54 protein-coding genes and 1 pseudogene (2 of these 55 only partly in view) are annotated in these 55890 nt (G+C 62.8%); 21 read left to right on the top strand and 34 right to left on the bottom strand.

The annotated features are described in order from the left end of the window. Positions 1–436: the 5' end (the start) of a glycine betaine ABC transporter substrate-binding protein gene (locus tag DCO48_RS04790; protein ID WP_116549472.1), read on the bottom strand. The gene continues 473 nt to the left of window position 1, outside the view; the window shows 436 of its 909 coding nt (coding positions 1–436); its start codon is at positions 434–436; the stop codon falls past the left edge of the window. 15 nt (positions 437–451) lie between these two features. Then, complete coding sequence (locus DCO48_RS04795) at positions 452–1165, bottom strand: ABC transporter permease (protein WP_116549473.1); 714 nt, start codon at positions 1163–1165, stop codon at positions 452–454. A gap of 332 nt (positions 1166–1497) precedes the next feature. Between DCO48_RS04795 and DCO48_RS04800 the strand changes: the two genes are divergently transcribed. Continuing rightward, positions 1498–3081: a peptide chain release factor 3 gene (locus tag DCO48_RS04800; RefSeq protein ID WP_116549474.1), complete on the top strand. Its 1584-nt coding sequence runs from the start codon at positions 1498–1500 to the stop codon at positions 3079–3081. 85 nt (positions 3082–3166) lie between these two features. On the opposite strand, the gene DCO48_RS04805 is transcribed toward DCO48_RS04800, so the two are convergent. From DCO48_RS04805 to DCO48_RS04820, 4 genes are all read right to left on the bottom strand, one after another. After that, on the bottom strand, positions 3167–4246 hold the full coding sequence (locus tag DCO48_RS04805; protein WP_116549475.1) for a polyamine ABC transporter substrate-binding protein: 1080 nt from the start codon (positions 4244–4246) through the stop codon (positions 3167–3169). 54 nt (positions 4247–4300) lie between these two features. Next, positions 4301–4642: a cupin domain-containing protein gene (locus tag DCO48_RS04810; protein WP_116549476.1), complete on the bottom strand. Its 342-nt coding sequence runs from the start codon at positions 4640–4642 to the stop codon at positions 4301–4303. 32 nt (positions 4643–4674) lie between these two features. Beyond that, on the bottom strand, positions 4675–6081 hold the full coding sequence (locus DCO48_RS04815; RefSeq protein WP_116549477.1) for an FAD-binding oxidoreductase: 1407 nt from the start codon (positions 6079–6081) through the stop codon (positions 4675–4677). 64 nt (positions 6082–6145) lie between these two features. Next, positions 6146–6895 carry a helix-turn-helix domain-containing protein gene (locus tag DCO48_RS04820; RefSeq protein WP_371919483.1) on the bottom strand — a complete coding sequence of 250 codons (750 nt, stop codon included), beginning with the start codon at positions 6893–6895 and terminating at the stop codon, positions 6146–6148. A 232-nt stretch (positions 6896–7127) separates the two neighbouring features. Here DCO48_RS04820 and DCO48_RS04825 point away from each other — a divergent pair, with 232 nt between their 5' ends. Further along, positions 7128–7667 carry a hypothetical protein gene (locus DCO48_RS04825; RefSeq protein WP_116549479.1) on the top strand — a complete coding sequence of 180 codons (540 nt, stop codon included), beginning with the start codon at positions 7128–7130 and terminating at the stop codon, positions 7665–7667. 35 nt (positions 7668–7702) lie between these two features. On the opposite strand, the gene DCO48_RS04830 is transcribed toward DCO48_RS04825, so the two are convergent. The 9 genes from DCO48_RS04830 to DCO48_RS04870 form a co-directional block, all read right to left on the bottom strand. Then, positions 7703–8671, bottom strand: a complete 969-nt coding sequence (locus DCO48_RS04830; RefSeq protein WP_116549480.1) for a peptide ABC transporter ATP-binding protein — start codon at positions 8669–8671, stop codon at positions 7703–7705. Then, the gene (locus tag DCO48_RS04835; RefSeq protein ID WP_116549481.1) at positions 8671–9639 is read right to left on the bottom strand and encodes an ABC transporter ATP-binding protein; all 969 of its coding nucleotides are present in this window, start codon (positions 9637–9639) and stop codon (positions 8671–8673) included. Before DCO48_RS04835 ends, DCO48_RS04830 begins: the two co-directional genes overlap by 1 nt. 12 nt (positions 9640–9651) lie before the next feature. Beyond that, entirely contained in the window at positions 9652–10581 is a 930-nt protein-coding gene (locus DCO48_RS04840) for an ABC transporter permease subunit (RefSeq protein ID WP_116549482.1), read from the bottom strand. An 11-nt stretch (positions 10582–10592) separates the two neighbouring features. After that, positions 10593–11603, bottom strand: coding sequence for an ABC transporter permease subunit (locus DCO48_RS04845; RefSeq protein WP_116549483.1), 1011 nt, complete (start codon positions 11601–11603; stop codon positions 10593–10595). Between the two features lie 74 nt (positions 11604–11677). Further along, the gene (locus DCO48_RS04850) at positions 11678–13273 is read right to left on the bottom strand and encodes an ABC transporter substrate-binding protein (RefSeq protein ID WP_116549484.1); all 1596 of its coding nucleotides are present in this window, start codon (positions 13271–13273) and stop codon (positions 11678–11680) included. A 74-nt stretch (positions 13274–13347) separates the two neighbouring features. Next, the gene (locus DCO48_RS04855) at positions 13348–14697 is read right to left on the bottom strand and encodes an OprD family porin (RefSeq protein ID WP_116549485.1); all 1350 of its coding nucleotides are present in this window, start codon (positions 14695–14697) and stop codon (positions 13348–13350) included. A 121-nt stretch (positions 14698–14818) separates the two neighbouring features. Further along, on the bottom strand, positions 14819–16414 hold the full coding sequence (locus DCO48_RS04860) for an ABC transporter substrate-binding protein (RefSeq protein ID WP_116549486.1): 1596 nt from the start codon (positions 16412–16414) through the stop codon (positions 14819–14821). 260 nt (positions 16415–16674) lie between these two features. Next, complete coding sequence (locus DCO48_RS04865; protein ID WP_116549487.1) at positions 16675–18300, bottom strand: ABC transporter substrate-binding protein; 1626 nt, start codon at positions 18298–18300, stop codon at positions 16675–16677. 311 nt (positions 18301–18611) lie between these two features. After that, positions 18612–19328: an SIMPL domain-containing protein gene (locus DCO48_RS04870; protein ID WP_116549488.1), complete on the bottom strand. Its 717-nt coding sequence runs from the start codon at positions 19326–19328 to the stop codon at positions 18612–18614. A 198-nt stretch (positions 19329–19526) separates the two neighbouring features. Here DCO48_RS04870 and DCO48_RS04875 point away from each other — a divergent pair, with 198 nt between their 5' ends. Beyond that, a complete protein-coding gene (locus DCO48_RS04875) occupies positions 19527–20786 on the top strand; it encodes an ATP-binding protein (RefSeq protein WP_116549489.1) in 1260 nt (419 codons plus the stop codon). Then, positions 20783–21343, top strand: coding sequence for a response regulator transcription factor (locus DCO48_RS04880; protein WP_116549490.1), 561 nt, complete (start codon positions 20783–20785; stop codon positions 21341–21343). Before DCO48_RS04875 ends, DCO48_RS04880 begins: the two co-directional genes overlap by 4 nt. 113 nt (positions 21344–21456) lie before the next feature. Here the strand turns inward: DCO48_RS04880 and DCO48_RS04885 are convergent, their stop codons facing one another. Further along, positions 21457–21645 carry a hypothetical protein gene (locus tag DCO48_RS04885; RefSeq protein WP_116549491.1) on the bottom strand — a complete coding sequence of 63 codons (189 nt, stop codon included), beginning with the start codon at positions 21643–21645 and terminating at the stop codon, positions 21457–21459. Between the two features lie 14 nt (positions 21646–21659). Next, positions 21660–23300 (bottom strand): phospholipase, encoded by a 1641-nt coding sequence (locus tag DCO48_RS04890; protein ID WP_116549492.1) that lies wholly within the window; start codon positions 23298–23300, stop codon positions 21660–21662. A 193-nt stretch (positions 23301–23493) separates the two neighbouring features. Between DCO48_RS04890 and DCO48_RS04895 the strand changes: the two genes are divergently transcribed. Both DCO48_RS04895 and DCO48_RS04900 read left to right on the top strand, forming a co-directional pair. Beyond that, positions 23494–24435, top strand: coding sequence for an AEC family transporter (locus tag DCO48_RS04895; protein ID WP_116549493.1), 942 nt, complete (start codon positions 23494–23496; stop codon positions 24433–24435). Between the two features lie 51 nt (positions 24436–24486). Further along, a complete protein-coding gene (locus DCO48_RS04900) occupies positions 24487–25860 on the top strand; it encodes an amino acid permease (RefSeq protein WP_116549494.1) in 1374 nt (457 codons plus the stop codon). A gap of 26 nt (positions 25861–25886) precedes the next feature. Here the strand turns inward: DCO48_RS04900 and DCO48_RS04905 are convergent, their stop codons facing one another. The 6 genes from DCO48_RS04905 to gatC all read right to left on the bottom strand — a co-directional run bounded on the left by DCO48_RS04905 (position 25887) and on the right by gatC (position 31078). Next, complete coding sequence (locus DCO48_RS04905; protein WP_116549495.1) at positions 25887–26267, bottom strand: carboxymuconolactone decarboxylase family protein; 381 nt, start codon at positions 26265–26267, stop codon at positions 25887–25889. Between the two features lie 10 nt (positions 26268–26277). Then, complete coding sequence (locus tag DCO48_RS04910; RefSeq protein WP_116549496.1) at positions 26278–27321, bottom strand: calcium/sodium antiporter; 1044 nt, start codon at positions 27319–27321, stop codon at positions 26278–26280. Positions 27322–27384: 63 nt separating this feature from the next. Then, on the bottom strand, positions 27385–27756 hold the full coding sequence (locus tag DCO48_RS04915; protein ID WP_116549497.1) for a septal ring lytic transglycosylase RlpA family protein: 372 nt from the start codon (positions 27754–27756) through the stop codon (positions 27385–27387). A gap of 109 nt (positions 27757–27865) precedes the next feature. Then, entirely contained in the window at positions 27866–29311 is a 1446-nt protein-coding gene (gene gatB, locus DCO48_RS04920; protein ID WP_116549498.1) for an Asp-tRNA(Asn)/Glu-tRNA(Gln) amidotransferase subunit GatB, read from the bottom strand. Between the two features lie 11 nt (positions 29312–29322). Then, positions 29323–30774, bottom strand: a complete 1452-nt coding sequence (gene gatA, locus DCO48_RS04925) for an Asp-tRNA(Asn)/Glu-tRNA(Gln) amidotransferase subunit GatA (RefSeq protein ID WP_116549499.1) — start codon at positions 30772–30774, stop codon at positions 29323–29325. A gap of 16 nt (positions 30775–30790) precedes the next feature. Beyond that, a complete protein-coding gene (gatC, locus tag DCO48_RS04930; protein ID WP_116549500.1) occupies positions 30791–31078 on the bottom strand; it encodes an Asp-tRNA(Asn)/Glu-tRNA(Gln) amidotransferase subunit GatC in 288 nt (95 codons plus the stop codon). A 202-nt stretch (positions 31079–31280) separates the two neighbouring features. Here gatC and mreB point away from each other — a divergent pair, with 202 nt between their 5' ends. From mreB to tldD, 8 genes are all read left to right on the top strand, one after another. Then, positions 31281–32318: a rod shape-determining protein MreB gene (gene mreB, locus DCO48_RS04935; RefSeq protein ID WP_008371426.1), complete on the top strand. Its 1038-nt coding sequence runs from the start codon at positions 31281–31283 to the stop codon at positions 32316–32318. Between the two features lie 164 nt (positions 32319–32482). Then, on the top strand, positions 32483–33517 hold the full coding sequence (gene mreC, locus DCO48_RS04940; protein ID WP_116549501.1) for a rod shape-determining protein MreC: 1035 nt from the start codon (positions 32483–32485) through the stop codon (positions 33515–33517). Then, positions 33517–34005, top strand: coding sequence for a rod shape-determining protein MreD (mreD, locus tag DCO48_RS04945; RefSeq protein ID WP_116549502.1), 489 nt, complete (start codon positions 33517–33519; stop codon positions 34003–34005). Before mreC ends, mreD begins: the two co-directional genes overlap by 1 nt. A 36-nt stretch (positions 34006–34041) precedes the next feature. After that, the gene (locus DCO48_RS04950) at positions 34042–34641 is read left to right on the top strand and encodes a nucleoside triphosphate pyrophosphatase (RefSeq protein ID WP_116549540.1); all 600 of its coding nucleotides are present in this window, start codon (positions 34042–34044) and stop codon (positions 34639–34641) included. An 86-nt stretch (positions 34642–34727) separates the two neighbouring features. Continuing rightward, positions 34728–36185: a ribonuclease G gene (rng, locus tag DCO48_RS04955; protein WP_116549503.1), complete on the top strand. Its 1458-nt coding sequence runs from the start codon at positions 34728–34730 to the stop codon at positions 36183–36185. An 88-nt stretch (positions 36186–36273) separates the two neighbouring features. Beyond that, positions 36274–40092 (top strand): YhdP family protein, encoded by a 3819-nt coding sequence (locus tag DCO48_RS04960; protein ID WP_116549504.1) that lies wholly within the window; start codon positions 36274–36276, stop codon positions 40090–40092. A 3-nt stretch (positions 40093–40095) separates the two neighbouring features. After that, entirely contained in the window at positions 40096–40950 is an 855-nt protein-coding gene (locus DCO48_RS04965; RefSeq protein WP_116549505.1) for a carbon-nitrogen hydrolase family protein, read from the top strand. Between the two features lie 2 nt (positions 40951–40952). Next, positions 40953–42392 (top strand): metalloprotease TldD, encoded by a 1440-nt coding sequence (gene tldD, locus DCO48_RS04970; protein ID WP_116549506.1) that lies wholly within the window; start codon positions 40953–40955, stop codon positions 42390–42392. A 42-nt stretch (positions 42393–42434) separates the two neighbouring features. Here tldD and yjgA read toward each other — a convergent pair whose 3' ends face one another. Next, on the bottom strand, positions 42435–42956 hold the full coding sequence (yjgA, locus tag DCO48_RS04975; RefSeq protein WP_116549507.1) for a ribosome biogenesis factor YjgA: 522 nt from the start codon (positions 42954–42956) through the stop codon (positions 42435–42437). Between the two features lie 108 nt (positions 42957–43064). Here yjgA and pmbA point away from each other — a divergent pair, with 108 nt between their 5' ends. The 7 genes and pseudogenes from pmbA (at position 43065) to DCO48_RS05010 (ending at position 49626) form a co-directional block, all read left to right on the top strand. Then, a complete protein-coding gene (pmbA, locus tag DCO48_RS04980) occupies positions 43065–44411 on the top strand; it encodes a metalloprotease PmbA (RefSeq protein ID WP_116549508.1) in 1347 nt (448 codons plus the stop codon). A gap of 199 nt (positions 44412–44610) precedes the next feature. After that, positions 44611–45981, top strand: coding sequence for a TldD/PmbA family protein (locus DCO48_RS04985; protein WP_116549509.1), 1371 nt, complete (start codon positions 44611–44613; stop codon positions 45979–45981). A gap of 106 nt (positions 45982–46087) precedes the next feature. Continuing rightward, the gene (locus tag DCO48_RS04990; protein WP_116549541.1) at positions 46088–46489 is read left to right on the top strand and encodes a FagA protein; all 402 of its coding nucleotides are present in this window, start codon (positions 46088–46090) and stop codon (positions 46487–46489) included. Continuing rightward, positions 46482–47858, top strand: a complete 1377-nt coding sequence (locus DCO48_RS04995; RefSeq protein WP_116549510.1) for a lyase family protein — start codon at positions 46482–46484, stop codon at positions 47856–47858. The genes DCO48_RS04990 and DCO48_RS04995 overlap by 8 nt, the downstream gene beginning before the upstream one ends. A 157-nt stretch (positions 47859–48015) precedes the next feature. Continuing rightward, complete coding sequence (locus DCO48_RS05000) at positions 48016–48627, top strand: superoxide dismutase (RefSeq protein WP_116549511.1); 612 nt, start codon at positions 48016–48018, stop codon at positions 48625–48627. Positions 48628–48638: 11 nt separating this feature from the next. After that, positions 48639–48815 (top strand): annotated as a pseudogene (locus DCO48_RS05005) (ZIP family metal transporter); the annotation flags it as partial. Positions 48816–48933: 118 nt separating this feature from the next. Next, on the top strand, positions 48934–49626 hold the full coding sequence (locus tag DCO48_RS05010; protein ID WP_116549512.1) for a CatB-related O-acetyltransferase: 693 nt from the start codon (positions 48934–48936) through the stop codon (positions 49624–49626). Between the two features lie 9 nt (positions 49627–49635). On the opposite strand, the gene DCO48_RS05015 is transcribed toward DCO48_RS05010, so the two are convergent. From DCO48_RS05015 to DCO48_RS05060, 10 genes are all read right to left on the bottom strand, one after another. Beyond that, entirely contained in the window at positions 49636–49908 is a 273-nt protein-coding gene (locus DCO48_RS05015) for an HPr family phosphocarrier protein (RefSeq protein WP_116549513.1), read from the bottom strand. A 20-nt stretch (positions 49909–49928) separates the two neighbouring features. Beyond that, the gene (gene rapZ, locus DCO48_RS05020; protein ID WP_116549514.1) at positions 49929–50783 is read right to left on the bottom strand and encodes an RNase adapter RapZ; all 855 of its coding nucleotides are present in this window, start codon (positions 50781–50783) and stop codon (positions 49929–49931) included. Between the two features lie 2 nt (positions 50784–50785). Next, positions 50786–51250, bottom strand: a complete 465-nt coding sequence (ptsN, locus tag DCO48_RS05025) for a PTS IIA-like nitrogen regulatory protein PtsN (protein ID WP_116549515.1) — start codon at positions 51248–51250, stop codon at positions 50786–50788. A gap of 12 nt (positions 51251–51262) precedes the next feature. After that, positions 51263–51571 carry a ribosome hibernation-promoting factor, HPF/YfiA family gene (hpf, locus tag DCO48_RS05030; RefSeq protein ID WP_116549516.1) on the bottom strand — a complete coding sequence of 103 codons (309 nt, stop codon included), beginning with the start codon at positions 51569–51571 and terminating at the stop codon, positions 51263–51265. Positions 51572–51652: 81 nt separating this feature from the next. Next, positions 51653–53149, bottom strand: a complete 1497-nt coding sequence (locus DCO48_RS05035; RefSeq protein ID WP_116549517.1) for an RNA polymerase factor sigma-54 — start codon at positions 53147–53149, stop codon at positions 51653–51655. Between the two features lie 175 nt (positions 53150–53324). Further along, complete coding sequence (gene lptB / locus DCO48_RS05040; protein WP_116549518.1) at positions 53325–54050, bottom strand: LPS export ABC transporter ATP-binding protein; 726 nt, start codon at positions 54048–54050, stop codon at positions 53325–53327. Then, positions 54050–54574: a lipopolysaccharide transport periplasmic protein LptA gene (gene lptA, locus DCO48_RS05045; protein ID WP_116549519.1), complete on the bottom strand. Its 525-nt coding sequence runs from the start codon at positions 54572–54574 to the stop codon at positions 54050–54052. Before lptA ends, lptB begins: the two co-directional genes overlap by 1 nt. Beyond that, the gene (gene lptC / locus DCO48_RS05050; protein WP_116549520.1) at positions 54561–55133 is read right to left on the bottom strand and encodes an LPS export ABC transporter periplasmic protein LptC; all 573 of its coding nucleotides are present in this window, start codon (positions 55131–55133) and stop codon (positions 54561–54563) included. Before lptC ends, lptA begins: the two co-directional genes overlap by 14 nt. 8 nt (positions 55134–55141) lie before the next feature. After that, the gene (locus tag DCO48_RS05055; protein ID WP_116549521.1) at positions 55142–55666 is read right to left on the bottom strand and encodes an HAD family hydrolase; all 525 of its coding nucleotides are present in this window, start codon (positions 55664–55666) and stop codon (positions 55142–55144) included. Next, positions 55667–55890 carry the end of a KpsF/GutQ family sugar-phosphate isomerase gene (locus tag DCO48_RS05060; protein ID WP_116549522.1) on the bottom strand. It continues 751 nt past the right edge of the window, so the window shows 224 of its 975 coding nt (coding positions 752–975); its start codon lies beyond the right edge, outside the window; its stop codon occupies positions 55667–55669. It abuts the gene before it with no gap.

Raw genomic sequence — 55890 nt, forward strand, 5'->3', positions numbered from 1 at the left:
GGCTGATGGTGTTGACCTGCGGATACTGCTCGGCCACCTTGCGCGGCAGGGCCAGGGCATAGGTGTTGCTGAATTTCGATGGGGTCAGCCAGATCAGGCCTTTTTTCGCGTCCAGCGCTTTGACGCGGGCGTAGGTGGCTTGCGGGCTGTCGAAGCGTTCGTCGATGTGGTTGTAGGACACCAGTGAAACCCCGGTGTATTCCCACACCAGGTCGAGCTGGCCGGTTTCATGCGCGCTGCGTGCCAGGGTGCTGCCCAGGCCACCGGTAATGCGCACCTCGTAACCATGCGCACGCAGGTAGTTGGCGGTGATTTCGGCGAGCACGGTCTGCTCGGTGAATACTCGCGCACCGATGCGGATCAGCGGTTTTTCCGCGGCCTGGGCAAATCCGGCGAACAGCAGGGCCGCGCCCAGTAACAAGGCGATTCTTTTCATGGGAGTTCCCTTCGGTTAGTGGGCCAGGCCGCGTTCGAGCCAGCGGCGGCTGCCGTGTGCCACCAGCGCATCGAGCAACAGCGCGAGCAGGGCGGTGCAGGCCGCGCCCAATAGCAGTTGCGGCTGGTTGTTCAAGGCAATGCCGGGGAAAATCAGACTGCCCAGGCTGTTGGCCCCAATCAGGAACGACAGCGGCGCGGTACCGACGTTGATCGCCAGGGCCACCCGCACACCGCCGACGATGATCGGCACGGCGTTCGGCAACTCGACCCGCCAGAGCGTCTGGCGCGGGGTCATGCCGATGCCGGTGGCGGCTTCCTTGAGTGCAGAGGGGACGTTTTTCAGGCCTTCGAAGGTGTTGCGCACAATTGGCAACAGCGAGGCGAGGAACAGGGCGAAGATCGCCGGGCCTGCGCCGATGCCCAGAAAGCTCAGGGCAATGGCCAGAACGGCCAGGGGCGGAACGGTGTTGCCTATGTTGAATAACTGCATGAAGCGTTCGGCGCGGTCGACCCGGTGCGGTCGACTCAAGGCAATGCCGGCGGGGATACCCACGGCAAGCGCCGCCACCATCGACAGCAGCACCAGCATCAGGTGCGCTTGCAGGTAGAACCAAAGGTCTTCGCGGTATCGCGCGAAGGTATCGATGCCGATCCAGTGGATCAGCAGGGCCAGGATGACGAGCGCGGTGGCCCATCCCATCAGCCCCTTGCCATAGCGTTTAGCCACAGGCGGACTCCTTTTTTTGTCGGCGAGCACATGCCTGTGGCGGCTGCCATTCCAGGCAGCAGGCAGTGTGGTCGCGATAAGCAGCGTGCCGACCCAGAGGGGGCGAAACACGCTATAAGCGAAGCCTCGTCAGGCTCGTGTTGCCGGTGAAATCGACCCTGACGAACGGTCATGACCGTTGACGTAACAGGGCAATGGACGCCTCCATTGCGTTAAAGGTTCCCATCTGAAGCGGCATTTGGCCAGCCCGAATCGACCCAGTGGTTCAGCTTGGGGGTGAGTTTGGGCTATAATCGCCGCCCTTTTTTGAATCACCAGTCAGGCGATTTCCCATGACCCAACAGGCCGCCGAAGTCGCGAAACGCCGCACCTTCGCCATCATTTCCCACCCCGATGCGGGTAAGACCACCATCACCGAAAAGCTCCTGCTGATGGGCAAGGCCATTGCCGTGGCCGGTACGGTCAAATCGCGAAAGTCCGATCGCCATGCCACCTCCGACTGGATGGAAATGGAGAAGCAGCGCGGCATTTCCATTACGACCTCGGTGATGCAGTTCCCGTATCGCGAGCACATGATCAACCTGCTCGACACTCCGGGCCACGAAGACTTCTCGGAAGACACCTACCGTACCCTGACCGCGGTGGACTCGGCGCTGATGGTGCTCGACGGCGGTAAAGGTGTAGAGCCGCGGACCATCGCCCTGATGGACGTCTGCCGGTTGCGCGACACGCCGATCGTCAGCTTCATCAACAAACTCGACCGCGACATTCGCGACCCGATCGAGCTGCTCGACGAAATCGAGGCGGTCCTGAAGATCAAGGCCGCGCCGATCACCTGGCCGATCGGTTGCTACAAGGACTTCAAGGGTGTCTATCACCTGTCCGGCGACTACATCATCGTCTACACCCCGGGCCACGGTCACGAGCGTACCGAGGTGAAGATCATCGAGAAGCTCGATTCCGACGAAGCCCGTGCCCACCTGGGTGACGAGTACGAGCGCTTCATCGAGCAGTTGGAGCTGGTGCAGGGGGCCTGCCACGAATTCAACCAGGACGAGTTCATCAACGGTCAGCTGACCCCGGTATTCTTCGGTACGGCGCTGGGCAACTTTGGTGTCGACCATGTACTCGACGCCGTGGTCGACTGGGCGCCGCGTCCGCTGGCGCGGGTGGCGCACGAGCGGACCGTGGAGCCGGTGGAAGAGAAGTTCAGCGGTTTCGTGTTCAAGATCCAGGCGAACATGGACCCGAAACACCGCGACCGTATCGCCTTCATGCGGATCTGCTCGGGCAAGTACGAGAAGGGCATGAAGATGCGTCACGTGCGTACCGGCAAGGACGTGCGCATCGGCGATGCGCTGACCTTCTTCTCCAGCGAGCGTGAGCAACTGGAAGAGGCCTTTGCCGGCGACATCATCGGTTTGCACAACCATGGCACCATCCAGATCGGCGATACCTTCACCGAGGGCGAGAGCCTGGGCTTCACCGGTATTCCGCACTTTGCCCCGGAACTGTTCCGCCGGGTGCGGCTGAAGGATCCGCTCAAGTCCAAGCAGCTGCGTCAGGGTTTGCAGCAGTTGGCGGAAGAGGGCGCTACCCAGGTGTTCTTCCCGGAGCGCAGCAACGACATCATTCTCGGCGCCGTGGGGGTGCTGCAGTTCGACGTGGTCGCGAGTCGGTTGAAGGAAGAGTACAAGGTGGAATGTGCCTACGAGCCAATCACCGTGTGGTCGGCGCGCTGGATCAGCTGCGACGACAAGAAGAAGCTTGAGGAATTCAAGGTCAAGGCGGTGGAGAACCTGGCGGTGGACGGCGGTGGTCACCTGACCTACCTGGCGCCGACCCGGGTGAACCTGGCGCTGATGGAAGAGCGCTGGCCGGACGTGAAATTCCGCGCGACCCGCGAGCACCACTAACAGCATCGCCGGCAACGCCGGCTCCTGTAGGAGCTGGCTTGCCGGCGATCGCCCGGTCCAGTTAGGGGGCGCGCCCTAATGTGCCTCAGTTCCCCGCCTTCACACTGGTCCAGACCCGCGTCCTGATCCGGTCGATCTTCGCCGGCATCGCTTCCAGTGCATACAGCTTGCCGAGCATCTCCTCGCTCGGGTAAATCATCGTATTGGCCTTCATTGCCGGATCAACCAGCGCATCCGCCTGCAGGTTGCCGTTGGCGTACTGCACCGAGTTGCTGATAGTGGCCATCACCTTCGGCTCCAGCAGGTAGTTCATGTAGGCGTAGCCCGCCTGCTCATTGGGCGCATCGGCGGGCATGGCGACCATGTCGAACCACATCGGCGCGCCTTCCTTCGGAATCGAGTAACCCACCTTCACCCCGTTCTGCGCTTCCTCGGCGCGGTTCTTTGCCTGCAACACATCGCCGGAGAAGCCCACCACCACACAGATGTCGCCATTGGCCAGGTCGCCGGTGTATTTCGAGGAGTGGAAATAGCTGATGTACGGGCGCACCTTCATCAGCAGTGCCTTGGCCTTGTCGTAGTCCTTTGGGTCCTGGCTGTGATGCGGCAAGCCCAGGTAGTTCAGCGCAATCGGCAACAGCTCCGGGCCGTTGTCGAGGATCGCCACGCCACAGCCCTTCAACTTGCCGATGTACTCGGGCTTGAAGATCAGGTCCCAGGAATCCACCGGCGGGTTCTCGCCAAGCACCGCCTTGACCTTGTCGACGTTGTAACCGATCCCGGTGCTGCCCCACAGGTACGGGAAGCCGTACTGGTTACCCGGGTCGTTCACCTCCAGCGCCTTGAGCAACACCGGGTTGAGGTTCTTCCAGTTCGGCAGTTGGCGCTTGTCCAGTGCCTTCAAGGCCTTGCCCTGGATCTGCCGGGCCATGAAATGGTTGGACGGAAACACCACGTCATAGCCGGAGTTGCCAGTCATCAGCTTGCCGTCGAGGGTTTCGTTGCTGTCGAACACGTCGTAGGTGGGGACGATGCCGCTGGCCTGCTGGAAGTTCTTCAGGGTGTCCGGGGCAATGTAGCTGGACCAGTTGTAGATCTTCACCGACTCCGCCGCCTGAGCGACGGAGGCAGCCAGCAACAGCGGTGCAAAGAACAATGGGCGCATGTCTGGAATCCTTGCTTTGTATGTTGTTGTCGAAGGAGGCAGGCGATCAAATGATCAGAAGATCAGGACGTAGGTCTTGCGCACGGTTTCCTGGATGTCCCAGATCCCGGTGCTGTTGGCCGGCAACATCAATGCATCGCCGGCTTCGATGCTCAGCGGCTCGCCAGCGTCGGGGGTGAAGGTGCAGCGGCCCTTGATGAAATGGCAGAACTCCTGCTGCACGATTTGCCGCCGCCAGCGCCCCGGGGTGCATTCCCAGATGCCGGTTTCGACGCCGTCGCTGCGCTCGACGCTGGTGACCGAGGCAATTGCCAGCGGCTCGCCGAGCGGCACCGCGACCGGGTTCGAGTGTTCCAGTGCGACGCTGTCGGTGTTCTTGAACTGGGTAATGCGCATACCGGTGAATCCTGTGCTGGGGGAACGAGGGGTCAGTGCATGAAGCCTTCCATGAAGTCCGCTACAGCGCTGGCCAGGCGCCGACGCCAGGGGGCGCTGTGCGGGTTGGCGAGGGTCTGGTCCTCATGGACGAAACTCTTGATGATCGCGTTGTAGCCCAGCCAGCGGCACGGCTCCGGCTCCCAGCGGGCCAGGTGCTGGACCCGGCCGGGACGCTTGACCCAGGGCTGCTCGGTGAGTTCGTTGCGCTGTTCGAGGATCAGCGCGGCCAGGGTACGGCCGCCGAGGTTGCTGGCGCCGACACCTTCACCGCCATAACCGCCGGCCAGGGCCACGCCGTGTTGCGGGTCACAGAGCATGTGCGGGCGGAAGCGTCGGGCCATGCCGAGGTTGCCGCCCCAGGAGTGGCTGATAGCGACGTTCTTCAACTGCGGGAACAGCTCGCTGAACAGGTAGCGGCGCAGTTCGATTTCGCGCTCGCTGAGGTCGAAGTTTTCCCGTAACTGGCCAGCAAAGCGGTAGCCGCCACGGGCACCGAACACCAGGCGGTTGTCGGCGCTGCGCTGGCCGTAGGTGACCTGGCGGCTGTTTTCGCTGAAGGCCTGACCGCGGCTCAAGCCAATCTCGTCCCAGAGCTGGTCGGACAGCGGCTCGGTGGCCACCAGCAGGCTCTGCACCGGCATCTGGTACTTGCCCAGCGGGGGTAGATCGACCGAGTAGCCTTCCACTGCTGGCACCACCCAGTGGCATTTGACCGTGCCCTGGGCGGTGCGCACTTCACCTGGGCGCCAGTCGCGAGCCGGGCTGTTCTCGTAGATTTTCACGCCCATGCGCTCGACCGTCCGCGCCAGGGCGCGGACCAGTTTGGCTGGCTGAATGGTGGCGACGTTGGGGTTGAAGATTGCCCCGAACGGTGTGGCAATGCGCAGTTGGGTGGCCAGCTCGGCCGGGCTCAGCCAGCGGTACTCGCGCTCGGTCAAACCCTGCTTGTAGAGTTTTTGCAGGTAGCTGCGCAGGGTGGCTGCCTGTTCGCGGTAGCGCGCTGCGCAGTACAGCACGCCGCCCTTGCGAAAGTCGCAGTCGATGCCTTCGCGTTCGAGCACGCGTTCCACTTCGTCGGGGATGCCGTGCAGCAGGTCGTAGGCGGCGCGGCGCTGGGGCGCCGTGCAGTCGGCAAGCAGGCGGTCTTCGCCGAGCATATTGCCCATCAGCCAGCCGCCGTTGCGCCCGGAGGCGCCGAAGCCGGCGATCTTGCCCTCGACGATGGCGATGTTCAGGTGCGGCGCCTGGCGCTTGAGGTAGTAGGCGGTCCACAGCCCGGTATAGCCGGCGCCGATGATGCAGACATCCACATCGAGGTCCTGGCGCAAGGCCGTGCGCGGGCTCAGCGACTCTTCGAGCTGATCCATCCAAAGGCTGATACTGCGCCATGCCTGCATGCTGTAGGGCTCCACATTCGTAACGGTCTGTGGGCGATCCTAGAAGCAATACAGCGCGGTTGTCTTACGTGCGTGTCCGCAGAGAAATCTGCTTCACGTAGGCCTTAGGCGATAGCCCGGTATGCTGGCGGAAACATTTGTAGAACGCCGACAGCGAATTGAAACCGGCCGCGAACGCCAGGTCGTCGATGCGCACCGGTGCGTCTGCCCGCTCCAGCTCCGCCAGCAGATGATGCAGGCGCGCCTGGTTCACATAGCGATAGAAGCTTTGCCCGAGCACCTGGTTGAGCAGGTAGGACATCTGGTTGCGGCTGTAGCCACACTCGCGTGCCACCTGCTGCAGGTCCAGCGCTGGGTTGAGGTAGGGCTGGCGGCGCTGGAAGTAGTGTTCGAGGTCTTCGGCCATGAAGCTCAGCTGACGTGGCGACAGGCCCAGGCGGCTGACCGCCGGGCGCAGGCTGGCACGGCTGTCGCCGGCGCTTTGCTCGCGCACCAGCGAGGCGTATTCGTTGACCTGCCAGATCAGCCCGTCGCGCACGGTGATTGCTTCGCTGGCGCGAAACGCCACCAGCCCTTCGCCACCGCTCAAGGTCACTTCGTACTGGATGAACGCGGTGCAGCCATCGACGCGGATGCGGTCGCTGTGGACGATGTCCTCGCCGGCTTCGCGCGGCATGCTCGCGGCCACGTAGGCGCGCAGTTCCTCCAGGCCGAGCACGCGGTTCTGGAAGAAGTCGTTGTAGCGCACCGCCGGGTGATACAGCGCCATCACCCCGTCCAGATCACGGTGCTTCCAGCACAGGTGATAGCGCAGCACGATGGCGGCGGTTTCGGCGGTTTGCTCGGGGCCGTCGGCAAACGGATGGGGTATCGGGCTGATGGTCGATTACCTGTTCGGGCCGGGTCGGGGAGGGGGCTGGCCACAGTAGGTATGTATCGTACAAGCAAAAACAGGGGTTGGTAACGTGTCGTCGACAGCGGGCGCCGCGGGCCGGAAACCGGCGGCGTTGTGCTGTTGTTACCGACTATCTCAAGGAGTTGTACCGATGAAGGACTATTTGCAGGCGATCAAACGCTGCGCACCGCGCATGCCGAAAACGCCGTTGAGCAAGCCGCTGGCGCCCAAGGCCAGTATCCAGCCCCCCAAGCCACAGGTAAAACCGCCGGTAAAGCCGCCGGTCAAGCCAGCCATAAAACCACCGGCACAGCCGCAAAAGCCAGGCATCAAGCCGGCAATCAAACCGCCCGCCTCATCGTTCAAGCCCGGCGTCAAACCACCGGTCAAGTCCGGGCTGAAGCCCTCCCGCGCGAAAATGGAAATGCTCGGCAACCTGGCGATAGCCATTGCCACTGTGTTCGGCGTTGGCGTGGCGGCCTGGCCACAGATCAAGGAGCAGCACCCCGACGCCCGACAGAACAGCGACGGCAGTGTGACCTTTGCCGATGGCAGCATCCAGCACAGCGATGGCCGCATCGAGTACCCCGGCACCGGCATCCTCTACCCGGATGGCCTCTTTGTTTTCGAGGACGGCTCGCAGGTGCAGGGCAAGCGCCAGGCCGATGGTTCGTTCACGTTTCCTCAATGAGTGAAGCCTCCTGCCCGTTCAGGGCAGGCGCTTGATCAGAGAAATTGTTCCGCGTAGTGACACGCCACCTGTCGGCTACCCACTGCGCGGAACACCGGCTCTTCAGTTGCACAACGCTGCGTCGCATGCGGGCAGCGCTTGTGGAAGGCGCAACCGGAAGGCGGATTGAGCGGGTTGGGCAATTCGCCGGCAATCTTGATTTTCGGCTTGAGCGGGTCCGGGTGAATGGTCGGGGTGGCCGACAGCAGCGCCTGGGTATAAGGGTGCAGCGGCTTGGCGTAGATGTCTTCCTTGGGGCCCATTTCCGCCGGGCGACCGAGGTACATGACCAGCACCTGATCGGCCACATGCCGCACCACCGCGAGGTTGTGCGAGATGAACACGTAGGCGGTGTTGAACTCTTTTTGCAGGTCCATGAACAGGTTCAGCACCTGGGCCTGGATCGACACGTCCAGCGCCGAGGTTGGCTCGTCCGCCACCAGCACTTTCGGTTGCAACATCATTGCCCGGGCCAGGGCGATCCGCTGGCGCTGACCGCCGGAGAACATGTGCGGGTAACGCTGATAATGCTCGGGACGCAGGCCCACCTGCTGCATCATCGACTGGACCTTCTCACGCCGTTCGGCCTTGCTCAGGTTGGTGTTGATCAGCAGCGGTTCGGCCAGTTGGTCGCCGATTTTCTGCCGCGGGTTGAGCGAGGCGTACGGGCTCTGGAAGACCATCTGTACATCGCGGCGCAGCTGTTTGCGCTGATCCTTGGTGGCGCCGTTGACTTCCTGCCCGGCGATTTTCAGTGAGCCGGAGGACGGCTCCTCGATCAGCGTGAGGGCGCGGGCCAAGGTCGATTTGCCGCAGCCGGACTCGCCGACCACGGCCAGGGTCTTGCCGGCCTCCAGTTCGAACGACACGCCATTGAGGGCACGCACCAGGGCGTGGCCTTTGAACAGGCCGCGAGACACTTCGTAGTGACGGGTAAGTTCGCGGGCGGTTAGAACGACGCTCATTACGCCACCTCCTGGTTCAGCGGGTAGAAACAACGCACCAGGCTATGCGCCTGGGGATCGAGGGCCGGCCGTTGCACGCGGCAGCTGTCCTGTACATACGGGCAGCGTGGCGACAGCAGGCAACCGACAGGACGGTCGTAGCGCCCGGGCACGATCCCCGGTAGGGTGGCCAGACGCTCGGCGCCCTCGCTGTGCTCGGGAATAGCTGCCAGCAGTGCTTCGCTGTATGGGTGCGCCGGCACGTTGAACAGTTCCGGCACCTGGCCCACTTCCACAGCCTGGCCGGCATACATCACGCAGACCCGCTTGGCGGTTTCGGCGACCACGGCGAGGTCGTGGGTAATCAGGATCAGCGCCATGTTCTGCTCTTTTTGCAGGTTCAGCAGCAGCTCCATGATCTGCGCCTGGATGGTCACGTCGAGCGCGGTGGTCGGTTCGTCGGCAATCAGCAGCTTGGGCTCGCCGGCGATGGCCATGGCAATTGCCACGCGCTGGCTCATGCCACCGGAGAGCTGGTGCGGATAGGCATCCAGACGGCTTTCCGGGGCCGGGATCTCGACCTTCTTCAGTAGCTCCAGCGCGCGCTGGCGCGCCGCCTTGCCTTTCAGGCCGAGGTGCTGGCGCAGCACTTCTTCGATCTGGAAGCCCACGGTGTAGCTGGGGTTGAGCGCGGTCATCGGGTCTTGGAAGACCATTGCCATGTCCTTGCCGACCACCTTGCGCCGCTGCCGGCCGCTGAGCTTGAGCATGTTGCTGCCATCGAAGGTCAGGGCATCGGCGGTGACTCGCCCGGGGGCGTCGATCAGGCCCATCAGGGCCATCATGGTGACCGATTTGCCGGAGCCGGACTCGCCGACGATGGCCAGCACTTCACCTTTGTCTACCGTCAGGTCGAGACCGTCGACCACCGGCACCGCCTTGGCATCGCCAAAGCGCACGTTCAGATTTTTTATTTGCAGAAGTGACATGGGGGCAACTCCTCAGGCGGCGTTCTTGAGTTTCGGGTCCAGCGCATCGCGCAGTCCGTCGCCCATCAGGTTGATTGCCAGCACGCTGAGCAAAATGGTCAGCCCGGGCAGGCTCACGACCCACCAGGCGCGTTCGATGTAGTCGCGGGCCGAGGCCAGCATGGTGCCCCACTCGGGGGTTGGCGGTTGTACGCCGAGGCCGAGGAAGCCCAGGGCTGCGGCGTCGAGAATCGCCGAGGAGAAGCTCAGGGTCGCCTGTACGATCAGCGGTGCCATGCAGTTGGGCAGCACGGTGACGAACATCAGGCGCGGCAGGCCGGCGCCGGCCAGACGTGCCGCCGTTACGTAATCGCGGTTCAGCTCGCCCATCACCGCAGCGCGGGTGAGTCGCACGTAGGACGGTAGCGACACGATGGCGATGGCAATTACGGTGTTGATCAGGCCAGGGCCGAGGATGGCGACAATGGCCACGGCCAGCAGCAGCGACGGCAGGGCCAGCATCACGTCCATCAGGCGCATGATCGACGGGCCGAGAATGCGCGGGAAGAACCCGGCCAGGAGGCCGAGGAACACGCCTGGAATCAGCGAGATCACCACTGAGGACAGGCCGATCAGCAGCGACAGGCGCGCCCCCTGGATCAACCGCGAGAGCAGGTCGCGGCCCAGCTCGTCGGTGCCGAGGATGAATTCCCAGTTGCCGCCTTCCAGCCACACCGGCGGGGTGAGCAGGAACTCACGGTATTGCTCGCTCGGGTTGTGTGGTGCTACCCAAGGGGCGAACAGTGCGCAGAACACGATCAGGCTCATGAACGCCAGGCCGGCGACCGCGCCCTTGTTGCGCGAGAAGGCCTGCCAGAACTCTTTGTAGGGCGAGGGATACAGCAGGCTCTGATCCACCGGGGTGGCGGCCTGGGCGACGTTTTTTGCAATCGGAGTAGTCATGGGTGCGGACCTCAGCGCTGATGACGGATGCGTGGGTTGGCCAGGCCGTAGAGGATGTCCACGACGAAGTTGACCAGAATCACCAGGCAGGCAATCAGCAGGATGCCGTTCTGTACGACAGGGTAGTCACGGGCGCCGATGGCTTCGATCAGCCATTTGCCGATGCCCGGCCAGGAAAAGATGGTTTCGGTGAGCACGGCGCCGGCCAGCAAGGTGCCGACCTGCAGGCCGAACACCGTGAGTACCGGAATCAGCGCGTTGCGCAGGCCGTGTACGAAGACCACGCGGGCCGGCGACAGGCCTTTGGCGCGGGCGGTGCGGATGTAGTCCTCGCGCAGCACTTCGAGCATGGACGAACGGGTCATCCGCGCGATCACTGCCAGCGGAATGGTGCCGAGCACGATGGCCGGCAGGATCAGGTGCATGAGCGCGTCCTTGAAGGCGCCTTCTTCGTCGCTAAGCAGGGTGTCGATAAGCATGAAGCCGGTTTTCGGCTCGATGTCATAGAGCAGGTCGATGCGTCCGGATACCGGGGTCCAGCCCAGGCTCACGGAGAAGAACATGATCAGGATCAGCCCCCACCAGAAAATCGGCATCGAATAGCCGGCCAGCGAGATGCCCATGACCCCGTGATCGAACAGCGAACCGCGTTTGAGCGCGGCAATGACCCCGGCCAGCAGGCCAACGATGCCGGCGAAGAACAGCGCGGCGATGGCCAGTTCCAGGGTGGCGGGGAACAGGGCGAGGAACTCGTTCCAGACGCTTTCGCGGGTGCGCAACGACTCGCCGAGGTCGCCGTGGGCGAGCTTCTCGACATAGTCGAGGTACTGCGCCGGCAGTGGCTTGTTCAGCCCCAGGCGCTCCATGGCCTGGGCGTGCATTTCGGGGTCGACCCGGCGCTCGCCCATCATGACCTCGACCGGGTCGCCGGGGATCAGTCGTATGAGCGCAAATGTCAGCAAGGTGATGCCGAAGAAGGTCGGGATCAGTAGTCCCAGACGCCGGGCAATAAAACTAAACATCTTCTGGTGTACCTCGTCAGCCGGTTAGGCATGCCCACCAGCACCCGGGTAGGGCGCTGGGGGCGTTTCTTGTTCTACTTCACCAGGGTGGTAGCGAAGTTGTTATTGGTCAGAGGGTTGATGTGGTAACCCTCTACATTGGCGCGCATGGCGGTGAAAATTTTCGGGTGCGCTATGTTGAGCCACGGTTGATCCTCATCGTACACCGCCAAAGCCTTCATATAGAGCGCTGCACGCTCATCGGTGGCGGTCACTTCGCGGGCTTTGCTGATCAACGCCTGGAATTGCTCGTTACACCAGCGGGCATAGTTTTCCCCACTTTTGACCGCGTCGCAGCTGAGCAGCGGGCTGAGGAAGTTGTCCGGGTCGCCGTTGTCGCTGGCCCAGCCAGAGGAGACCATGTCGGCTTCGCCCTTTTTCGCCCGGCGCAGCATTTCTGCCCATTCCATGACCCGGATGTCGACCTTGAGGCCGATCTTCGCCAGGTCGGCCTGGAGCATTTCTGCACTCAGCCTTGGGTTGGGGTTGGTCGGGCCGCCGCCGTTGCGGGTAAACAGGGTCAGTACGCTACCTTCCGGCACGCCGGCTTCCTTGAGCAGGGCACGGGCCTTGTCGAGGTCGCGGGGTGGGTTCTGGTTGCTGGTGTTGTAGCCGAGCATGCTCGGCGGGTAGGGGTTGACCGCCACCAGTGCATTGCCCTTGCCGAACAGCTGGTCGACGTGGGTCTGGCGGTCGAAGGCCATGCTGATGGCCCGGCGCACGCGGACATCGCTGAGGTAGGGGTGCGTGGTGTTCATCGAAATGTAGCCGGTGGTCAGCGCTTCGATCTCGGCGATTTTCAGATTGGCGTCGGCCTTGACGCTGGGCACGTCGTCGGGCTTGGGGTACAGGGCCACCTGGCACTCGTTGGCGCGCAGCTTCTGCAGGCGGGTGTTGTTGTCGGTGGCAATGGCGAACACCAGGGTGTCGCTGGGCGGTTTGCCGCGGAAGTAGTCCGGGTTGGCCTTGAAGCGTACCTGGGCGTCCTTGTTGTAGCGCTGGAAGATGAACGGGCCGGTGCCGATCGGCTTGTTGTTGAGGTCGCCGGTTTTACCGGCGGCCAGCAACTGGTCGCCATACTCGGCGGAGTAGATCGAGCTGAAGGCCATGGCCAGGTCACGCAGGAACGGCGCTTCGGGGCGGGTGAGGCTGAATACCACGGTGCGATCGTCGGTTTTCTCGACGCTTTTCAGCAGATCCTTGAAGCCCATGCTTTCGAAATACGGGAAGCCGATGCTGGTCTTGTTGTGCCACGGGTGATTCGGGTCGAGCTGTCGTCGGAAACTCCACAGCACGTCGTCGGCGTTCATCTCGCGGGTTGGCGTGAAGTAGTCGGTGGTGTGGAACTTGACCCCGGGGCGCAGGTGGAACGTGTAGGTCAGGCCGTCGGGGCTGACCTCCCACGACTCGGCCAGTGCCGCTCGCACCTCGGTGGTGCCGGGCTTGAAGTCGACCAGGCGGTTGAGGATGGTTTCCGCCGACGCGTCGGCGGTTACTGCGGTGGTGTATTGGACGATGTCGAAGCCTTCCGGGCTGGCTTCGGTACACACCACCAGCGGCTTGGCCGAAAGGCCCGCCGCAGCGCCCAAGAGGACGGCTGCCAGGGCAGCCTGTAGGGGTAACAATTTCATGGAACCTCCCTGCTTGCAGTCTAGCCAGCGTAGACGCCACGACCGGTCGGGTAACCGGTCGTGGCGCTGCGGGCTTATAGAATGTTGAACGGAATGGTGGTCACCACGCGGAACTCGTCCAGGCTACCGTCGGCCTGGTTCTTGCTGGCGCGGTGGGCGGTGTAGGTGGCGCGGATGCTGGTGTCTTTGAGAGCGCCGCTCTGCACCGCGTAGCTGGTGCCGAAGCCCCACTCGTAGTGGTTTTCGCCATTCATGTTGCGCACATCGTAGCCGTTGCCACGGTAGTGGGTACCGTCGATGCCCCAGCCGCGGGCGTTGTACAGGCTGAACTTCAGGCCCGGTACTCCGAACTGCGCCATGTTCAGCGCGTAGTTGATCTGCAGGGACTTCTCGTTCGGGCCGTTGAAGTCGGAGAGCAGGGAGTTGGCCAGGAAGATCGCGTTGGTGTCGTGCAGGTAGTCGAAGTACTCGTTGCCGTCCACCTGCTGATAGGAGAAGGTCAGGGTGTGCGCCTGGTGGGTCAGGCCGAACGACAAACTGTAGGTGTCGTTGTCGATATCGCCCAGTTTGCTTTTACCTTCGTCCTTGGTCTTGTAGTAGTTCAGGCCAGTGGTCAGGCCCAGCACTGCGTTGTCGCCCAGGCTGTGGGTGGCGCCGAAGTAGTACTGGTTCCACAGGTCTTCGACGTTGGACACGTAGACGCTGGTTTTCAGGCTTTTCAGTGGCTGGTAGTTCAGCCCCGCTATGTTCACATGGTCGGCTTCCTGGGCGCTGCTGCCGTATTCGGAGCGGAACTTGCTGGTGCCTTGCTCGGTACGGGTGGATACGCGGTCGAAGGTGCCGGCATCGAACGACAGGTTGTCGAACTCTTCGCTGTGGAGGCTCACCCCCTCGAAGCTCGACGGCAGCGCACGGTTGCCGATATAGGCGATTACCGGGGTGTCGATCGACTGACGCCCGGCGGTGAGCGTGGTGTTGGAGATCCGCGCCTTGACGTTGGCCAGGCCGAGCTTGCTCCACTGGCCGATGACGTCGCCGTCGCTGTGGGTCAGGGTCCGGTTGTTCGGCCCGGCCACTGCTGCACGGCCCCGCTCCAGGGCAATGGCGTTGTAGGCGGCGACTTCGGTGCTGAAACCGACGGTGCCTTCGGTGAAGCCGGAGGTGTAGTTGAGGATGGTGCCCTGCACCCAGTTGTTACGGCTGTGGGTGTCGTGGGTGGTGCCATCGCTCTTGCGGTACTTCCACAGCGCTGCGCGGGCGGCGCGTTCGTGGGCGTACCAGTTGCGGGTCGAGCCGGACAGGCTTTGGCCATCGATGAAGCCCTTGGCCTGCGACTGCGCGCTGGTGGTCTTGACGGTAACCGGGACAACGTCCTGGCTGGCGGATTCGGCGTGGGCCATGACGGTCAGTCCGGTGAGGGACATGGCCAGTACTGCTTGGGTAGTTCGTCTCAAGATAAAGCTCCCTTTTCTCTTTTTTATTTACCGTCTGGCCTTGTGGGCCTGGCGGGTGTTGCACTGGAAAGCAATCGTGTGCAGGTGGTGCTCAGTCGACACTGACCCCGGAGAAGTTGTTGCGACCGAACGGGCTGACCAGGAAACCCTCGACCTTGGCACTGAGCGGCTGGTTGACCGTGGAGTGGGCAATCGGGGTAATCGGCACCTGCTGTTTGAGGCGCTGCTGGGCCTGACGGTACAGCGCGGCGCGCTGCTCGCGGTCGGTCACGGTCTTGGCCTGCTTGACCAGGCTGTCGTACTGCGGGTCGCACCACATCGAGTAGTTGTTGCTACCGATGGCGTCGCAGCTGTAGAGGGTACCTAGCCAGTTGTCCGGGTCGCCGTTGTCGCCGGTCCAGCCAATCAGCATGGTGTCGTGTTCACCGTCCTTGGTGCGCTTGAGGTATTCGCCCCACTCGTAGCTGACGATCCGAACCTTGAGGCCGACCTTGGCCCAGTCCTGTTGGAGCATTTCGGCCATCAGCTTGGCGTTGGGGTTGTACGGGCGTTGCACGGGCATCGCCCAGAGGGTGATTTCGCTGCCTTCCTTGACCCCGGCGGCCTGCAGCATGGCGCGCGCCTTGTCCGGGTCGTAGCCGGCGTCCTTGATGGTGTCGTCGTACGACCACTGGGTCGGCGGCATGCTGCCCACCGCCAGTTGGCCGGCGTCCTGGAACACGGTCTTGACGATGGCCGCCTTGTTCACCGCCATGTCCATGGCCTGGCGCACGGCCAGTTGGTCGAACGGCTTGTGGCGGGTGTTGTAGGCGATGTAACCGAGGTTGAAACCGGGCTTCTCGATCACCTGCAGGCTACTGTCGGCCTTGAGGGCGGCAAGGTCGGCCGGGCGTGGGTTGAGGGTGACCTGGCATTCGTTCTTGCGCAGCTTCTGCACGCGCACCGAGGGGTCGGTGTTGATCGAGAAGATCAGTTGCTCGACCTTGACCTGCTCCGGGTCCCAGTAGCCCTTGTGCGCACGGTAGCGGATCTGCGAATCCTTCTGGTAGCGCTGGAAGGCGAACGGGCCCGTGCCGATCGGTTTCTGGTTGATGTCGCTGGGCTTGCCCGAGGCAGTCAGCTGCTCGGCGTACTCGGCGGAGAGAATGCCGGCGAAGCTCATGGCCAGGTTCTGGATAAAGGCGGCGTCGACGCTGTTGAGGGTGAAGCGGACGGTGTTTGCATCGAGTTTTTCGATGCTGGCGATGTTCTTGTCCAGGCTCATGCTGGTGAAGTAGGGGAACTCGGTGGGGTAGGCCTTGCGGAATGGGTGGTTGCTGTCGAGCATGCGCTGGAAGGTGAACAGCACGTCGTCGGCATTAAATGTACGGCTCGGTGTGAAGGTCTTGTTGCTGTGGAACGTGACGCCTTCGCGCAGGTGGAAGGTGTAGACCAGCCCGTCGGTCGATACATCCCAACGGGTTGCCAGCGCCGGCTTGACGCCGGTGGCACCACGCTCGAACTCGACCAGCCGGTTGTACAGCGGCTCGGCGGCGTCGTTGTCGGTGGCGCTGGTGTACTGGGCCGTATCGAAACCGCCCGGGCTGCCCTCGGAGCAGAACACCAGACTGTCCTTGGCCAGGATAAAGGGTGCCTGTGCCAGCAAGCCTGCGCTAAGCAGGGCGGCGAAAAGAGAGGTAGAACGCATGGGATTCCAATCCTTTTTTTCGAGTTGTGCGAGCAATCCATGGCGCACAGCAAGCCGTCTTCCGCCTACTGCAGCGCCCCTGACACGGTAGGGGCGTGCAGGTCGTCCGAGGAGGTAAGAAAGGGATAGGTAGCTGTGGGAAGTTTCCGAACGTTGCACCGAATCTTCTGAATTGAAAGATCTGGAAACGTTCGTAGGCCCGAGCCAGTAGCCAGCCGATGCCCCGGGCCGCCTTTAGACGGTACCGGGGCACCCCGCCGCTACTTGCTTACGCTCACCCCATAGAAGGAGTTCAAGCCAAACGGGCTGATCTTGAAATCCTGTACGGTTGTGCGCATGGGCTGATACACCGTCGAGTGGGCGATCGGTGTCATTGGCACCTGGTCTTTCAGGCGATGTTGCGCCTGTTGGTACAGTTCGGTGCGCTTGGCTTGGTCGGAGGTGGCCTTGGCCTGTTTGATGAGGTCGTCGAAGGGCTTGTCGCACCACTTCGAGAAGTTGTTGCCGGCCACCGCATCGCAGCCGAAGAGGGTGCCGAGCCAGTTGTCCGGGTCACCGTTGTCGCCGCTCCAGCCAATCAGCATGGCGCCGTTCTCGCCACCTTTGGAACGCTTGATGTATTCACCCCACTCGTAGCTGACGATCTTGGCGTTGATGCCGATCTTCTTCCAGTCCGATTGCAGCATTTCGGCCATCAGCTTGGCGTTGGGGTTGTACGGCCGCTGCACGGGCATGGCCCACAGGGTGATCTCGGTGCCTTCCTTGATCCCGGCTTCCTTGAGCAGTTGCTTGGCCTTCTCCGGGTCGAACGGGGTGTCCTTGATGGTGGTGTCGTAGGACCACTGGGTCGGCGGCATGGCGTTGACCGCCAGCTGGCCAGCGCCCTGGTACACCGACTTGATGATTTCCGCCTTGTTCACCGCCATGTCCAAGGCCTGGCGCACCTTGAGCTGGGCCATCGGGTTCGGCGCGTTGCTGCCCTTGATCTTGTCCATCACGTTGTAGGCGATGTAGCCGAGGTTGAAGCCGGCCTGGTCGGGCATCTTCAGGTTCGGGTCGGCCTTGAGCGGCTCGATGTCGGCCGGGCGCGGGAACAGGGTGACCTGGCACTCGTTCTTCTTCAGCTTCTGCATGCGCACCGAGGCGTCGCTGGTAATCGAGAAGATCAGGTTGTCGATCTTCACGTCTTCTGGCTTCCAGTAGTCCTTGTTGCCGGTGAAGCGAATGTTCGAGTCTTTCTGGTAGCTCTTGAAAACAAATGGGCCGGTGCCGATCGGCTTCTGGTTGATGTCGGCCGGCTTGCCCTGCTTGAGCAACTGGTCGGCGTATTCGGCGGACTGGATCGAGGCGAAGCTCATCGCCAGGTTCTGGATGAACGCGGCATCGACGCTGTTGAGGGTGAACCTGACGGTGTGCTCGTCAACCTTTTCGACCTTGGCGATGTTCTTGTCCATGCTCATGTCGGTGAAGTACGGGAACTCGCTGGTGTAGGCCTTGCGGAACGGCATGTCCTTGTCGAGCATTCGATTGAAGGTGAACAGCACGTCGTCGGCGTTGAAGGTGCGGGTGGGCTTGAAGTACGGCGTGGTGTGGAACTTGACCCCTTCGCGCAGGTGGAAGGTGTAGGTCAGGCCATCGTCGGATACCTCCCAGCGGGTGGCCAGGCCCGGGATGACCGCGGTGCCTCCACGCTCGAACTGACTCAGGCGGTTGAAGATCGTCTCGGCTGAGGCATCGAAGTCGGTTCCGGTGGTGTATTGGCCCGGGTCGAAACCCGCCGGGCTCCCTTCGGAGCAGAACACCAGGTTGCTGGCCGCCTGGGCGAAGGGGGTGCTGGCAAGCAAGCCTGCACCGACTAGAAACGGAATGACCGCGTGTTTGAGCATGGTGGCCTCATTGTTGTCATTTTTGAATTGAGGGCGGCCTCATGAGCCGACCTGTGGATACTTATGCAGGCCCCATACCCAATGCAACACTCAAAAAGAGGGTGAGGGCAAAAGGGTGGTACGAACGTACAAGAATGTCGCATTCGTGTAATTTTTCACGAAGTTGATCGTTTGCGAGGGGGGAAATAGTGTTTTTTGAGAACTATTACTGTGCGCACAGTCATGGTGCGCACCAGAAGTGTGCGCTTGGTGTTACCCGCTAGCAGGTGCCGTAGCGACAGAAGTCGCTGCGCCACCCACGTTTCCCGCTGTTACGGCAGTTGCACTTCGATGGTGCCGTCGGCGCTCATGCTGACGTCGCTGGTGCCGGGTTCGACGGTCGGCGTCGCGGCCCCTTCGGCGGCATCGGCCATGGCCATTTTCATCATCGGCGCGCGCGCATACGGCTGTGGGTAGCCGCTGCTGTTGAGGTTCAGGTTGACCACTTTGTAACCCTTGCCGCCGAGCGCTTCGGTGGCCAGTTGGGCGCGCGCCTTGAAGGCTTCGACGGCGTCCTTGAGCAGGGCATCTTCGCTGGTTTTGCGCGTGGCCGGGGCAATGGCGAAGTCCATGCTGCCCATTTTCAGGGTTTGCAGCAGTTCACCGGTGAGCTTGGACAGGGCCGGGAAATCGCTGCTTTCCAGGCGCAGTTCGGTGCGCTCGCGCCAGCCGGTGATTTTCTGACCCTTGTTGTCGTAGATCGGGTAGCTGTTCCGGCTGCCCTGGCTCAGTTTCACTTCCTTGACCGCGCGGGCCTGGTCCAGCGCCTTGTTCATGGTGGTGGTGATTTCGCTGGCGAGCTTGCCCGGATCGACGTTCTGCGATTCGGTGTAGAGGGTCACGACCATGAGGTCGCGGGCAACTTCCTTGCTGACTTCGGCACGCAGCGAGATCTGGTTGTAGCGGGGCGCTTCGGAGGCCAGGGCTGGCACGCTGGCGAGCAGGCCGGCGGCCAGGAGGAGGGTGGCGCTGCGACGTGGGCTGAGCATGTGTAACTCCTTGAAAGATTGGCGTGGGCACTGAAAAACCGTTCCACGCAGGCCCCTGAGACAGCGAAAAGTATAGGCAGGTTCAAAAAGCCATCATTGATCGTCAGAGACTGTGGCGCTTTGCCGCATTGCTGCAGTGCAGGGGCTGGCACGGGTATACTCGGCACGATTCGCCTGGAGCGCTCATCAGGAGAGCTCATGCTCGCCCCCGTACAAATCTTGTCTGCTACCCGCCAGAACCTCTGGCGCCTGACGTTCATCCGCATACTGGTCCTGGCCGCCCAGGCCGGCTCCGTGGGTGTCGCCTACTGGACCGAGCTGCTGCCGCTGCCGTGGCTGGCGCTGAGCATCACCCTCGGTTTCTCCATGGTCCTGTGTCTGCTGACAGCGGTGCGCCTGCGTACCTCGCTGCCGGTGACCGAGCTTGAATATGCTGTGCAACTGGCCTGCGACCTACTGATCCACAGCGCCTTGCTGTACTACTCCGGTGGCTCGACCAACCCGTTCGTCTCCTATTACCTGGTGCCGCTGGCAATTGCCGCAGTGACCTTGCCGTGGATGTACTCGGTGATTCTTTCCGGGATCGCCCTGGTGGCCTACACCTTGCTGCTGGTGCAGTTCTATCCGCTGGAAACCTTCCCCATGGCGCGGGAAAAGATGCAGATCTATGGCATGTGGCTGAGCTTTGCGCTGGCCGCGGCGGTGATCACCTTCTTCGCCGCGAAGATGGCCGAGGAACTGCGTCGCCAGGAGCAACTGCGTGCCGAGCGTCGCGAAGAAGGCCTGCGTGACCAGCAATTGCTGGCCGTAGCCACCCAGGCTGCTGGCGCTGCCCACGAGCTGGGGACGCCGTTGGCGACCATGAGCGTGCTGCTCAAGGAAATGCGCCAGGACCATCCCGACCCGATGCTGCAGGAAGACCTCGAAGTGCTGCAGGAGCAGGTCAAGCAGTGCAAGCACACCTTGCAGCAGCTGGTGCGCGCGGCAGAGGCCAACCGGCGCATGGCCGTCGAGGACCAGGAGGTGACCTTCTGGCTCGACGAGTCGCTCAACCGCTGGCACCTGATGCGCCCCGAGGCCAGCTACCGCTTCCAGCGCCTGGGCCAGGGCAACGTGCCACGCCTGGCGCCGCCGCCGGACCTGACCCAGGCCTTGCTGAACCTGTTGAACAACGCTGCCGATGCTTGCCCCGACGACCTCGAAGTGCGCCTGGACTGGGACGCCGAGGACATCGTGATCAGCATCCGCGACCATGGCCCCGGCGTGCCGGTGGCCATCGCCGAGTCGATCGGCAAACCTTTCTTCACCACCAAGGGCAAGGGCTTCGGCCTTGGCCTGTTCCTGAGCAAGGCCAGCGTCACCCGTGCTGGCGGCTCGGTAAAACTCTATAGTCATGAAGAAGGTGGCACGCTCACCGAGCTGCGCCTGCCGCGTGACGCGCGAGGAGACAATCGATGACTGACGAAACCCAGGTTGAAGGCGAAGAGCTGCCGCACCTGTTGCTGGTAGATGACGACGCCACGTTTACCCGGGTCATGGCGCGGGCCATGAGCCGTCGTGGTTTTCGCGTGAGCACGGCCAGCTCTGCTGAAGAGGGCCTGGTACTGGCACAGCAGGACGTGCCGGATTACGCCACGCTGGACTTGAAGATGGAAGGTGACTCGGGGCTGGTGTTGCTGCCCAAGTTGCTTGAGCTGGACCCGGAAATGCGCGTGGTGATCCTCACCGGTTACTCGAGCATTGCCACGGCGGTCGAGGCGATCAAACGCGGAGCCTGCAATTATCTGTGCAAGCCGGCGGATGCCGATGATGTGCTGGCGGCGTTGCTGTCCGAGCATGCTGACCTGGATAGCCTGGTGCCGGAAAACCCGATGTCGGTGGACCGTCTGCAGTGGGAGCACATCCAGCGGGTGTTGACCGAGCATGAGGGCAACATCTCGGCGACGGCGCGGGCGCTGGGCATGCACCGCCGGACCTTGCAGCGCAAACTGCAGAAGCGCCCGGTTCGGCGCTGAGGTAGCGTCGGGCTTGCGGGCCCCATCGCGGGACGAGCCCGCTCCCACAACAGCAGCATTGCGTGCTTTTTGTGGGAGCGGGCTCGTCCCGCGATGCTTGTAGCTGCTAGCGTTTAGGTAGTGAGGATCGAACGATCCACCCGCACCGCCAACTGCCCTTTGCCATCCTTGGCATCGAACACCGCCTGGCCGTTGGCCGCTACGTTGGTGCGGCCAATCACCACGCCATCGCGCAGTAACTCCACCGGCACATCCTTCAGCGACTGGCCCGAAGCCAATTCAAGATTCAATGTAATGGACATAGGTGACCTCCCTGTCACTGATGACGATCGATATAGGTAGTGGTGTCGCGATCCAGCGAAGCAATCAGCTCTGGCGAGCCGCCGCGGAACTGGCGGAACAGGTTGCGCGCAACGGATTTGCCCGAACTGTCCACCGGCACCTCCAGCGTCGGCTGGAACTGCTCGGCCAGCTCGGCATAGGCACTCCACGGGCCAATGTAGGATTCGTTCAAGCCATTCACCACGCTCACGGCGTAGCGCACCGCATGCCCCGGCAACCAGTTCGGTTCGCTCGGTGTATGGCTCTGCCAGCCATCTGCCTTGAGCCGTGGCGCTGTCGGCAACGGTTCAAGGAAGCCCACGGGTTTATTGGGCGTGTAGTCCTTGAGCAACAGGTACGTGCTCCAGCCCCACCAGTTGTCGATCTGCGCTGTGTCGTTGAGGTTATTGACGTCGGCCCGACGCATCAGCTTGCCGTTCTTCAGCGCAAACAACGCCGCGAAGTTGCCCGGCACTGCTCCGGTTACCGCTGCGTTCAGGTCCGCCGCCACCCGCAGCGCCGCATACTGATCCGCCGCCGGCAGCACGCCGCCGACGAAGGCCGCGAACACCTCGTCCACTGAACGTTGTACCGCCAGCCCCACCTGCTGGCGATTGCGTACATCGACGCTGTCGAAGTAACGCTTGTCGCCATAGCCGCGCCAGGTGTCGCCCTGCGCGTTGCGCAGTAGCAGGCCGTATTTGCTGTCCTCGTCGTGCATGAAGCGCGAGATCAGCGAGCCGAGGTCGGCCGGGGTGACGTTGTCCTTGATCGCCTTGCGCGGCACCCGTACGTGGCCGGAGGAGAACAGGTCGGTGAGGAAGTGGTCGGCAAAGGCGTTCATCGCGTAGGCCAGTTCGAGGTCGCCCTCCAGGCCACTGTTGCGCGCTTTCAGCGCCTGACGCAGCGCCGCCGTGTGCCCAGCCTGATAGGCCAGCAGCGCCCATTCGCCGAAGTGGTCCCAGTTGCTGGCAGCCAGTTTCAGGTAGCGGCCGAGCGGGAACAGTGCAGAGACCACGCTGCCGCCGCCAGTGATACGGTTCCATTCTTCCGACAGGCTATCGCCCAGTTGGTCGTAGGCCTCGTGCGGCTGTCGGCCGTCCTGAATGGCCTGGTTCGCTGCCGCGATCTCGCGCTGCATCACCGCGAGGATTTTTGTCGCTTCTTCGCGTGAGGCGGGCAGGGCGGCGAGGGTGTCGAAGGCCGCGGCAAAGCGCTGTACCCGTTCCTCGGCCGTGGCGCCGTCGGCAATTGGCCGCTCTGGCACGCCGTAGAAATCACCGCCCAGCGCGACGATCTGGCCGTAGCTCAGGCTCAGCCCGTTGGGCAGGTGCAGTGGGACTTTCCAGGCCGCAATCGCTGGCGCATCGCTGGCGAAACGCAGGTGCGCACTGTCGCCGATGGCGGTGTGCTCGCCGCCCTCGAACCGCAGGGCCGGCTGCTGTTTACCCGGCGCCGCCGGCAGCAGGCCAGGGCGGTGGTACTTGATGGTGTGATGGCCGTCGATCACCAGCACCACACGGGCACCGTCGCCCGGGATGGCAATACCTTCGGCACTGAACAAGGCGTCCAGTTCGGCGATGACGGGGGCGGCTTGCGCCGCGTGGGCAGGCAGCCCGGTTTGCATGACAGACATATTCAACTCCTTTGAAATGTCGGAAATTCCTTTGAGTTAACTGTATGCATATACAGTTGTTTTCGATAATAGCGGAAACGATTCCTTCGTCAAGTGCTGAATTTTCTTACCGTGAATGGGCAGTGATCGGCGCGGTCAGCCACGGCCCTGACGTATCATTAGCCCGCTAACGACTGCCGACGGGACCACCTGCATGCTTGCGCTCTTTCTCCAGACCCTGAACATCACCGCGCCGGTGTTCGCGATGCTGTTCATGGGCGTGCTCCTGCGACGGCTCGGGGCGATCAACGATGGCTTTATCCAGACGGCCTCGGCCCTGGTGTTCAACGTGTGCATGCCGGCGCTGCTGTTTCTCGGCATCTACCACGCCGACCTGAGCACGGCGGTAAAGCCCGGCCTATTGCTGTACTTCACCGTCGCCACCCTGGCCGGCTTCGGTGTGGCCTGGCTGGTGGCGATCTGGCGCTGCCCGCGCGCGGACCGCGGGGTCTACACCCAGGGTGCGTTCCGCGGCAACAACGCGGTGATCGGCCTGGCGCTTGCCGGGAGCCTGTACGGCGAGCTGGGCATCTCGCTGGGCGCGGTGCTCGCCGCGCTGGTGATCCTGCTCTACAACTCGCTGGCAGCCATCGTGCTGGCGGTGTACAGCCCGACGGTCAAGTCCGACCCGTGGAGCATCTGCAAGAACATCCTGCGCAACCCGCTGATCATTAGTGTGCTGCTGGCGATCCCGATGGCCTACGGTCAGGTGCCGTTGCCCAACTGGCTGCTGACCTCCAGCGATTACCTGGCGCAGATGACCCTGCCACTCGCGCTGATCTGTATCGGCGGCACACTGTCGCTGACCTCGATGCGGGCCAGCGGCAAGCTGGCGATCGAGGCGGCGTCGCTGAAAATGGTCTGGTTGCCGCTGTTCGGCACCCTTGGCGCCTGGTTCTGCGGTTTTCGGGGCCCAGAGCTGGGCATCCTGTTCCTCTACATCGGTGCACCGACGGCGGCGGCCAGCTACGTGATGGCCCGTGCCTCGAACGGCAACCATGAGCTGGCGGCGTCGATCATCGTCATTACTACGCTGTTAGCGGCAATTACGACGAATATCGGAATCTTCCTATTGCAGTGGGGCGGCTGGATCTAGATCCTGTGTGAAAACAACACCAACACTGCCTCTCACGTCCGAGGACACTTCATGCAAGACCAGATCACGCCCGAGCGTTTGCATCGCGGCCTGAAGAACCGTCATATCCAGTTGATCGCCCTGGGCGGGGCGATCGGCACCGGCCTGTTCCTCGGCATCGCCCAGACCATCCAGCTGGCCGGCCCCTCGGTATTGCTGGGCTACGCGATTGCCGGCCTGATTGCCTTCTTCATCATGCGCCAGCTGGGCGAAATGGTCGTCGAAGAGCCGGTTTCCGGCACTTTCAGCCACTTTGCCCACAGCTACTGGAGCGAGTTTGCCGGGTTCATGTCGGGCTGGAACTACTGGGTGCTCTACGTGCTGGTGGGCATGGCCGAGCTGACGGCGGTGGGCATCTACATCCAGTACTGGTGGCCCGATTTCCCCACCTGGGCCACGGCCGCAGTGTTCTTCGTGCTGATCAACCTGATCAACCTGAGCCAGGTGAAGGTCTACGGCGAGATGGAGTTCTGGTTCGCCCTGATCAAGGTGGTGGCCATCGTCAGCATGATCGGCTTCGGCGCCTACCTGCTGATCAGCGGCACCGGTGGCCCGGAGGCCAGCATCGCCAACCTCTGGCAGCATGGTGGCTTCTTCCCTAACGGCACCACCGGCCTGCTGATGGCAATGGCGGTGATCATGTTCTCGTTCGGTGGCCTGGAACTGGTCGGTATCACTGCCGCCGAAGCGGACGACCCGCGCCACAGCATCCCGCGTGCCACCAACCAGGTGATCTACCGGATCCTGATCTTCTACATCGGTGCGCTGGCCGTGCTGCTGTCGCTGTACCCGTGGCAGAACGTGGTGCAGGGCGGTAGCCCGTTCGTGATGATTTTCCATGCACTGGACAGCAACCTGGTGGCCACCGTGCTGAACCTGGTGGTGCTGACCGCCGCGCTGTCGGTGTACAACAGCTGCGTGTACTGCAACAGCCGCATGCTGTTCGGCCTGGCCACCCAGGGTGACGCGCCAAAGCGCCTGCTCAAGGTCAACGCCCGTGGCGTACCGCTGGCAGCCCTGGGCGTATCGGCCCTGGCCACCGGCCTGTGCGTGCTTATCAACTACCTGATGCCGGGCGAAGCCTTCGGCCTGCTGATGGCGCTGGTGGTGTCGTCGCTGGTGATCAACTGGGGCATCATCAGCATCACCCACCTGAAGTTCCGTCGCGCCAAGCAGGCCGCCGGGCAAACCACCTTCTACCGCAGCTGGGGCTACCCGTTCACCAACTACGTGTGCCTGGCGTTTCTCGCGCTGATTCTGGTGATCATGTACCTGACACCGGGTATCCGTATCTCTGTGTTGCTGATTCCGGTGTGGCTGGCGGTGCTGGGCGCGGCGTTCTGGCTGAAGAAGAAAAGCAGCAAGGCCGCCGTCGTCAGCCACTGACGGCCCGTGCTGGAGGTGATCGGCGCTCAGCCCTGTTGCTGATGGCTGTCGATCACTTCCTGGGCGGCACGAAACGCATCGATCGCCGCCGGAACCCCGGCATATACCGCGCAGTGCAGCAGCGCTTCGCGGATTTCCTCGACCGTACAGCCGTTGTTCAGGGCGCCACGCACGTGGCCCTTGAGCTCTTGCGGGCACTTGAGTGCGGTCAGTGCGGCGAGGGTGATCAGGCTGCGGGTTTTCAGCGGCAGGCCCTCGCGGTTCCACACCCCACCCCAGGCGTGCTCGTTGACGAACTCCTGCAGCGGCGCGCTGAACGCGGTGGCGTTGCCCAGTGCGCGGTCGACGAACACGTCGCCCATCACCTGGCGGCGAACCTGTTCGCCGGTTTTCTTCGTATCGCCCATGTTGTTTTCCTTAGTGTTGGCGGCGCCAGGCGCGCACGGTGCTGAACAACAACACCGCCGCCAGCGCTGGCAGGACATAGAACAGCATCAGCTGTTCCAGGCGGGTGGCCAGCGGCATGCCGGTGGTGAACGCCACCACGTGCAGGCCGTAGGCCAGGTATAGACAGAGGAACACCAGGCCTTCGGCACGGGTGACCCGGTACCCGGAATAGAACACCGGCAGGCTCAGTACGGCGACGCCGAGCATCACCGGCAGGTCGAAATCCAGCGCGTTCGGTGAGATCGACAGCGGCGCGGGGGCCACCAGCGCGGTCAGGCCGAGCACCGCCAGCAGGTTGAACAGGTTGCTGCCGATCACGTTGCCCACGGCGATTTCCCGCTCACCGCGCAAGGCCGCGATCAGCGAGGTGGCCAGCTCCGGCAGCGAGGTGCAAACGGCTACCACGGTCAGGCCGATGATCCGTTCGGACAGGCCCAGATCGACCGCCACCACCACCGCCGCCTCCAGCAGCATGTGCCCGGCCAGGCTCAGCAGGCCGAGACCGCAGAGCATCAGCAGCATGGTGCCGGTCCAGAAGCGCAGGCCATGGGTGCGGGTCGGGCGCGGCGTAGGGTAGGTGCGTGCGTAGTGCCGCGACTGGTGCCAGAGCAGTGCCAGGTAGCCGACCAGGGCCAACAGCAGCAGGGCGCCTTCGAGGCGGCCGAGGGTTTCATTGAGGGCCAACAGGTAGACCAGCAGGCTGGCGCCGATCATCAGTGGGATATCCAGGCGTACCAGCTGGCGCGAGACCCGCAGCGGAATGATCAGCGCGGCGAGGCCGAGAATGACCAGGATGTTGAAGATGTTGCTGCCGATCACGCTGCCGACGGCAACGTCGGGCGCACCGTTCAGGGCCGCCTGCAGGCTGACGGTGAGTTGCGGGGCGCTGCTGCCGAAGGCCACCAGGCTCAGGCCGATGATCAGCGGGCGTACCTTCAGGCTGACGGCCATGCGCAGGGCGCCACGCACCAGCAGTTCGGCACCACCGACCAGCAACAGCAGGCCGAAGTTCAATTGCAGCAGGCTGAACGTGGGTAAAGCGGCCAGGTTGAAAATGGGTCGTGCTCCGTAACGGGGTCAGTCGCTGAGACGTTGTACCCGGACCCGCGCCGTTCCGCTACGGAGCATGCCCAATTGTTCGGCAGCCTCGCGCGACAGGTCGATCAGCCGGCCACGGGTATGCGGGCCGCGATCGTTGATGCGGACCACGACACGACGGTCGTTCGACAGGTTGGTAACCTGCACCCGCGTGCCGAAGGGCAGGCTGCGGTGAGCGGCGGTGAGGGCGTGTTGGTTGAAGGGTTCGCCACTGGCGGTGCGTTTGCCGTGATGGCGGGAACCGTAATAGGAGGCGGTGCCGGTCTGATCGTAACCGCGCGGGTCGATGCTGTGGCTGGCACAGCCGGCCAGCAGGGTGAGTAGCGCGAGTGCGCTGGGTAGACGCCACATGTGAGGCCGGTGCTCCGTGGTGAGGCTAGCGCGGGACGAGCCCGCTCCCATAGGGGTTGTAGTGATCCCTGTGGGAGCGGGCTCGTCCCGCGATAAGCAGGTGACGCGATTACCCTTCGAGCTTGCTCTTGAGCAATTGGTTCACCTGCCCAGGGTTGGCTTTACCCTTGGACGCTTTCATCGCCTGACCGACGAAGAAGCCGAACATCTTGCCGCGCTTGGCTTCGTCTGCCGCCCGGTACTGTTCGACCTGCTCGGCGTTGGCGGCCAGCACTTCGTCCAGCACTTTTTCGATGGCACCGCTGTCGGTGACCTGCTTGAGGCCCTCGGCTTCGATGATCTGGTCGGCGTCGCCGTCGCCGGCAGCCATCTTCTCGAACACCACTTTGGCGATCTTGCCGCTGATGGTGTTGTCGAGGATGCGCTTGAGCATGCCGCCCAGGTACGCGGCGCTGACCGGCGACTGGTCGATCTCCAGGCCCAGCTTGTTCAGCAGGCTGCCCAGCTCGACCATGACCCAGTTGGCGGCCAGTTTGGCATCGCCACACACCGCCACCACCGCCTCGAAGTAGTCCGCCTGTTCACGGCTGGAAGCCAGCACGTTGGCGTCGTACGCCGACAGGCCGAACGCGCTCTGGAAGCGCTCGCGCTTCTGTGGCGGCAGCTCTGGCAGGGTGGCACGGATCGAATCGAGGAACGCCGGCTCGATAACTACCGGCAGCAGGTCTGGATCGGGGAAGTAACGGTAGTCGTTGGCTTCCTCCTTGCTGCGCATGGAACGGGTTTCGTCCTTGCCCGGGTCGTACAGGCGGGTTTCCTGGATGACCCGGCCGCCGTCTTCGATCAGCTCGATCTGGCGCTGTACTTCGCTGTTGATCGCGCGCTCGATGAAGCGGAACGAGTTGACGTTCTTGATCTCGCAGCGGGTGCCGAACTCGACCTGGCCTTTTGGCCGGATCGACACGTTGCAGTCGCAACGCAGCGAACCTTCGGCCATGTTGCCGTCGCAGATGCCCAGGTAGCGTACCAGCGCATGGATCGCTTTGACGTAGGCCACGGCCTCCTTGGCGCTGCGCATTTCCGGCTCGGAAACGATTTCCAGCAGCGGCGTGCCGGCACGGTTCAGGTCGATTCCGGTGGAACCGCTGAAGTCTTCGTGCAGGCTCTTGCCGGCGTCTTCTTCCAGGTGCGCGCGGGTGATCCCGATGCGTTTGACGGTGCCGTCTTCCAGGGCGATGTCCAGGTGGCCCTTGCCGACAATCGGCAGGTCCATCTGGCTGATCTGGTAGCCCTTGGGCAGGTCAGGGTAGAAGTAGTTCTTGCGGGCGAACACGTTGTGCGCGCCGATCTCGGCATCGATGGCCAGGCCGAACATGCAGGCCATGCGCACCGCTTCCTGGTTCAGCACCGGCAGCACGCCGGGCATGCCCAGGTCGATCAGGCTGGCCTGGGTGTTCGGCTCGGAGCCGAAGGTGGTGGCGCTGCCGGAGAAAATCTTCGACTGGGTGGCGAGCTGGGTATGAATCTCCAGCCCGATCACAACTTCCCATTGCATGTGTGAGTTCCTCAGAAGCCGGTGGGGGCGCGGGTGTGCCAGTCAGTCACTTGCTGATAGCGATGCGCGACGTTGAGCAGGCGGCCTTCCTGGAAATACGGGGCGAGCAACTGCACGCCAACCGGCAGACCCTCGACGAAACCGGCCGGCATCGACAGGCCGGGCAGGCCGGCGAGGTTGGCGGTGATGGTGTAGACGTCTTCCAGGTAGGCGGCGACCGGGTCGCTGTTCTTCGCGCCGATCTTCCAGGCCGGGTTCGGCGTGGTTGGGCCGAGGATCACGTCGACCTCGTTGAAGGCGGCCATGAAGTCGTTCTTGATCAATCGACGGATCTTCTGCGCCTGCAGGTAGTAGGCGTCGTAGTAACCGGCCGACAGGGCGTAGGCACCGACCATGATCCGGCGCTGCACTTCGGCACCGAAGCCTTCACCGCGCGAACGCTTGTACAGGTCGGTGAGGTCCTTCGGGTTTTCGCAGCGGTAGCCGAAGCGCACGCCGTCGAAACGCGACAGGTTGGACGAGGCCTCGGCCGGCGCGATCACGTAGTACGCCGGGATGCCGTGCTGCATGTTCGGCAGGCTGATTTCCTTGACCACCGCGCCGAGCTTTTCCAGCGCCTTGACGCTGGCCTGGACCAGGTCGGCGATGCGCGGGTCGAGGCCGGCGCCGAAGTATTCCTTCGGCAGGCCGATGCGCAGGCCTTGCAGCGAAGCGTTCAGGTTGGCGCTGTAGTCGTCCACCGGCTGATCGATGCAGGTGGAGTCCTTGGCGTCGAAGCCGGCCATGCCTTGCAGCAGCAGGGCGCAGTCTTCGGCAGTGCGCGCCAGTGGGCCACCCTGGTCGAGGCTGGAGGCGTAGGCAATCATGCCCCAGCGCGAAACCCGACCGTACGTCGGTTTCAGCCCGGTGAGGTTGGTCAGCGCTGCCGGTTGGCGGATCGAGCCGCCGGTGTCGGTGCCGGTGGTGGCCGGCAGCAGGCGCGCGGCCACGGCTGCGGCGGAACCGCCGGACGAGCCGCCCGGCACGTGTTCCAGGTTCCACGGGTTCTTCACCGGGCCGTAGTGGCTGGATTCGTTGGCCGAACCCATGGCGAATTCGTCCATGTTGGTCTTGCCCAGGGTCACCATGCCGGCTTCGGCCAGCTTGGCGACCACGGTGGCGTCGTACGGCGCCTTGAAATTGTCGAGCATCTTCGAACCGCAACTGGTGCGGATGCCCTGGGTGCAGAACAGGTCCTTGTGGGCGATCGGCGCGCCCAGCAGGGCGCCGTTCTCGCCATTGGCGCGGCGGCCATCGGCGGCCCGGGCCTGGCTCAGGGCCAGCTCTTCGGTGACGCTGATGAAGCTGTTCAGTTGCGGGTCGAGCTGGTTGATCCGCGCCAACAGGCTACGGGTCAGCTCTTCGGAGGAAAACGACTTGTCGGCGAGTCCGCGGGCGATCTCGGCCAGGGTCAATTCATGCATGGCAGGCTCTATTCCCTTACTCGATGACTTTCGGAACCAGGTACAGGCCGTTTTCCGTCGCCGGGGCGATGGCCTGGTAGCTGTCACGGTGGTTACTTTCGGTTACCAAATCGGCGCGCAGGCGTTGATTGGCTTCCAGCGGGTGGGCCAGCGGTTCGATGCCGGTGGTGTCGACTGCTTGCATCTGGTCGACCAGCCCCAGAATACTGTTCAGGGCATCGGTAGTGCGTGGCAGATCGCCTTCATTGAGGCCCAGACGGGCCAGATGAGCGATCTTTTCCACGTCGCAGCGTTCAAGCGCCATGGGGATCTCCTGAGGAAACAAAGACGGAAAGGGTCCGCGGTGAGGAACATGCGGGCAATTCTACGGTCATAAGGCCGCGATTGTGTGCTGGCTTGCTCGGAAAAACTGCCAATTTAACATATTGGCGCCTTGCCCAAAATCCCCGCCGTTGTTAGAGTTTGCCGCACTTTTTTACCCACGCGTTGCCTAGGGTCACTTTCCCATGTTCAAGAAACTGCGTGGCATGTTTTCCAGCGATCTTTCCATCGACCTGGGCACTGCCAACACCCTTATTTACGTGCGTGAGCGCGGTATCGTCCTGAATGAGCCTTCCGTTGTGGCCATTCGTACTCACGGCAACCAGAAAAGTGTCGTCGCGGTCGGTACCGAAGCCAAGCGCATGCTGGGTCGTACACCCGGCAACATTGCTGCCATTCGTCCGATGAAGGACGGCGTGATCGCCGACTTCAGCGTTTGCGAAAAAATGCTGCAGTACTTCATCAACAAGGTTCACGAAAACAGCTTCCTGCAGCCGAGCCCACGGGTGCTGATCTGCGTACCGTGCAAGTCGACCCAGGTCGAGCGCCGGGCCATTCGTGAATCGGCGCTGGGCGCCGGTGCACGTGAAGTGTTCCTGATCGAAGAGCCGATGGCCGCGGCCATCGGTGCCGGCCTGCCGGTCGAAGAAGCGCGCGGTTCGATGGTCGTCGACATCGGTGGCGGTACCACCGAAATCGCCCTGATCTCGTTGAATGGTGTGGTTTACGCCGAATCCGTACGGGTCGGTGGCGACCGTTTCGACGAAGCCATCGTGACCTACGTGCGCCGCAACTACGGCAGCCTGATCGGCGAATCCACCGCCGAGCGCATCAAGCAGGAAATCGGTACGGCCTACCCAGGCGGCGAAGTCCGTGAAGTCGACGTGCGCGGCCGTAACCTGGCCGAAGGCGTACCCCGTGCCTTCACCCTGAACTCCAACGAAGTGCTCGAAGCCCTTCAGGAATCGCTGGCGACCATCGTTCAGGCGGTCAAGAGCGCCCTGGAGCAATCGCCGCCGGAACTGGCATCGGACATCGCCGAGCGCGGCCTGGTGCTGACCGGTGGTGGCGCGCTGCTGCGCGACCTGGACAAATTGCTGGCCCAGGAAACCGGCCTGCCGGTCATCGTTGCCGAAGACCCGCTGACCTGTGTCGCCCGTGGCGGCGGTCGTGCCCTGGAAATGATGGACAAACACACCATGGACCTGCTCTCCAGCGAGTGATTCGCCGGTAAGCTGTCCCGATGCCCGGTTTACAGGTAGCGCCCATGGTGCTACCTGTATGGCTGGGCTGACGTCCGCGTGGGCGTCGTTTCCATCAATTCTGCACAGCAGGCCGGTGCGTTGCCGTATGAATGACCTCCTGAATCCTCCACGAGGAGCGGCCTATTAAACCGCTTTTCGCCAAAGGCCCCTCGTTGGGCGTACGCCTGCTCGTGCTGGTCGTGCTGTCGATCGCCTTAATGGTGGTCGATGCCCGCTTTACCTTGCTCAAGCCCGTTCGCGGCCAGATGTCGCTGGTGCTGATGCAGTCCTACCTGGTCACCGATGTGCCGCAGCGTCTGTGGCAGGGTGTGGCGAGCCAGTTCGGTAGTCGTACCGAACTGATTGCCGAGAACGAGAAACTCAAGACCGAAGCCTTGCTGCTGCAAGGTCGCCTGCAGAAGCTGGCGGCCCTGACCGAGCAGAACGTACGCCTGCGCGAGTTGCTCAATTCTTCGGCGCTGGTCAACGAGAAGGTGGAAGTGGCCGAGCTGATCGGCGTCGACCCCAACCCGTTCACTCACCGCATCCTGATCAACAAGGGGGAGCGCGACGGCGTGGTGCTCGGCCAGCCGGTGCTGGATGCCCGCGGCCTGATGGGCCAGGTGGTCGAACTGATGCCGTACACCTCACGGGTGCTGTTGCTCACCGACACTACCCACAGCATTCCGGTGCAGGTCAACCGCAACGGCCTGCGCGCGATTGCCAGCGGTACTGGCAACCCCGAGCGCCTGGAACTGCGCCATGTGGCCGACACCGCCGACATCAAGGAAGGCGATCTGCTGGTGAGCTCCGGCCTTGGCCAGCGTTTCCCGGCCGGCTACCCGGTGGCCACCGTACGTGAAGTGATCCACGATTCCGGGCAACCGTTCGCCATCGTCCGTGCCGTGCCGACAGCTGCGTTGAACCGCAGCCGCTACATGCTGCTGGTGTTCTCCGACAGCCGTACGCCGGAGCAACGCGCCGCCGATGCCGCGCAGGCGCAGGAAGCCGCCGACCGTCAGGCCCAGTCGGGCACTGCCGAGGCGCCGGCCGCCGCTGCCCCGGCTGCTACACCGGCTGCTCCGGCTGTTACGCCGAAACCTGCGACCGCTCCGGCACCGGCCGCTGCCCCGGTGAGCCCGGCGGCGGCCCAGCCCCCTTCCCGGGAGACACACTGATGGTCAGTACCCGCAGCAAGAATGGCTGGGTGGTCTGGTTGACCTTCCTTATCGGCCTGTTGCTCAGCGTGTGGCCGATGCCACCGTTCATGGAAGTGTTCCGCCCACTGTGGTTGGCGCTGCTCCTCGCCTTCTGGACCCTGGCCCTGCCGCACAAGGTCGGCATGGCCACGGCGTTTCTGCTCGGTCTGGCCGAAGACGTGCTGTATGGCACCCTGCTGGGGCAGAACGCCCTGGTGCTGACCCTGATCACGTTCCTGGTGCTGTCGTTGCAGCAGCGTCTGCGGATGTTCCCGATGTGGCAGCAAAGCCTGGTGATTCTGGTGGTCTTCGGCCTGGCCCAGCTGATTCAGCTGTGGCTCAGTGCGTTGACCGGCAACCGCCAGCCAACCCTGGCCCTGATCTGGCCGGCGGTCACCAGTGCCTTGCTCTGGCCGTGGATCAGCTATGGCCTGCGCGGACTGCGTCGTCGCCTGAGCATCAACTAGCCACCGGCTTTCCACTGCTGACAGGGAGACGTCATGATGCCCCCGCTTTACCTGGCCTCTGGGTCGCCGCGTCGTCGCGAGCTGCTGACCCAGATCGGCATCCCCTTTACTGCCGTCAGTGCGGCCATCGACGAGACGCCGCATGCCGGCGAGCAACCGGCCGACTACGTTGTGCGCCTGGCGCTGGGCAAGGCCGAAGCCGGGCTGGCGGCGCTGAATGTTGCCGCCAGCCCGACGGTGGTGCTCGGCGCCGACACCGCCGTGGTGATCGACGGCCGGATTCTTGGCAAACCGCTGGATAAAGCCGATGCCCTGGCCATGCTGGCCATCCTTTCCGGACGCGAGCATGAGGTGCTCACGGCGGTGGCGGTGGTCGACGGCATACGTCGCGAAAGCCTGTTCATTCGGAGCCGGGTAAGCTTGCGTGACATTTCCCGGGAAGAAGCCGAGGCCTATTGGGCCAGCGGCGAGCCGCAGGATAAAGCCGGTGCTTACGCGATTCAGGGCTTGGGCGGGGTCTTCGTGAAAAGTCTGTCGGGCAGCTACTCGGCCGTGGTGGGGCTGCCGGTCAGCGAAACCGCCGAATTGCTCGGCCAATTCGGTATTCCCTGTTGGCAAAACCTGCAGAAGCACTGAACGAGGAACCGCTAACACCGTTTATTGCTCGCCAGCGACTGCCGGGCACTCCATGATTACCTGAAGACCTTTGACGAGAGCCTGCCATGAGTGAAGAGATTCTGATCAATATCACGCCGATGGAATCACGCGTGGCGGTGGTGGAGAACGGTGTTCTTCAGGAAGTGCATGTCGAGCGTACGCAACGTCGTGGCATCGTCGGCAACATCTACAAAGGCAAGGTGGTGCGGGTACTGCCGGGCATGCAGGCGGCGTTCATCGATATCGGCCTGGAGCGCGCGGCGTTCATCCATGCGTCGGAAATTTCCCTGCGCGAAGGCAGCACGGTCGAAACCATTAGCGCCCTGGTGCACGAAGGCCAGAGTCTGGTCGTGCAGGTGACCAAGGACCCGATCGGCTCCAAAGGCGCGCGCCTGACCACCCAGCTGTCGATTCCGTCGCGCTACCTGGTGTACATGCCGCGCACCAGTCATGTCGGTATTTCGCTGAAGATCGAAGACGAAACTGAGCGCGAGCGCCTCAAGCAGGTGGTCACCGATTGCGTAGCCGAGGAAAACATCAAGGACGCCGGCGGCTTCATCCTGCGCACGGCGGCCGAGGGTGCCGGTGCCGATGAAATCCTCATGGACATCCGCTATCTGCGCAGGCTCTGGGACCAGATTGCAGCGCAGATCAAGACTGTCGGCGCCCCCACCGAAATCTACGAAGACCTCGGCCTGGCATTGCGTACCCTGCGTGACCTGGTCAACCCGAAGATCGAAAAGATCCGCATCGACTCGCGGGAAACCTTCCAGAAGACCACACAGTTTGTCGCCGAGCTGATGCCGGAAATCGCCGACCGCCTGGAGCATTACCCGGGGGAACGGCCGATTTTCGACCTGTATGGCGTCGAGGACGAGATCCAGCGGGCACTGGAGCGCAAGGTGCCGCTCAAGTCCGGTGGCTACCTGGTGGTCGACCCCGCCGAAGCGATGACCACCATCGATGTGAATACCGGCGCCTTTGTCGGGCACCGCAACCTCGAAGAAACCATCTTCAAGACCAACCTCGAAGCCGCCACGGCGATTGCCCGGCAACTGCGTCTGCGCAATATCGGCGGGATCATCATCATCGACTTCATCGACATGGAAGATGAGGAGCACCAGCGCCAGGTGTTGCGCACCCTGGAAAAACAGCTGGAGCGCGATCACGCCAAGACCAACATCATCGGCATCACCGAGCTGGGCCTGGTGCAGATGACCCGCAAGCGTACCCGCGAGAGCCTCGAACAGGTGCTCTGCGAGCCCTGCGCGAGCTGCCAGGGGCGCGGTAAGCTGAAAACCCCGGAAACGATTTGTTACGAGATCTTCCGTGAAATTCTGCGCGAGGCCCGTGCGTATCAGGCCGAGGGCTACCGGGTGCTGGCCAATCAGAAGGTGGTCGACCGCCTGTTGGACGAAGAATCGGGTAACGTCGCCGAGCTTGAAGCGTTCATCGGGCGAACCATTCGCTTCCAGGTGGAGTCCATGTACTCCCAGGAACAATACGATGTGGTGCTGCTCTGACACGCGCTGACTTCAATGCCTTGAGCCCGTCGCTGGCAAACCCCTCAAGCCCGGCCATAGTTAATGGACGACTCGGAGGGGCTTTGCCATGGAGCGTCTGACCCGCGTTCTGGGCACCTTGACCCGCTGGGGGCTGGGGGCCTGCGCGCTGCTGGTGGTGCTGGTTGCGCTGTACGTGAGCCTGGGCCGCGAACTGGTGCCGCTGGTCGCCGAATACCGGAGTGAGGTTGAAGACCAGGCCCAGGCCGCGCTCGGCCTGCCGGTGCACATCGGCAGCCTTGAAGGGCGCTGGAGTGGCCTGGCGCCGGTATTGCTGGTGAACGACGTGCAGGTCGGCGAGGGCAGCAGTGCCCTGCGCCTGGATGTGGTCAAGGTGGTGCCGGATCTATGGACCAGCCTGTTGGAACGCCAGGTGCGCCTGGCCAAGGTCGAGCTGGGCGGCTTGCAGCTCAACCTGCATGAAGACGAAAGCGGTGCCTGGGCGCTCAAGGGCTTGCCGGTCCAGGACGATCAGCCGCTGGACGTGCAGCAGCTGTTCGAACGCATGCAGATGGTTTCCAGGGTGTCGGTGCTCGACAGCCAGGTAACCCTCGAACCCTTCGGGCATGAGCCTCTGACCCTGACCTATGTCGGCCTCGGCTTGCAAACCGGTAGTGTGCGTCAGCGCCTCGATGCGCGCATGACCCTGCCGGACGGCCAGCCGCTGAGCCTCAGCCTACGTAGCCGGATCCGCGCTGCGCAGTGGCGCGATGGCGAGGTGGACGCCTACCTGAGCCTGCCGCAAAGCGACTGGTCGAAATGGCTGCCACAGCGCTTGCTCGGGGCGTTCAAGGCCAGCGAACTGCGTGCCGGTGGCGAGTTCTGGGTGAGCTTCGGCAAACAGCAACTGCAAAGCGCCACCGTGCGCCTGAATGCGCCGCAGCTGCAAGGCGCCTACGGGGCACGCAAGCCGATCAAGGTCAACAACCTGGCCTTGAACAGCTGGTTCCGACGTAACGAGCAGGGGTTCGAGGTGATCGTCGATAACCTGGCGATGAGCTTCGGCGAAACCCGTTGGCAATCGCACCTGCAGCTACGCCAGACCGCCGCCAGCGCAAACACCGAGGAACTCTGGGCGCTCCAGGCCGACCGCCTCGACCTGGCCCCGCTGACACCGCTGATCAACGCTGTGGCGCCACTGCCGGACACCCTCATGGCGGTGGTCGACGGGCTGAAGATGACCGGCGCCGTGCGCAACCTCAAGCTCGACCTGCGACCCAAAGCCGAGGGCGACCGCCGGGTAAGCTTCGACGCCAACCTGGAACGGCTCGGTTTCAGTGCCTACCACGGTGCGCCGGCAGCCGACAACGTCAGCGGGCGGATCAGCGGCGACCTCGGTCAGGGCGAACTGCGCCTGGATACCGAAGCGTTCATGCTGCACCTGGTGCCGATCTTCGCCAACCCCTGGCATTACAAGAAGGCCAACGCACTGCTGACCTACCACCTGGACAAGGACGGCTTCACCCTGATCGCGCCGTACCTTAAGGTGCTCGGCGAGGAGGGCAGGATTGCCGGTGACTTCCTGATCCGCCTGCTGTTCGACGACACCCGCGAAGATTACATGGACTTGCGCGTCGGTCTGGTCGATGGCGATGGTCGCTACACTGGCAAGTACCTGCCGGAAGTGCTCAGCCCAGCGGTTGATCACTGGCTGCGCACCGCGATTCTCAAGGGCGCGGTGGACGAAGGCTATTTCCAGTACCAGGGCTCGCTGAACCACAACGCGCCGGCGCATGCCCGCAGCATCAGCCTGTTCTTCAAGGTGCATGACGCTGCGCTGGACTTCCAGCCGGGCTGGCCGCAGGTGAGCAAGGTCGACGGCGATGTGTTCATCGATGACGCCGGGGTGCGGATCAAGGCGCGTAGCGGGTTGCTGCTCAATACCACGGTGAGCAATGTCGCGGTCGATATTCCCCACGTGGCGGCCGATGAGCATAGCCACCTGTACCTGGACGGTGACTTCGATGGCAGCCTGGGCGAGGGGGTGAAGGTGCTCCAAGAGGCGCCGATCGGCACCGGCCCGACCTTCGCCGGCTGGGAAGGCGAGGGCCCGCTCAAGGGTAAGTTGACGCTCGACATCCCGCTGGTCAAAGGCCAGGCGCCCAAGGTGCTGGTGGACTTTGCCACCGACGAGGCCCGGCTGAAAATTGCCGAGCCGCCGTTGGAACTGAGCCAGCTCAAAGGCGACTTCCGTTTCGACTTCGATAAGGGCTTGAGTGGCCAGAACATCACTGCGCGGGCCTTCGACAAGCCGATCAGCGCGCAGATCTTTGCCGAGGGCAAACCGGGACAATTGCAGACCCGCGTCACTGCCAATGGCCAGATTGCCCTGAAAACGCTGACCGGCTGGTTGAAATTCAGCCAACCGTTGCCGGCCTCTGGCGAGATTCCTTACCAGCTACAGGTGCACCTGGGGGCGCAGAACAACCTGCTGAGCGTCGATTCCAACCTCAAGGGCCTGGCGGTCGACCTGCCGGCGCCGTTCGGTAAGGCCGCGGCAGAAACGCGCAATAGCCAGTTCCGGATGACCCTGCAAGGCGCCGAGCGCCGTTTCGACGTCCGCTATGCCGACCTCGCCACCCTGGCGTATGCCGGCGCCGTCGACAAGTTGGCCCAGGGGCGGGGTGAATTACTGCTCGGCGGTGGCACTGTGCAGATGCCTGCCGGACAAGGCCTGCGGGTGCGCGGCAAGTTGAGCGAACTGAACCTGGAGCCTTGGCAGCAGCAAGTCGAACGCTTTGCCGGCAACGATCCGGGTGGCAGTGCCCGGCAGTCGTTGCGCGGTGTCGATGTCACGGTGGGGCAGTTGCGTGGCTATGGCATGAACCTGAACCAGGCGCTGGTACGCCTGGACCGCAACAGCGACAACTGGCTGCTGCGCCTGGACAGTCAGGAAGTGATCGGCAATGCCCGCGTGCCGGATGCGAAGGGCGCGCCGATCGTGGTCAACCTGCCGACCATTCACCTGCCGCCGGCCGACCCCGCCGAAGCCGCCTCGCCGGATGGCCCGGACCCGTTGGCCAATGTCGACCCGCGCAAGATCCCGGCAGTGGACCTGAACATTGGCAAGCTGTTTCGCGGTGACGATCTGCTGGGTAGCTTCGCCCTCAAGGTGCGGCCGACCGCCAAGGGCATCACGCTCAACGATCTGGACCTGAGCCTCAAGGGAGGCCTGCTGATCGATGGCACGGCTGGCTGGGAAGGCGCTGCGGGCGCAACCAGCAGTTGGTACAAGGGCCGTGTCGAAGGCAAGAACCTCGCCGATGTACTGCAAGCCTGGGGCTTTGCGCCCACCGTGACCAGCCGCGATTTCCGTCTCGATGTCGACGGCCGCTGGCCCGGCTCGCCGGCCTGGGTGGCGCTCAGGCGCTTCTCCGGCAGCCTGGATGCGGCCTTGCGCTCGGGGCAGTTTGTCGAAGTTGAAGGTGGCGCCCAGGCCCTGCGGGTGTTTGGCCTGCTGAACTTCAATTCGATTGGCCGGCGCTTGCGGCTGGATTTCTCCGACCTGCTCGACAAGGGCTTGAGCTATGACCGGGTCAAGGGCTTGCTGGTCGCCAGCGAAGGTGTCTACGTGACCCGCGAGCCGATTACCCTGACCGGACCGTCGAGTAACCTGGAGTTGGACGGCACCCTGGATATGGTCAGCGACCGGGTCGATGCCAACCTGCAGGTCAGCCTGCCGGTGACCAACAACCTGCCGCTGGCCGCGTTGATCGTCGGTGCGCCGGCGGTCGGTGGTGCACTGTTCCTGGTCGACCGCCTGCTGGGTGATCGGGTGGCCCGCTACGCGAGCGTGCATTATCGGGTCGAGGGGCCGTGGAAAGAGCCTAAGATTAGCTTTATCAAACCTTTCGAGAAGTCACGCTAAGACATGGACAAGATCGCAGTCATCCAGATGGTCAGCCAAGACGATGTGCTGGGCAATCTGCAGCAGGCCCGCCAGTTGTTGCAGCAGGCCGCCGATGGCGGTGCGCGGCTGGCGGTGCTGCCGGAAAACTTCGCCGCCATGGGCCGTCGCGACAGTGCGGCCATGGGGCGCGCCGAAGCGCTGGGCCAGGGCCCGATCCTGCCGTGGTTGAAACAGACTGCGCGCGACCTCAGATTGTGGATCGTAGCGGGGACCGTGCCGTTGCCGCCCGTCGATCAGCCCGAGGCCAAAGCCCATGCCTGCTCCCTGCTGATCGACGAGCACGGCGAGCAGGTCGCCCGCTACGACAAATTGCACCTGTTCGATGTGGATGTCGCCGATGCCCGCGGGCGTTACCGCGAGTCCGACGACTATGCCCATGGCGGGCAGGTGGTGGTGGCCGATACGCCGGTGGGGCGCGTGGGCCTGAGTGTTTGTTACGACCTGCGTTTCCCCGAGTTGTACAGTGCCTTGCGCGCCGCCGGGGCGGAACTGATCACCGCGCCGGCGGCGTTTACCGCCGTGACCGGCGCGGCGCACTGGGAAGTGCTGATTCGCGCGCGCGCCATCGAAACCCAATGCTATCTACTGGCGGCCGCCCAAGGCGGTACCCACCCGGGGCCACGGGAAACCCATGGCCATGCCGCAATCGTCGATCCCTGGGGGCGCATCATCGCCGAACAGGCCAGTGGCGAAGCGGTGCTGCTGGCGACCCGCGACAGCAGCGAACAGGCGTCCATTCGGGCGCGGATGCCGGTGGCCTCGCACCGGCGCTTTTTCTCGCAGGACGCCTTGCGGCCTGCGCACACCTCGGAGTGACTATGAGCGAGTTGTTATCCACTGTCAGTGAGCACCTGCTGGCGCCGGGCGGCCTGACCCTCGACAGCCTGCAATCGGTGCTCGGCGAGCTGGCCGGCCCCGGTATCGACGCCGCCGACCTGTACTTCCAGGGGCAGATTTCGGAGTCCTGGGCGCTGGAAGACGGCATCGTCAAGGAAGGCAGTTTCAACCTCGACCAGGGCGTGGGCGTACGTGCCCAGTCTGGCGAGAAAACCGGTTTTGCCTACAGCAACGCGATCAGCCTGGAAGCGCTGAACTCAGCGGCCAAGGCCGCGCGTTCGATTTCCCGTGCCGGGCAGAACGGCACCGTTCAGGCCTTCAAGAGCCAGGACGTGACCGCCTTGTATGCGCCGGACAACCCACTGGAGGTGATGAGCCGCGCCGAGAAAGTCGAGCTGCTCAAGCGCGTCGATACCGCGACCCGCGCGCTGGACCCGCGTATTCAGCAGGTCAGCGTGAGCATGGCTGGGGTGTGGGAGCGCATCCTGATCGCCGCCGCCGATGGCAGCCTGGCGGCCGATGTACGGCCGCTGGTGCGCTTCAGTGTCAGTGTGATCGTCGAGCAGAACGGCCGCCGCGAGCGCGGTGGCCAGGGCGGCGGCGGGCGCACCGACTACCGCTACTTCACCGACGAGCGGGTCATGGGCTACGCCCGCGAAGCGCTGCGCCAGGCGTTGGTCAACCTCGAAGCCATTCCGGCGCCGGCCGGTACGTTGCCGGTGGTGCTCGGCTCCGGCTGGTCTGGTGTGCTGCTGCACGAAGCCGTGGGGCATGGCCTGGAAGGCGACTTCAACCGCAAGGGCAGTTCGGCCTATAGCGGCCACCTGGGTGAGAAAGTCGCCTCAAGCCTGTGCACCATCGTCGACGATGGCACCCTTGAAGGCCGTCGTGGCTCGCTGAGCGTCGACGACGAAGGTACCCCGACCGAGTGCACCACGCTGATCGAGAACGGCATCCTCAAGGGCTATATGCAGGACAAGCTCAATGCGCGCCTGATGGGGATGGCGGTCACCGGTAACGGCCGTCGCGAATCTTATGCACACCTGCCGATGCCACGCATGACCAACACCTACATGCGGGCTGGCGAAAGCGATCCGGAAGAAATCATCAAATCGGTGAAACGCGGGATCTACTGCGCCAACCTCGGCGGCGGCCAGGTCGATATCACCAGTGGCAAGTTCGTCTTCTCCACCAGCGAGGCGTACCTGATCGAAGACGGCAAGATTACTGCCCCGGTCAAGGGCGCGACGCTGATTGGCAACGGTCCGGAAGCCATGAGCAAGGTGTCGATGGTCGGTAACGACCTGGCACTCGATAGTGGCGTGGGTACCTGTGGCAAGGATGGTCAGTCGGTGCCGGTAGGCGTTGGCCAGCCGACCCTGAAGATCGATGCGATCACCGTGGGTGGCACGGGCGCATGAAGGTGAAACCGGGCGGGCAGGGCGCCTGCCCGGTCGCGAGGCTCAACGCAGACCGCGTTGAACTTCGTCCAGGGTGCGAATGTACTTGAAGATCTTGCGGCTGGCGCTAGGCGGCTTGTTGGTCTTCAACTCATGCTGGGCCTGGCGGATCAGCGAGCGCAGTTGCTGGCGATCGGCTTCCGGGTATTCCTGGACGAACTTCTCCAGGACTTCGTCGGTGCCGTCGATCAGCCGGTCGCGCCAGCGTTCGAGGCCGTGGAAGCGCTCGTTGTACTGGCGCGAGGAGGCGTCGAGTTGGTCAAGCAGCGCGTTGATCGCGTCGATGTCCTGGTCACGCATCAGCTTGCCGATGAACGACTTGTGGCGTCTTTTCGCCTCGTTTGCCGTGTGGCGCTTGTGCTCTTCCAGAGCTGCGCGCAGCTCGTCGGTAAGAGGCAGCTTGGCCAGGGTATCGGGTTTGAGCAAGGTGAGGCGCTCGCCCATATCGACCAGCGCCTGCATCTCGCGCTTGACCTGGGTTTTGCTTTTTTCGCCGTCGAAGGCGCTGTCGTAAGAATCAACCATGGGGGCAGTCCGCTGAGAATCGCCGCCATGATAACCAGTCGGGGGCCGCTTGTCCGGCCCGGTCGTACAATGACCCTCGCCGAACGCAGAATTTGAGTGGAGAAAACCATGAGTGCAGTCCAGAGCGTAGGTCCGCAAGCCCTGCCGGCCTTGCAGGAGCAGGTCGAGCAGATCATCGCCGAAGCCAAGCGCCAGGGCGCCAGCGCCTGCGAAGTGGCGGTGTCGCTGGAGCAGGGGCTGTCGACCTCGGTGCGTCAGCGGGAAGTGGAAACCGTCGAATTCAATCGCGACCAGGGTTTTGGTATCACCTTATACCTTGGCCAGCGCAAGGGCTCGGCCAGTACCTCGGCCACTGGCGCCGACGCGATAAAGGAAACCGTTGCGGCGGCGCTGGCGATTGCCAGGCACACCTCCGAAGACGACTGTTCCGGGCTTGCCGACCAGGCATTGATGGCCACTACGCCGCAGGATTTCGATCTTTACCACGCCTGGGACATCAGCCCCGAGCAGGCCATCGAGAAAGCCCTGGCCTGTGAAGCTGCCGCGTTCGCGGCTGACGCACGGATCAAGAACGCCGATGGCACCACCCTCAGCACCCACCAGGGCTGCCGGGTGTACGGCAACAGCCATGGCTTCATCGGTAGCTATGCCTCGACCCGGCACAGCCTGAGCTGCGTGATGATCGCCGAGGGCGACGGGCAGATGCAGCGCGACTACTGGTACGACGTGAACCGCCAGGGCGAGCTGTTGGCCGACCCGGTGAGCATCGGCACGCGCGCCGCGCAACGTGCGGCCAGCCGCCTGGGCGCGCGCCCGGTGCCAACCTGCGAAGTGCCGGTGCTGTTTTCCGCTGAGCTGGCCGGTGGCTTGTTCGGCAGCTTCCTCTCGGCCATTTCCGGCGGCAACCTGTACCGCAAGTCGTCGTTCCTGGAAGGCACTCTCGGCCAGCGCCTGTTTCCGACTTGGCTGACCCTCGACGAACGTCCGCATCTGCCGCGTGCGCTGGGCAGTGCCTGGTTCGATGGCGATGGCCTGGCCACCTATGCCAAGCCGTTCGTCGAAAAAGGTGAGCTGGTGTCCTATGTGCTGGGTACCTATTCGGGCCGCAAACTCGGCCTGCCCAGCACGGCCAATGCCGGTGGCGTGCATAACCTGTATGTCAGCCACGGCAGCGAAGACCAGGCAGCGCTGATTCGGCGCATGGGCCGCGGCCTGCTGGTGACCGAGCTGATGGGGCATGGCCTGAACATGGTGACCGGTGATTACTCGCGGGGCGCAGCGGGGTATTGGGTCGAAAACGGCGAGATCCAGTTCGCCGTTCAGGAAGTGACGATTGCCGGCAATATGAAAGACATGTTCCAGCAGATTGTCGCCATCGGTAACGATCTGGAAACCCGCAGCAACATTCATACAGGCTCGGTGCTGATCGAGCGGATGACGGTTGCCGGTAGCTAAACCGGCGCTACGTTGTGCGGGGCCTACATAGGTATGCCTCGCGTGCCCATCCTGGCTTGTTAGCGTGCTGCCCGGCCGTCGACAGTGATTGGCTGCGGGCGTCTCAGCGATGCGTCCCAAGTGGTTCTGTCGAACGGCTGACAGCCGTGCACCCTGGTGCGCGGCGCACGCAGCTTAACTTTGACAGGAAGGTTCACCCATGGACGACTTCAACACCGCAGTAGGCCCTCATCTACTCGACGGCATGCATGGCCAGCTTCAGCACCTGCTCGACGAGGCGCGACGGCAAGGTGCCGACGCCTGCGAGGCACGCCTGCTGCGCCGGCGCAGCCTGTACAGCACGCGGGTTGCCGGGCAGAGCCAGAGCCAGTCGGCGAAGGCTGGCCGCGAATTCACAGTGGCCGTGGCGGTGCTGCTGGGGCAGCAAAAAGGGCTGCAGATTACTCCGGCGGAGGACGGTAAAAACTTCAGCGAAACGGTCGCCAAGGCACTGAGGCAGGCCCGCGAAGCCGCGCCTGATCCGTTGGTCGGGCTGGCCGATGCCGCACGCATGCCGACCAGCGTGACCGACCTGGCGCTTTTTCACGACTGGAGCTTCGATCCCGAAGCCGCCAGCGCGACTGTCGCCGCCTGCGAACAGGCGGCACTGGCGAGCGACCCGCGCATAGTGCAAGTTCCCTCCTGCTACGTGGTTGCCCAGCAAAACTGCGAGGTGTACGGCAACAGCCATGGTTTCATTGGCGGGTATGCCGGGAGTACCTATCAGCTCACGTGTGTTGCGAAGGCGGCGCAGGCCGGGAGCAAGCGTACCTGCGAGAAATCCCTGGTGCAGCGCACTCCGGCAGTGCTGCAGGCGCCGGAGCTGATCGGTCGACAGGCTGCAGAACGCGCGTTGCGCCTGCTTGGCGGTCGGCCCGTGGTTGAGGGCGATTATCCATTGATCTGTGGGCCGGACGCCGGCACAGAGTTGCTTGGTGGGTTCCTCCAGGCCATCCAGGGCGGCAAGGTTCTGGCCGGTCAGTCGTTTCTCGCGGGATGCCTGGGGCAGACGCTGTTCGACCAGCGGATTGCCATCCGCGAGTACCCATCACTGCCCGGTGGGCTGGGCAGCATTCCGTTCGATGCCGATGGGGTGACGGCAATGGACCAGGCGTTTGTCGAGGCGGGGCGCTTGCGCGGTTACGCACTCAATGCCGAAACGGCCCGTGGGCTGAACCTGACCACTACCGGCAACGCGGTAGACAATGAACTTGAGATTGCGCGCAACTTGACCCTGGAAGCGCCCGCGCTTGCCTACACGGCGCTGCTTGCCAGCGTGGCGCGTGGCGTGCTGGTCGATGCCGTCAAGCCGATACAGCTGGATCTGGCCAGCGGACAATTCAGCCTGATCGGCGTGGGCTTCTGGGTGGAGCATGGGGTAATTCAGCATCCGCTCGCACCGTTTGTCGTTTCCGGCAACCTCAAGGAGGCTTTCGCGGCAATTAGCGACGTTGCCGACGACAGGCCTGCCTATGGCCGAATTTGCACGGGCTCGTGGCTGATTGAACGGTTGCATGTCCGACCGCGTTAAGCTCAGTTAGCCAGCAACCCGGCCTATAGGCCGGGTTTGCACAATCGGATTCCACCCTTGATATGATTATTGTTATCATTTAATAATGAATATCATTATCTTGGTGATGATGTTCATGAAACCAGTCCTCCACGAATTACCGTACCTCGAAAACTGGCGTTGGCTCAGTCGGCGGATCCGCTGCGCGCTGGACCCGGACGAGCCGCGCCTGGTCGAACACTACCTGGCCGAAGGGCGCTATCTGGTCTGTTGCACCGAGACCTCCGCCTGGACCGTCGCCCTGACTTCATTGCGCCTGCTGCTCGACACCGCCTGCGATCGCATGCTGCCGTGGCATTGGCGCTGCCTGTGCCTTGACCAGGCCTGGAAGCCACTGCTGCAGCTGCGCAGGCTTGACGGTGGCGAGCACGGTGAGCGCTGGCAGCCTTACGCCCTGCAACTGGCGAACTGCACGCTCCTGCCTTCGATTTCTTTCGCTGAACTGATGCAAGGACTTGATGATGAGTAATACCCGTATCGAGCGTGACAGCATGGGTGAACTGCAGGTGCCCGCCGAGGCCCTGTATGGCGCCCAGACCCAGCGCGCGGTGAATAACTTCCCGATCAGCCAGCAGCGCATGCCTACCCAGTTCATCCGTGCCCTGCTGCTGGCCAAGGCGGCTGCCGCCAAGGCGAACGTCGAGCTTGAGCAGATCTCGCAGGCTCAGGGTCAGGCCATTGTCGCCGCCGTGGAGCAATTGCTGGCTGGCGACTTCATGCAGCACTTTCCGGTGGACGTGTACCAGACCGGCTCCGGCACCAGCTCGAACATGAACGCCAACGAAGTGATCGCCACCCTGGCCAGCCGCGTCGCCAACGACACGGTCAACCCGAACGATCACGTCAACTGCGGTCAGAGCAGCAACGACATCATCCCGACCACCATCCACGTCAGCGCTGCGCTGGCCCTGCACGAGCAGTTGCTGCCGGCGCTCGCGCACCTGGTGCAGGTGATCGAGCGCAAGGCGGTGGACGTACACCCGTTCATCAAGACCGGACGTACCCACCTGATGGACGCCATGCCGGTGCGCATGAGCCAGGTGCTCGGCGGCTGGGCGGCACAAGTGAACGCCAGCATCGGTCATCTGCAGAACAGCCTGCCAAGCCTGCAGGCTCTGGCGCAGGGCGGCACGGCCGTCGGTACCGGGATCAATGCGCACCCGGCGTTTGCTGCACGGTTCGCCAAGCAGTTGAGCGACCTGACCGAGGTGCAGTTCGTGCCGGGCGATAACCTGTTCGCCCTGATCGGCTCGCAAGACGCCGCCGTGGCGTTGTCCGGTCAGCTCAAGGCCACGGCGGTGGCGCTGATGAAAATCGCCAACGACCTGCGCTGGATGAACTCCGGCCCGCTCGCCGGGCTGGGTGAAATCGAACTCGAAGGTCTGCAGCCGGGCTCTTCAATCATGCCGGGCAAGGTCAACCCGGTCATCCCGGAAGCCACCGCCATGGTCGCCGCCCAGGTGATCGGCAACGACGCGACCATCGCCGTCGCCGGGCAGTCGGGCAACTTCGAACTGAACGTGATGCTGCCGATCATCGCCCAGAACCTGCTGTCGAGCATCGAGTTGATGGCCAATGTCAGCCGCCTGTTGGCCGACAAGGCTATCGCCAGCTTCAAGGTCAACGAGCCGAAGCTCAAGGAAGCTCTGGCGCGCAACCCGATTCTGGTCACTGCGCTGAATCCGATCATCGGCTACCAGAAGGCCGCCGAAATCGCTAAGACCGCCTACAAGCAAGGGCGGCCGATTATCGACGTGGCGCTGGAATACACCGATCTGCCACGCAGCCAGCTGGAAGCCCTGCTGGACCCGGAGAAGCTCACGGCCGGCGGTATCTGACGTCGATCAGCGCTTTGGAGGTTGCTCATGCAGCATTGGAAACGCACCACTGAAATCGCCATGCTGCAGGCCAGCCAGGAGCCGCGCCTATCGTCGGCGTTACCCGCCGGTCAGGACCAGGCGCCAGCCCCCGCCTTTCAATACGGAATCCATTGATATGCCTTATACCTTGCCTGCATTGCCGTACGCCTACGATGCGCTGGAACCGCACATCGACACCCAGACCATGCAGATCCACCACAGCAAGCACCACCAGACCTATATCAACAACCTCAATGCCGCTGTCGAAGGCACCGAGTACGCCGAGTGGCCGGTCGAGCAATTGGTGGCCAGCGTCAACAGCCTGCCGCAACACCTGCAGGCCGCCGTGATCAACCAGGGCGGCGGGCATGCCAACCATTCGCTGTTCTGGACCGTCATGTCGCCTAGCGGTGGCGGACTGCCACAGGGTGGGCTCGGTGAGGCCATCGACGATCAGTTGGGCGGCTTCGACGCCTTCAAGGATGCGTTCACCAAAGCCGCGCTGACCCGCTTCGGCAGCGGCTGGGCCTGGCTCAGCGTTACCCCGCAGAAGACCCTGGTGGTCGAAAGCAGCGGTAACCAGGACAGCCCGCTGATGAACGGCAACACGCCGATTCTTGGCCTGGACGTGTGGGAACACGCCTACTACCTGCTGTATCAGAACCGCCGCCCGGAATACATCAATGCCTTCTACAACGTGATCGACTGGTCCGAAGTAGAGCGGCGCTACCGCGCCGCTCTCGCGTGAGCCATACCGGCATGCGTTTCGACGCTCTGGCCATTGGCAGTGTGCGCTTGTTCCGGCTGGCGCTGGGTAGCTTGGTGCTTCTGATCGGCACCGCATTGCTGGTGGTCCAGGGATTTGCCTGGCTCGACCTTGAGCCACGGATGCTGCGCGTCCTCGAGTGGGCAGCGTTGTGTGCCCTGACTACTGCCTGATGATGGTGGTGGATATGGCGTTGTCCTGACGCGCGCCGCCGTTGTCGGTGCAAGGCTATATACTTCACGCTTTTGGTTGCGGTCGGCCTCGGCCGCACTCGCATGGAGTGTGCGTGTGAAGTATTTCAAGAACCTTTACTGGAAAGGCTGGATCCGCAAGCGTGATTGCAAGCTGGCGGGTGGGTTGCCTTCGCTGAGCAGGAAGTCGCGGTTGGTCATGGAGAGCACCGCAGAGCTTGGACGAGTCAGTATCGTTTCACACGCGCTGAGTGTTGGCGCCCACACCTACATCCGCAGCGGTGGTGTGCTGGAAGTGGTTTCCAGTATCGGTCGCTACTGTTCGATCGGGGTGGATGTGTTTGTCGGTCAGGAAAAAGCTACACACCCCGCCGACTGGGTCAGCTCCCACCCGTTTCAGTTCACTGACACGGCACTGCGCTATGACCCGGAGCTGGTTCCGGCCACCATCGGCCATGACGTCTGGATCGGTCGTGGCGCTATGGTGCTGGAAGGGGTCAGTGTCGGAACCGGGGCGATCATCGCCACCCGTGCTCTGGTGACCCGCGATGTGCCACCTTATGCGATTGTGGCTGGGGTACCGGCAAAGATCATTCGCTATCGGCACTCGCCAGAGATCATCGAGCGGCTGCTGGCCAGCCAGTGGTGGGAACTGGACTATGAGTGGCTGAAAACCTTGCCGATGGACCGCCCGCAAGCGTTTCTCGATCAGCTGGATCAGCTCAAGGAAAAGCCCAAGGCCCGTTACCCGCGGATCGAGATTACCCAGCAGGGCGCCAAACTGCTTTAAATCGGAGGCTTACTCGCCTTCGTCGAAGTAGTTTTCGATCAGGGCGATCAGTGCACCGAGTGCTTCGTCGTCCTGTTCGCCCTCGGTGTGCAGGTGCACCTGGGTGCCCTTGCCGGCGGCCAGCATCATGACCGCCATGATGCTCTTGCCGTCGACCAGTTTGTCGGGGGCGCGGCCGACACGTACCTGGCAGGGAAAGCGTCCCGCTACGCCAACGAATTTGGCTGCGGCCCGGGCATGCAGCCCCAGCTTGTTGATGATGGTGATTTCACGAGCGGGCATCGCAGCGGGGATCCTGTGGGCTAGAGGTCGCGGTGGCGAACCTGAACGTTCTTCAACGATTGCTGGAGTGCCTGACCCAGACGTTCGGTCAGGTAGACGGAGCGGTGGTGGCCGCCGGTGCAGCCGATGGCGATTGTGACATAGGCACGGTTGCTGGCAGCAAAACGCGGCAACCATTTGAGTAGGTAGGACGAAATGTCCTGGTACATGTCTTCAACATCCGGCTGTGCTGCCAGGTAGTCGATGACCGGCTGTTCGAGCCCTGAATGCTCGCGAAGTTCCGGCTTCCAGTACGGGTTGGGCAGGCAGCGCACGTCGAACACCAGGTCGGCATCGACCGGCATGCCCCGTTTGAAACCGAACGACTCGACCAGGAAGGCCGTGCCCGGCTCAGGCTGGTTGAGCAGGCGCAGCTTGATCGTATCCCGCAACTGATAGAGGTTCAGGTTGGTGGTGTCGATCTTCAGGTCGGCAAGGTCGGCGATCGGCCCCAGCAACTCGCTTTCAACGCGGATGGCTTCGGCCAGCGAGCGCTGGGTATTGGTCAATGGATGGCGACGGCGGGTTTCCGAGAAGCGCTTGAGTAGGGTGTCCTCGTCGGCATCCAGGTACAGCACGTCGCACTGGATATGCCGGGAACGGGCGTCTTCAAGCAGCTCGGGGAAGCGGGACAGGTGGCTGGGCAGGTTGCGTGCGTCGATCGACACGGCAACCTTGGGTTGCGACAGTTCGGTGTTGATCAGGGCACTTTCGGCCAATTGCGGCAGCAGCCCGGCGGGCAGGTTGTCGATGCAGTAGTAGCCGTTGTCCTCCAGTACATCGAGGGCGGTACTTTTACCGGAGCCGGACCGGCCGCTGACGATGATCAAACGCATGATTAATGCCCGTTCTGCACGTCCAGTACGACCTGGTACAGGGATTGGTTGTCAGGCGCCTTACGCAACTTTTCACGTACGTCCTGACGATCAAGCATGCTGGCAATCTGGCGCAGTAGCTCAAGGTGGGCGTCGGTGGCGGCTTCCGGAACCAGCAGAACGAACAGCAGGTCGACCGGCGCGCCATCGATGGCGTCGAAGTCTATTGGCGCATCCAGGTGAAGCAATGCACTCACGGGCTCTGCACAGCCCTTTAGCCGGCAATGTGGAATGGCAATACCATTACCGAAACCGGTGGAACCCAGTTTTTCTCGGGCGATAAGGGCCTCGAATACAGCTTGGGTTTCCAGATCGGGTACTTCTTTACCGATCAGGTTGGCAATCTGTTCGAGCGCACGCTTTTTACTGCCACCCGGCACGTTCACCAGGGAACGGCCGGGGGTCAGGATAGTTTCAAGTCGGATCATGGATGAGGGGGATCAGCGAGCCGCTGCACCTTGCAGCAGGCTTTGCTGTTTTTCCTTGTGTTTTTTCAGTTGGCGGTCGAGCTTGTCGGTCAGCGCGTCTATCGCTGCATACATGTCTGAATGTTCGGCGTTGGCAACTACTTCACCACCCGGAATCTGCAGCGTGGCTTCGATTTTTTGCTGAAGTTTTTCGACCTTCATGATCACCGTTACATTGGTAATCTTGTCGAAATGCCCTTCCAGGCGTTTCAGCTTTTGCTCGACATACTCGCGCAGGGGCGGGGTAACTTCTACATGCTGTCCACTGATATTGACTTGCATACAGCTTCTCCTTTGTTGCCGGTGCATAAGAGGCAGGTGTTGCGCCTGCCACTGAACTGCTGTGGCACACCTCAGGAGCCGTTACATCAATCGCTTGCGCTCGCTCGACGGTGCAATGCCGAGGGACTCGCGGTACTTGGCGACGGTGCGACGTGCTACCTGGATGCCTTGTGCCTCCAGTAAACCAGCGATCTTGCTGTCACTCAATGGCTTTTTCTGATTTTCCGCCGCAACCAGTTTCTTGATGATCGCGCGTATCGCCGTGGACGAGCATTCTCCGCCTTCGGCGGTGCTGACGTGGCTTGAGAAAAAGTATTTCAGTTCGTAGATGCCACGCGGGGTGTGCATGTATTTCTGTGTGGTCACCCGCGAAATGGTCGATTCGTGCATGCCCACCGCCTCGGCGATATCGTGCAGTACCAGCGGCTTCATGGCCTCATCGCCGTGGTCGAGGAAGCCGCGCTGATGCTCGACGATCTGCGTGGCTACTTTCATCAGGGTTTCGTTGCGGCTTTGCAGGCTCTTGATGAACCAGCGCGCCTCTTGCAACTGATTGCGCATGAAGGTGTTGTCGGCGCTGGTGTCGGCACGACGGACGAAGCCGGCGTACTGCGGGTTGACGCGCAGGCGCGGGACCGCCTCCTGGTTCAGCTCCACCAGCCAGCGGTCGCTGTCCTTGCGTACGATTACGTCAGGCACGACGTATTCGGCTTCGCTGGACTCGATTTGCGAGCCGGGGCGCGGGTTCAGGCTTTGCACCAGCTCGATTACCTGGCGCAGTTCGTCTTCCTTGAGCTTCATGCGGCGCATCAGCTGGCTGTAGTCGCGGCTACCGAGCAGGTCGATGTAGTCGCTGACCAGGCGCTGTGCCTCGGCTATCCACGGCGTGCGTGGCGGCAACTGACGCAATTGCAGCAACAGGCACTCGCCGAGGTTGCGTGCGCCGATGCCCGCTGGTTCGAATTGCTGGATACGGTGCAGGACGGCTTCGACTTCGTCGAGCTCGATGTCCAGTTCCGGGTCGAAGGATTCGCAGATTTCTTCCAGGGTTTCGTCGAGGTAACCCTGGTTGTTGATGCAGTCGATCAGCGTCACGGCGATCAGCCGGTCGGTGTCGGACATCGGCGCCAGGTTCAATTGCCAGAGCAGGTGGCTCTGCAGGCTTTCGCCGGCAGAGGTGCGGGTGGTGAAATCCCACTCGTCGTCGTCATTGCTCGGCAGGCTGCTGGCGCTGGTCTGGTAGATATCTTCCCAGGCCGTGTCGACCGGCAGTTCGTTAGGGATTCGCTCGCCCCATTCGCCGTCTTCGAGGTTGTCCACGGTGGTGGCCGCGGCTTCCTGGAAGCTGCTCTCCTGGACATCGGCAGCAGGCTTGCTTTCGGCGTTGTCGGCCATCGGGTCGCTGTTGTCGAAGTCTTCGCCTTCTTCCTGGCGTTCGAGCATCGGGTTGGATTCCAGGGCTTCCTGGATTTCCTGCTGCAAGTCCAGTGTGGACAGCTGGAGCAGTCGGATGGCCTGTTGCAACTGCGGAGTCATCGTCAGTTGCTGGCCCATTCTTAGGACGAGCGATGGTTTCATGGCAGGGGCTTAACACCTTATTCGCCGGCGCACAGGCGCCATCTACCGACGCCGTGGGCGCCAACTTTAAGCAAATTATATGCCTGAAATTGTGGCGTTTGCCTAGAGCGCTGTAACAATTAAGCCGGTATTTGGGCCGATTGCCAGCGCTCGGGCAGCGCCATACACCTCGAACTTACAGGCGGAACTCGTGGCCGAGGTAAACCTCCTTGACCAGGTCGTTCGCCAGGATGGTCTCGGCGTCGCCCTCGGCGATCAGCTGGCCATCGTTGACGATGTAAGCGGTTTCGCAGATATCCAGGGTTTCACGGACGTTGTGGTCGGTGATCAGAACGCCAATGCCCTTGGCTTTCAGGTGGTGGATGATCTGCTTGATGTCGCCGACCGAGATCGGGTCGACACCGGCAAACGGTTCGTCGAGCAGGATGAACTTCGGTGCGGTCGCCAGGGCGCGGGCGATTTCCACTCGGCGGCGTTCGCCACCGGACAGGCTCATGCCGAGGTTGTCGCGGATGTGGCTGATGTGGAACTCCTGCAGCAGGCTTTCCAGCTCCTTGCGCCGGCCATCGCGGTCGAGTTCCTTGCGGGTCTCGAGGATCGCCATGATGTTGTCGGCCACCGACAGTTTGCGGAAGATCGAGGCTTCCTGCGGCAGGTAGCCGATACCGGCACGGGCGCGGCCGTGCATCGGCTGGTGGCTGACATCCAGGTCGTCGATCAGGACGCGGCCCTGGTCGGCCTGTACCAGGCCGACGATCATGTAGAAGCACGTGGTCTTGCCGGCGCCGTTCGGGCCAAGCAGGCCAACGATCTGCCCGCTGTCGATCGACAGGCTGACGTCACGCACGACTTGCCGGCTTTTGTAGGCCTTGGCCAGATGCTGGGCTTTCAGGGTTGCCATTACTCGGCCTTCTTCTTCGGCTGGATCACCATGTCGATCCGTGGACGCGACTCGGTGACTTTGCCACCGCGACCGGCGGTAGCGATCTGCTTCACCGTGTCGTAGACGATCTTCTCGCCTTCGGTGGTGTTGCCTTCGTTGATAACTTTGGCGCGGTCGATCAGTACGATGCGGTTTTGCGGCGCATTGTATTGGATCGTCTTGCCGTAGCCTTGCATCTTGTCTGGCTTGGCGGCGCTCTGCTGCTGCTCGAAGTAGGCCAGGTTGCCCACCGAGGTCACCACGTCGATGTCGCCGGAGGCGGTGCGGGTGATGGTCACGGTGTTGCCTTTGATCATCATCGAGCCTTGGGTGATGATCACGTCGCCGGTGTAGGTGGCAACGCCTTGTTTGTCATCCAGTTGAGCCTGGTCAGCCTGGATGCGGATAGGCTGATCACGGTCGTTCGGCAGGGCCCAGGCGCTCGCGCTTCCCAGTGCTGCGCTCAGGCTGAGCAAAAAGGGGAGTGTTTTAACGAGCCTCATACTGTCCTCTTACGTTGGACAGCAGGTCCATCCTGCCGTCTTTCAAATACGCTTTCATTCCCTTGCCCGTAGTCCAGCCACCGGCGCCGTCGATTCTAACGTCTTGCTCGGTTTGCGCATATTGCTTCTGCGGGAATACGGTCATACGGCTGCTGGTAATGATCATGGTGCGGTTCTGTTCGTCGGTGCGGGCGACCCGGACTGCGTCGATCAGTTCTACTTCGCTGCCATCCGGGTTGACCTCGCCACGGGTGCTTTGCACATGCCATGGGTACGTGGTGCCGCGGTACATCTGCAGGTCCGGAGTGGTCAGCAGGGTGATTTCGCTGGCCTCCAGGTGTTCGACCTTGTCGGCGGTCATCTCGTATTGCAGCTTGCCGTTGGGCAGGTACTGCACGCTGTGCGCGTTGATCGCGTAGTAATCGATGGCACGGTTGTCGACCGTGGCCACCGGCTGGTCGAGGAAGGTTTCCGGGCTGATGTTCCAATAGCCGACCGCCGCCAGCAGGGCGGCGATCACGCTGAACAGCGCAATGTTGCGAATCTTTTTACTGAACATGGATCGCTCTACAGGTAATGGGCATTCGCCGCGTCCAGGTTGCCCTGGGCTTCAAGGATCAGCTCGCAGAACTCGCGGGCCGCGCCCTCGCCACCGCGGGCACGGGTAACGCCATGGGCGTGTTCGCGCACGAAACTGGCGGCGTTGGCCACCGCCATGCCCAGGCCGACCCGGCGAATCACCGGCAGGTCCGGGAGGTCGTCGCCCAGGTAGGCGACCTGTTCATAGCTTAGGCCCAGTTGGCCAAGAAGCCCGTCGAGCACGACCAATTTGTCTTCGCGGCCCTGGTACAGGTGCGGGATGCCGAGGTTCTTCGCCCGGCGCTCGACCACCGGGGTCTTGCGTCCGCTGATGATGGCGGTGGTAACGCCGCTGTTCATCAGCATCTTGATGCCCTGGCCGTCGAGGGTGTTGAAGGTCTTGAATTCGCTGCCATCTTCGAGGAAGTACAGGCGGCCGTCGGTCAGCACGCCGTCGACGTCGAACACCGCCAGCTTGATGGCTTTACCGCGTTGCAGCAGATCGTTGCTCATTTACATCACTCCGGCGCGCAGCAGGTCGTGCATGTTCAGGGCGCCGACCGGGCGGTCGGCCTTGTCGACCACCACCAGTGCGCTGATCTTGTGGTCTTCCATGATTTTCAGCGCCTCGGCGGCGAGCATTTCGGCTCGGGCGGTCTTGCCATGAACGGTCATCACTTCCTCGATGCGGGTCGTGTGCACGTCGATGTTGCGGTCCAGGCTGCGGCGCAGGTCGC

Source organism: Pseudomonas sp. SDI (assembly GCF_003105155.1).
Taxonomy (GTDB): domain Bacteria; phylum Pseudomonadota; class Gammaproteobacteria; order Pseudomonadales; family Pseudomonadaceae; genus Aquipseudomonas.

What these genes read in the sequence shown, in the direction of transcription:
- DCO48_RS04800 (WP_116549474.1), top strand. Translation starts at nt 1,498, where the DNA reads ATGACCCAACAGGCCGCCGAAGTCGCGAAACGCCGCACCTTCGCCATC.
- DCO48_RS04805 (WP_116549475.1), bottom strand. Translation starts at nt 4,246, where the DNA reads ATGCGCCCATTGTTCTTTGCACCGCTGTTGCTGGCTGCCTCCGTCGCT.
- DCO48_RS04810 (WP_116549476.1), bottom strand. Translation starts at nt 4,642, where the DNA reads ATGCGCATTACCCAGTTCAAGAACACCGACAGCGTCGCACTGGAACAC.
- DCO48_RS04815 (WP_116549477.1), bottom strand. Translation starts at nt 6,081, where the DNA reads ATGCAGGCATGGCGCAGTATCAGCCTTTGGATGGATCAGCTCGAAGAG.
- DCO48_RS04825 (WP_116549479.1), top strand. Translation starts at nt 7,128, where the DNA reads ATGAAGGACTATTTGCAGGCGATCAAACGCTGCGCACCGCGCATGCCG.
- DCO48_RS04830 (WP_116549480.1), bottom strand. Translation starts at nt 8,671, where the DNA reads ATGAGCGTCGTTCTAACCGCCCGCGAACTTACCCGTCACTACGAAGTG.
- DCO48_RS04835 (WP_116549481.1), bottom strand. Translation starts at nt 9,639, where the DNA reads ATGTCACTTCTGCAAATAAAAAATCTGAACGTGCGCTTTGGCGATGCC.
- DCO48_RS04840 (WP_116549482.1), bottom strand. Translation starts at nt 10,581, where the DNA reads ATGACTACTCCGATTGCAAAAAACGTCGCCCAGGCCGCCACCCCGGTG.
- DCO48_RS04845 (WP_116549483.1), bottom strand. Translation starts at nt 11,603, where the DNA reads ATGTTTAGTTTTATTGCCCGGCGTCTGGGACTACTGATCCCGACCTTC.
- DCO48_RS04850 (WP_116549484.1), bottom strand. Translation starts at nt 13,273, where the DNA reads ATGAAATTGTTACCCCTACAGGCTGCCCTGGCAGCCGTCCTCTTGGGC.
- DCO48_RS04855 (WP_116549485.1), bottom strand. Translation starts at nt 14,697, where the DNA reads ATGTCCCTCACCGGACTGACCGTCATGGCCCACGCCGAATCCGCCAGC.
- DCO48_RS04860 (WP_116549486.1), bottom strand. Translation starts at nt 16,414, where the DNA reads ATGCGTTCTACCTCTCTTTTCGCCGCCCTGCTTAGCGCAGGCTTGCTG.
- DCO48_RS04865 (WP_116549487.1), bottom strand. Translation starts at nt 18,300, where the DNA reads ATGCTCAAACACGCGGTCATTCCGTTTCTAGTCGGTGCAGGCTTGCTT.
- DCO48_RS04870 (WP_116549488.1), bottom strand. Translation starts at nt 19,328, where the DNA reads ATGCTCAGCCCACGTCGCAGCGCCACCCTCCTCCTGGCCGCCGGCCTG.
- DCO48_RS04875 (WP_116549489.1), top strand. Translation starts at nt 19,527, where the DNA reads ATGCTCGCCCCCGTACAAATCTTGTCTGCTACCCGCCAGAACCTCTGG.
- DCO48_RS04880 (WP_116549490.1), top strand. Translation starts at nt 20,783, where the DNA reads ATGACTGACGAAACCCAGGTTGAAGGCGAAGAGCTGCCGCACCTGTTG.
- DCO48_RS04885 (WP_116549491.1), bottom strand. Translation starts at nt 21,645, where the DNA reads ATGTCCATTACATTGAATCTTGAATTGGCTTCGGGCCAGTCGCTGAAG.
- DCO48_RS04890 (WP_116549492.1), bottom strand. Translation starts at nt 23,300, where the DNA reads ATGTCTGTCATGCAAACCGGGCTGCCTGCCCACGCGGCGCAAGCCGCC.
- DCO48_RS04895 (WP_116549493.1), top strand. Translation starts at nt 23,494, where the DNA reads ATGCTTGCGCTCTTTCTCCAGACCCTGAACATCACCGCGCCGGTGTTC.
- DCO48_RS04900 (WP_116549494.1), top strand. Translation starts at nt 24,487, where the DNA reads ATGCAAGACCAGATCACGCCCGAGCGTTTGCATCGCGGCCTGAAGAAC.
- DCO48_RS04905 (WP_116549495.1), bottom strand. Translation starts at nt 26,267, where the DNA reads ATGGGCGATACGAAGAAAACCGGCGAACAGGTTCGCCGCCAGGTGATG.
- DCO48_RS04915 (WP_116549497.1), bottom strand. Translation starts at nt 27,756, where the DNA reads ATGTGGCGTCTACCCAGCGCACTCGCGCTACTCACCCTGCTGGCCGGC.
- gatB (WP_116549498.1), bottom strand. Translation starts at nt 29,311, where the DNA reads ATGCAATGGGAAGTTGTGATCGGGCTGGAGATTCATACCCAGCTCGCC.
- gatA (WP_116549499.1), bottom strand. Translation starts at nt 30,774, where the DNA reads ATGCATGAATTGACCCTGGCCGAGATCGCCCGCGGACTCGCCGACAAG.
- gatC (WP_116549500.1), bottom strand. Translation starts at nt 31,078, where the DNA reads ATGGCGCTTGAACGCTGCGACGTGGAAAAGATCGCTCATCTGGCCCGT.
- mreB (WP_008371426.1), top strand. Translation starts at nt 31,281, where the DNA reads ATGTTCAAGAAACTGCGTGGCATGTTTTCCAGCGATCTTTCCATCGAC.
- mreD (WP_116549502.1), top strand. Translation starts at nt 33,517, where the DNA reads ATGGTCAGTACCCGCAGCAAGAATGGCTGGGTGGTCTGGTTGACCTTC.
- DCO48_RS04950 (WP_116549540.1), top strand. Translation starts at nt 34,042, where the DNA reads ATGCCCCCGCTTTACCTGGCCTCTGGGTCGCCGCGTCGTCGCGAGCTG.
- rng (WP_116549503.1), top strand. Translation starts at nt 34,728, where the DNA reads ATGAGTGAAGAGATTCTGATCAATATCACGCCGATGGAATCACGCGTG.
- DCO48_RS04960 (WP_116549504.1), top strand. Translation starts at nt 36,274, where the DNA reads ATGGAGCGTCTGACCCGCGTTCTGGGCACCTTGACCCGCTGGGGGCTG.
- DCO48_RS04965 (WP_116549505.1), top strand. Translation starts at nt 40,096, where the DNA reads ATGGACAAGATCGCAGTCATCCAGATGGTCAGCCAAGACGATGTGCTG.
- tldD (WP_116549506.1), top strand. Translation starts at nt 40,953, where the DNA reads ATGAGCGAGTTGTTATCCACTGTCAGTGAGCACCTGCTGGCGCCGGGC.
- yjgA (WP_116549507.1), bottom strand. Translation starts at nt 42,956, where the DNA reads ATGGTTGATTCTTACGACAGCGCCTTCGACGGCGAAAAAAGCAAAACC.
- pmbA (WP_116549508.1), top strand. Translation starts at nt 43,065, where the DNA reads ATGAGTGCAGTCCAGAGCGTAGGTCCGCAAGCCCTGCCGGCCTTGCAG.
- DCO48_RS04985 (WP_116549509.1), top strand. Translation starts at nt 44,611, where the DNA reads ATGGACGACTTCAACACCGCAGTAGGCCCTCATCTACTCGACGGCATG.
- DCO48_RS04990 (WP_116549541.1), top strand. Translation starts at nt 46,088, where the DNA reads ATGATGTTCATGAAACCAGTCCTCCACGAATTACCGTACCTCGAAAAC.
- DCO48_RS04995 (WP_116549510.1), top strand. Translation starts at nt 46,482, where the DNA reads ATGAGTAATACCCGTATCGAGCGTGACAGCATGGGTGAACTGCAGGTG.
- DCO48_RS05000 (WP_116549511.1), top strand. Translation starts at nt 48,016, where the DNA reads ATGCCTTATACCTTGCCTGCATTGCCGTACGCCTACGATGCGCTGGAA.
- DCO48_RS05015 (WP_116549513.1), bottom strand. Translation starts at nt 49,908, where the DNA reads ATGCCCGCTCGTGAAATCACCATCATCAACAAGCTGGGGCTGCATGCC.
- rapZ (WP_116549514.1), bottom strand. Translation starts at nt 50,783, where the DNA reads ATGCGTTTGATCATCGTCAGCGGCCGGTCCGGCTCCGGTAAAAGTACC.
- ptsN (WP_116549515.1), bottom strand. Translation starts at nt 51,250, where the DNA reads ATGATCCGACTTGAAACTATCCTGACCCCCGGCCGTTCCCTGGTGAAC.
- hpf (WP_116549516.1), bottom strand. Translation starts at nt 51,571, where the DNA reads ATGCAAGTCAATATCAGTGGACAGCATGTAGAAGTTACCCCGCCCCTG.
- DCO48_RS05035 (WP_116549517.1), bottom strand. Translation starts at nt 53,149, where the DNA reads ATGAAACCATCGCTCGTCCTAAGAATGGGCCAGCAACTGACGATGACT.
- lptB (WP_116549518.1), bottom strand. Translation starts at nt 54,050, where the DNA reads ATGGCAACCCTGAAAGCCCAGCATCTGGCCAAGGCCTACAAAAGCCGG.
- lptA (WP_116549519.1), bottom strand. Translation starts at nt 54,574, where the DNA reads ATGAGGCTCGTTAAAACACTCCCCTTTTTGCTCAGCCTGAGCGCAGCA.
- lptC (WP_116549520.1), bottom strand. Translation starts at nt 55,133, where the DNA reads ATGTTCAGTAAAAAGATTCGCAACATTGCGCTGTTCAGCGTGATCGCC.
- DCO48_RS05055 (WP_116549521.1), bottom strand. Translation starts at nt 55,666, where the DNA reads ATGAGCAACGATCTGCTGCAACGCGGTAAAGCCATCAAGCTGGCGGTG.